Source organism: Sutcliffiella sp. NPDC057660, from assembly GCF_042800035.1.
Classification (GTDB): Bacteria; Bacillota; Bacilli; order Bacillales; family Bacillaceae_I; genus Sutcliffiella_A.
Genome location: NZ_JBHVHV010000013.1, coordinates 1 through 57,671 on the forward strand (window position 1 = coordinate 1; position 57,671 = coordinate 57,671).

57 protein-coding genes and 1 riboswitch (1 of these 58 running past the window's edge) are annotated in these 57,671 nt (G+C 46.5%); of the genes, 37 read left to right on the top strand and 20 right to left on the bottom strand.

Features of this window, described 5'->3' with window-relative positions:
* Positions 1-451 precede the first annotated feature (451 nt).
* Positions 452-557: riboswitch (SAM riboswitch) on the top strand.
* An 87-nt stretch (positions 558-644) separates the two neighbouring features.
* Positions 645-1,697 carry an LLM class flavin-dependent oxidoreductase gene (locus ACFVAD_RS15655; RefSeq protein ID WP_386641958.1) on the top strand — a complete coding sequence of 351 codons (1,053 nt, stop codon included), beginning with the start codon at positions 645-647 and terminating at the stop codon, positions 1,695-1,697.
* A gap of 51 nt (positions 1,698-1,748) precedes the next feature.
* Complete coding sequence (locus ACFVAD_RS15660) at positions 1,749-2,684, top strand: ATP-grasp domain-containing protein (protein WP_386641961.1); 936 nt, start codon at positions 1,749-1,751, stop codon at positions 2,682-2,684.
* A 41-nt stretch (positions 2,685-2,725) separates the two neighbouring features.
* Here the strand turns inward: ACFVAD_RS15660 and ACFVAD_RS15665 are convergent, their stop codons facing one another.
* The gene (locus ACFVAD_RS15665) at positions 2,726-4,078 is read right to left on the bottom strand and encodes a YjiH family protein (protein WP_386641964.1); all 1,353 of its coding nucleotides are present in this window, start codon (positions 4,076-4,078) and stop codon (positions 2,726-2,728) included.
* A 155-nt stretch (positions 4,079-4,233) separates the two neighbouring features.
* Positions 4,234-5,265: an HD-GYP domain-containing protein gene (locus tag ACFVAD_RS15670; RefSeq protein WP_386641967.1), complete on the bottom strand. Its 1,032-nt coding sequence runs from the start codon at positions 5,263-5,265 to the stop codon at positions 4,234-4,236.
* Between the two features lie 187 nt (positions 5,266-5,452).
* On the opposite strand from ACFVAD_RS15670, the gene ACFVAD_RS15675 reads away from it, so the two are divergent.
* From ACFVAD_RS15675 to ACFVAD_RS15695, 5 genes are all read left to right on the top strand, one after another.
* Positions 5,453-6,310 carry a Cof-type HAD-IIB family hydrolase gene (locus tag ACFVAD_RS15675; protein WP_386641970.1) on the top strand — a complete coding sequence of 286 codons (858 nt, stop codon included), beginning with the start codon at positions 5,453-5,455 and terminating at the stop codon, positions 6,308-6,310.
* 474 nt (positions 6,311-6,784) lie between these two features.
* Positions 6,785-7,666, top strand: a complete 882-nt coding sequence (locus ACFVAD_RS15680; protein WP_386641973.1) for a carbon-nitrogen hydrolase family protein — start codon at positions 6,785-6,787, stop codon at positions 7,664-7,666.
* A gap of 164 nt (positions 7,667-7,830) precedes the next feature.
* Positions 7,831-8,337, top strand: coding sequence for a PTS sugar transporter subunit IIA (locus tag ACFVAD_RS15685; RefSeq protein ID WP_386641976.1), 507 nt, complete (start codon positions 7,831-7,833; stop codon positions 8,335-8,337).
* Positions 8,338-8,503: 166 nt separating this feature from the next.
* On the top strand, positions 8,504-8,977 hold the full coding sequence (locus tag ACFVAD_RS15690) for a hypothetical protein (RefSeq protein WP_386641979.1): 474 nt from the start codon (positions 8,504-8,506) through the stop codon (positions 8,975-8,977).
* A gap of 2 nt (positions 8,978-8,979) precedes the next feature.
* A complete protein-coding gene (locus tag ACFVAD_RS15695) occupies positions 8,980-9,501 on the top strand; it encodes a hypothetical protein (RefSeq protein ID WP_386641982.1) in 522 nt (173 codons plus the stop codon).
* Positions 9,502-9,520: 19 nt separating this feature from the next.
* On the opposite strand, the gene ACFVAD_RS15700 is transcribed toward ACFVAD_RS15695, so the two are convergent.
* Together ACFVAD_RS15700 and ACFVAD_RS15705 are read right to left on the bottom strand one after the other, a co-directional pair.
* Positions 9,521-10,846, bottom strand: coding sequence for a short-chain fatty acid transporter (locus ACFVAD_RS15700; RefSeq protein WP_386641985.1), 1,326 nt, complete (start codon positions 10,844-10,846; stop codon positions 9,521-9,523).
* 133 nt (positions 10,847-10,979) lie between these two features.
* Positions 10,980-12,503 (bottom strand): glycine betaine uptake BCCT transporter, encoded by a 1,524-nt coding sequence (locus tag ACFVAD_RS15705; RefSeq protein ID WP_386641988.1) that lies wholly within the window; start codon positions 12,501-12,503, stop codon positions 10,980-10,982.
* 149 nt (positions 12,504-12,652) lie between these two features.
* Here ACFVAD_RS15705 and nfsA point away from each other — a divergent pair, with 149 nt between their 5' ends.
* Entirely contained in the window at positions 12,653-13,402 is a 750-nt protein-coding gene (gene nfsA / locus ACFVAD_RS15710; protein ID WP_386641991.1) for an oxygen-insensitive NADPH nitroreductase, read from the top strand.
* A gap of 74 nt (positions 13,403-13,476) precedes the next feature.
* Here the strand turns inward: nfsA and ACFVAD_RS15715 are convergent, their stop codons facing one another.
* Together ACFVAD_RS15715 and ACFVAD_RS15720 are read right to left on the bottom strand one after the other, a co-directional pair.
* Positions 13,477-14,067: a VanZ family protein gene (locus ACFVAD_RS15715; protein ID WP_386641994.1), complete on the bottom strand. Its 591-nt coding sequence runs from the start codon at positions 14,065-14,067 to the stop codon at positions 13,477-13,479.
* A gap of 393 nt (positions 14,068-14,460) precedes the next feature.
* Positions 14,461-14,901, bottom strand: coding sequence for an SRPBCC family protein (locus tag ACFVAD_RS15720; protein WP_386641996.1), 441 nt, complete (start codon positions 14,899-14,901; stop codon positions 14,461-14,463).
* A gap of 199 nt (positions 14,902-15,100) precedes the next feature.
* Here ACFVAD_RS15720 and ACFVAD_RS15725 point away from each other — a divergent pair, with 199 nt between their 5' ends.
* Entirely contained in the window at positions 15,101-15,358 is a 258-nt protein-coding gene (locus tag ACFVAD_RS15725; RefSeq protein WP_386641999.1) for a GlsB/YeaQ/YmgE family stress response membrane protein, read from the top strand.
* Positions 15,359-15,411: 53 nt separating this feature from the next.
* Here ACFVAD_RS15725 and htpX read toward each other — a convergent pair whose 3' ends face one another.
* Complete coding sequence (htpX, locus tag ACFVAD_RS15730) at positions 15,412-16,290, bottom strand: protease HtpX (protein ID WP_386642002.1); 879 nt, start codon at positions 16,288-16,290, stop codon at positions 15,412-15,414.
* A 169-nt stretch (positions 16,291-16,459) separates the two neighbouring features.
* On the opposite strand from htpX, the gene ACFVAD_RS15735 reads away from it, so the two are divergent.
* Complete coding sequence (locus tag ACFVAD_RS15735) at positions 16,460-17,104, top strand: DUF1836 domain-containing protein (RefSeq protein WP_386642005.1); 645 nt, start codon at positions 16,460-16,462, stop codon at positions 17,102-17,104.
* Between the two features lie 311 nt (positions 17,105-17,415).
* Entirely contained in the window at positions 17,416-18,828 is a 1,413-nt protein-coding gene (gene gndA / locus ACFVAD_RS15740) for an NADP-dependent phosphogluconate dehydrogenase (RefSeq protein ID WP_386642008.1), read from the top strand.
* A gap of 339 nt (positions 18,829-19,167) precedes the next feature.
* On the opposite strand, the gene ACFVAD_RS15745 is transcribed toward gndA, so the two are convergent.
* Together ACFVAD_RS15745 and zwf are read right to left on the bottom strand one after the other, a co-directional pair.
* Positions 19,168-19,782 (bottom strand): cyclase family protein, encoded by a 615-nt coding sequence (locus ACFVAD_RS15745; RefSeq protein ID WP_386642011.1) that lies wholly within the window; start codon positions 19,780-19,782, stop codon positions 19,168-19,170.
* 46 nt (positions 19,783-19,828) lie between these two features.
* Entirely contained in the window at positions 19,829-21,304 is a 1,476-nt protein-coding gene (gene zwf, locus ACFVAD_RS15750; protein ID WP_386642374.1) for a glucose-6-phosphate dehydrogenase, read from the bottom strand.
* A gap of 308 nt (positions 21,305-21,612) precedes the next feature.
* On the opposite strand from zwf, the gene ACFVAD_RS15755 reads away from it, so the two are divergent.
* The 7 genes from ACFVAD_RS15755 to ACFVAD_RS15785 all read left to right on the top strand — a co-directional run bounded on the left by ACFVAD_RS15755 (position 21,613) and on the right by ACFVAD_RS15785 (position 27,181).
* Positions 21,613-22,284, top strand: a complete 672-nt coding sequence (locus tag ACFVAD_RS15755) for a uracil-DNA glycosylase (RefSeq protein WP_386642013.1) — start codon at positions 21,613-21,615, stop codon at positions 22,282-22,284.
* 58 nt (positions 22,285-22,342) lie between these two features.
* The gene (locus ACFVAD_RS15760) at positions 22,343-23,116 is read left to right on the top strand and encodes an ion transporter (RefSeq protein ID WP_386642376.1); all 774 of its coding nucleotides are present in this window, start codon (positions 22,343-22,345) and stop codon (positions 23,114-23,116) included.
* A gap of 189 nt (positions 23,117-23,305) precedes the next feature.
* Positions 23,306-25,000, top strand: a complete 1,695-nt coding sequence (locus tag ACFVAD_RS15765) for a methyl-accepting chemotaxis protein (RefSeq protein ID WP_386642015.1) — start codon at positions 23,306-23,308, stop codon at positions 24,998-25,000.
* A gap of 712 nt (positions 25,001-25,712) precedes the next feature.
* Positions 25,713-25,919 carry a hypothetical protein gene (locus ACFVAD_RS15770; RefSeq protein WP_386642018.1) on the top strand — a complete coding sequence of 69 codons (207 nt, stop codon included), beginning with the start codon at positions 25,713-25,715 and terminating at the stop codon, positions 25,917-25,919.
* A gap of 37 nt (positions 25,920-25,956) precedes the next feature.
* Complete coding sequence (locus ACFVAD_RS15775; protein WP_386642020.1) at positions 25,957-26,478, top strand: DUF420 domain-containing protein; 522 nt, start codon at positions 25,957-25,959, stop codon at positions 26,476-26,478.
* Between the two features lie 13 nt (positions 26,479-26,491).
* Complete coding sequence (locus ACFVAD_RS15780; RefSeq protein WP_386642023.1) at positions 26,492-26,797, top strand: YwdI family protein; 306 nt, start codon at positions 26,492-26,494, stop codon at positions 26,795-26,797.
* Between the two features lie 87 nt (positions 26,798-26,884).
* Entirely contained in the window at positions 26,885-27,181 is a 297-nt protein-coding gene (locus tag ACFVAD_RS15785; RefSeq protein WP_386642026.1) for a hypothetical protein, read from the top strand.
* Positions 27,182-27,215: 34 nt separating this feature from the next.
* Here the strand turns inward: ACFVAD_RS15785 and ACFVAD_RS15790 are convergent, their stop codons facing one another.
* Genes ACFVAD_RS15790 through pxpB form a run of 3 tightly spaced genes read right to left on the bottom strand, consistent with a single transcriptional unit; the run spans position 27,216 to position 29,609 of the window.
* Positions 27,216-28,151, bottom strand: coding sequence for a 5-oxoprolinase subunit C family protein (locus tag ACFVAD_RS15790; protein WP_386642029.1), 936 nt, complete (start codon positions 28,149-28,151; stop codon positions 27,216-27,218).
* On the bottom strand, positions 28,148-28,912 hold the full coding sequence (locus ACFVAD_RS15795; protein WP_386642031.1) for a 5-oxoprolinase subunit PxpA: 765 nt from the start codon (positions 28,910-28,912) through the stop codon (positions 28,148-28,150). The genes ACFVAD_RS15790 and ACFVAD_RS15795 overlap by 4 nt, the downstream gene beginning before the upstream one ends.
* Entirely contained in the window at positions 28,899-29,609 is a 711-nt protein-coding gene (pxpB, locus tag ACFVAD_RS15800) for a 5-oxoprolinase subunit PxpB (RefSeq protein ID WP_386642033.1), read from the bottom strand. Before pxpB ends, ACFVAD_RS15795 begins: the two co-directional genes overlap by 14 nt.
* Before the next feature lie 139 nt (positions 29,610-29,748).
* Between pxpB and ACFVAD_RS15805 the strand changes: the two genes are divergently transcribed.
* Positions 29,749-30,117: a DUF423 domain-containing protein gene (locus ACFVAD_RS15805; RefSeq protein ID WP_386642036.1), complete on the top strand. Its 369-nt coding sequence runs from the start codon at positions 29,749-29,751 to the stop codon at positions 30,115-30,117.
* Between the two features lie 48 nt (positions 30,118-30,165).
* Here ACFVAD_RS15805 and gerQ read toward each other — a convergent pair whose 3' ends face one another.
* From gerQ to hemQ, 3 genes are all read right to left on the bottom strand, one after another.
* On the bottom strand, positions 30,166-30,663 hold the full coding sequence (gerQ, locus tag ACFVAD_RS15810) for a spore coat protein GerQ (RefSeq protein WP_386642038.1): 498 nt from the start codon (positions 30,661-30,663) through the stop codon (positions 30,166-30,168).
* Positions 30,664-30,706: 43 nt separating this feature from the next.
* Entirely contained in the window at positions 30,707-31,138 is a 432-nt protein-coding gene (locus ACFVAD_RS15815) for a cell wall hydrolase (protein ID WP_386642040.1), read from the bottom strand.
* Positions 31,139-31,354: 216 nt separating this feature from the next.
* Entirely contained in the window at positions 31,355-32,098 is a 744-nt protein-coding gene (gene hemQ / locus ACFVAD_RS15820; protein ID WP_204413111.1) for a hydrogen peroxide-dependent heme synthase, read from the bottom strand.
* A gap of 447 nt (positions 32,099-32,545) precedes the next feature.
* Here hemQ and pta point away from each other — a divergent pair, with 447 nt between their 5' ends.
* Positions 32,546-33,520, top strand: coding sequence for a phosphate acetyltransferase (gene pta, locus ACFVAD_RS15825; protein ID WP_386642042.1), 975 nt, complete (start codon positions 32,546-32,548; stop codon positions 33,518-33,520).
* Positions 33,521-33,847: 327 nt separating this feature from the next.
* Positions 33,848-34,702: an octanoyl-[GcvH]:protein N-octanoyltransferase gene (gene lipL, locus ACFVAD_RS15830; RefSeq protein ID WP_386642044.1), complete on the top strand. Its 855-nt coding sequence runs from the start codon at positions 33,848-33,850 to the stop codon at positions 34,700-34,702.
* Between the two features lie 66 nt (positions 34,703-34,768).
* On the opposite strand, the gene ACFVAD_RS15835 is transcribed toward lipL, so the two are convergent.
* The gene (locus tag ACFVAD_RS15835; RefSeq protein ID WP_386642047.1) at positions 34,769-35,503 is read right to left on the bottom strand and encodes an RsfA family transcriptional regulator; all 735 of its coding nucleotides are present in this window, start codon (positions 35,501-35,503) and stop codon (positions 34,769-34,771) included.
* 203 nt (positions 35,504-35,706) lie between these two features.
* Here ACFVAD_RS15835 and ACFVAD_RS15840 point away from each other — a divergent pair, with 203 nt between their 5' ends.
* The 4 genes from ACFVAD_RS15840 to ACFVAD_RS15855 all read left to right on the top strand — a co-directional run bounded on the left by ACFVAD_RS15840 (position 35,707) and on the right by ACFVAD_RS15855 (position 39,578).
* Positions 35,707-35,931: a YuzB family protein gene (locus ACFVAD_RS15840; protein ID WP_386642049.1), complete on the top strand. Its 225-nt coding sequence runs from the start codon at positions 35,707-35,709 to the stop codon at positions 35,929-35,931.
* Positions 35,932-36,146: 215 nt separating this feature from the next.
* Complete coding sequence (locus tag ACFVAD_RS15845) at positions 36,147-37,445, top strand: HD domain-containing protein (RefSeq protein WP_386642051.1); 1,299 nt, start codon at positions 36,147-36,149, stop codon at positions 37,443-37,445.
* Positions 37,446-37,475: 30 nt separating this feature from the next.
* On the top strand, positions 37,476-37,982 hold the full coding sequence (locus ACFVAD_RS15850; RefSeq protein ID WP_386642054.1) for a YwgA family protein: 507 nt from the start codon (positions 37,476-37,478) through the stop codon (positions 37,980-37,982).
* 318 nt (positions 37,983-38,300) lie between these two features.
* Entirely contained in the window at positions 38,301-39,578 is a 1,278-nt protein-coding gene (locus ACFVAD_RS15855; RefSeq protein ID WP_386642056.1) for a DUF2254 domain-containing protein, read from the top strand.
* 207 nt (positions 39,579-39,785) lie between these two features.
* Here the strand turns inward: ACFVAD_RS15855 and ACFVAD_RS15860 are convergent, their stop codons facing one another.
* The gene (locus ACFVAD_RS15860; RefSeq protein WP_204413097.1) at positions 39,786-39,971 is read right to left on the bottom strand and encodes a 2-hydroxymuconate tautomerase; all 186 of its coding nucleotides are present in this window, start codon (positions 39,969-39,971) and stop codon (positions 39,786-39,788) included.
* Between the two features lie 114 nt (positions 39,972-40,085).
* Between ACFVAD_RS15860 and ACFVAD_RS15865 the strand changes: the two genes are divergently transcribed.
* Together ACFVAD_RS15865 and ACFVAD_RS15870 are read left to right on the top strand one after the other, a co-directional pair.
* Positions 40,086-40,757 (top strand): site-2 protease family protein, encoded by a 672-nt coding sequence (locus ACFVAD_RS15865; RefSeq protein WP_386642059.1) that lies wholly within the window; start codon positions 40,086-40,088, stop codon positions 40,755-40,757.
* A 12-nt stretch (positions 40,758-40,769) separates the two neighbouring features.
* Positions 40,770-41,285: a YwhD family protein gene (locus ACFVAD_RS15870; protein WP_386642062.1), complete on the top strand. Its 516-nt coding sequence runs from the start codon at positions 40,770-40,772 to the stop codon at positions 41,283-41,285.
* A 334-nt stretch (positions 41,286-41,619) separates the two neighbouring features.
* Here the strand turns inward: ACFVAD_RS15870 and ACFVAD_RS15875 are convergent, their stop codons facing one another.
* A complete protein-coding gene (locus ACFVAD_RS15875) occupies positions 41,620-43,689 on the bottom strand; it encodes a transglycosylase domain-containing protein (protein ID WP_386642064.1) in 2,070 nt (689 codons plus the stop codon).
* 453 nt (positions 43,690-44,142) lie between these two features.
* On the opposite strand from ACFVAD_RS15875, the gene speE reads away from it, so the two are divergent.
* From speE to ACFVAD_RS15900, 5 genes are all read left to right on the top strand, one after another.
* Positions 44,143-44,970: a spermidine synthase gene (speE, locus tag ACFVAD_RS15880; RefSeq protein WP_386642067.1), complete on the top strand. Its 828-nt coding sequence runs from the start codon at positions 44,143-44,145 to the stop codon at positions 44,968-44,970.
* A 130-nt stretch (positions 44,971-45,100) separates the two neighbouring features.
* Entirely contained in the window at positions 45,101-45,973 is an 873-nt protein-coding gene (gene speB / locus ACFVAD_RS15885; RefSeq protein WP_386642381.1) for an agmatinase, read from the top strand.
* 211 nt (positions 45,974-46,184) lie between these two features.
* Positions 46,185-46,640 (top strand): YwiB family protein, encoded by a 456-nt coding sequence (locus ACFVAD_RS15890; RefSeq protein WP_386642070.1) that lies wholly within the window; start codon positions 46,185-46,187, stop codon positions 46,638-46,640.
* On the top strand, positions 46,637-48,307 hold the full coding sequence (argS, locus tag ACFVAD_RS15895) for an arginine--tRNA ligase (RefSeq protein ID WP_386642072.1): 1,671 nt from the start codon (positions 46,637-46,639) through the stop codon (positions 48,305-48,307). The genes ACFVAD_RS15890 and argS overlap by 4 nt, the downstream gene beginning before the upstream one ends.
* A 112-nt stretch (positions 48,308-48,419) precedes the next feature.
* The gene (locus tag ACFVAD_RS15900) at positions 48,420-48,599 is read left to right on the top strand and encodes a XapX domain-containing protein (protein ID WP_386642074.1); all 180 of its coding nucleotides are present in this window, start codon (positions 48,420-48,422) and stop codon (positions 48,597-48,599) included.
* Positions 48,600-48,998: 399 nt separating this feature from the next.
* Here the strand turns inward: ACFVAD_RS15900 and uvsE are convergent, their stop codons facing one another.
* Together uvsE and cls are read right to left on the bottom strand one after the other, a co-directional pair.
* The gene (gene uvsE, locus ACFVAD_RS15905; protein WP_386642076.1) at positions 48,999-49,952 is read right to left on the bottom strand and encodes a UV DNA damage repair endonuclease UvsE; all 954 of its coding nucleotides are present in this window, start codon (positions 49,950-49,952) and stop codon (positions 48,999-49,001) included.
* 213 nt (positions 49,953-50,165) lie between these two features.
* Positions 50,166-51,368 carry a cardiolipin synthase gene (cls, locus tag ACFVAD_RS15910; protein ID WP_386642079.1) on the bottom strand — a complete coding sequence of 401 codons (1,203 nt, stop codon included), beginning with the start codon at positions 51,366-51,368 and terminating at the stop codon, positions 50,166-50,168.
* A 270-nt stretch (positions 51,369-51,638) separates the two neighbouring features.
* Between cls and ACFVAD_RS15915 the strand changes: the two genes are divergently transcribed.
* From ACFVAD_RS15915 to ACFVAD_RS15935, 5 genes are all read left to right on the top strand, one after another.
* Positions 51,639-53,798, top strand: coding sequence for a (Fe-S)-binding protein (locus ACFVAD_RS15915; protein WP_386642082.1), 2,160 nt, complete (start codon positions 51,639-51,641; stop codon positions 53,796-53,798).
* Positions 53,799-54,158: 360 nt separating this feature from the next.
* A complete protein-coding gene (locus tag ACFVAD_RS15920; RefSeq protein ID WP_386642084.1) occupies positions 54,159-55,337 on the top strand; it encodes an acetyl-CoA C-acetyltransferase in 1,179 nt (392 codons plus the stop codon).
* A gap of 21 nt (positions 55,338-55,358) precedes the next feature.
* On the top strand, positions 55,359-56,213 hold the full coding sequence (locus tag ACFVAD_RS15925; protein ID WP_386642087.1) for a 3-hydroxybutyryl-CoA dehydrogenase: 855 nt from the start codon (positions 55,359-55,361) through the stop codon (positions 56,211-56,213).
* A 27-nt stretch (positions 56,214-56,240) separates the two neighbouring features.
* Complete coding sequence (locus ACFVAD_RS15930; RefSeq protein WP_386642090.1) at positions 56,241-57,377, top strand: acyl-CoA dehydrogenase; 1,137 nt, start codon at positions 56,241-56,243, stop codon at positions 57,375-57,377.
* 20 nt (positions 57,378-57,397) lie between these two features.
* On the top strand, positions 57,398-57,671 hold the 5' portion of the coding sequence (locus ACFVAD_RS15935) for an acyl-CoA dehydrogenase (protein WP_386642092.1). The gene runs 866 nt beyond the window's last position; the window shows 274 of its 1,140 coding nt (coding positions 1-274); its start codon is at positions 57,398-57,400; its stop codon lies off the right edge, out of view.

A 57,671-nucleotide genomic window follows, 5' to 3' on the forward strand; every position in this document is an offset into this window, starting at 1 on the left:
TCCTGTTTGTGATGGAATCATGCGAAGAGCGAAGAATGTCCCAAGTGAATAAGCCTCACTTGGGACGTAAAAGAGTCGCGTTAGCGATTTTGTTCCTAAATCTCCAAGGTTGTTGCCCTTGAAATCGGTTTGTTTTTACGTTATGCACAAAAAAGGATGGTTTACGCGCAAAAATATAAATATATGCACAAAAAAATTAATTTTATGCACAAAAAATCAGATATACGTACAAAAATGGTTGTCTTTTGCACAAAACGCAATATTCGCCAAAGTTCTACATTGTTCCTAGCCGCCTGCATCATTCAAACTGTCCATAAGACTAAATTAACCAAACAACCAATAACATATCTCCTACGCTGCCCGCATAGCATATCACAAACATATTTAGCTATCCGAAAGACTTGTTTAATCCTGAGTTTCATGATAGGATTTATCTAAATTAATAGTTATTTTCTTATCCAGAGAGGTGGAGGGACTGGCCCAATGAAACCCGGCAACCGCACAGGTGTGTGCAGGTGCTAATTCCAGCAAGACAATTTGTTCTTGGCAGATAAGTAGATGGACGGGTTCCCATTCCAAACTTCTTCTTATCGAGGAAGTTTTTTTATTTGTCAAAACTAGAAAAGACGAGGGGAAGATGGGGGATGAAGTTTGGTTTTTGGTTACCGATATTTGGCGGTTGGTTGAGAAATGTAGAGGACGAGCAGATGCCGCCGACCTTTGATTATGCGAAAAAGGTCATTCAGCAGGCGGAAAAGCTTGGCTATGACACTACATTGATTGCAGAGCTATTTTTAAATGACATAAAGGGACCGGATGAGGATAGTCTGGAGGCATGGTCGACGACCGCGGCGCTTGCTGCTGTGACGGAGAAAATCGAGATCATGACTGCGATTCGTCCCGGCTTCCATAATCCTGCGATTGCGGCAAAAGCGATTGCAAATATTGATCATATCAGCAATGGCCGCCTTACCTTGAATGTCGTTTCTGCTTGGTGGGAAGAGGAGGCGCGGCAGTATGGCGGGATATTCACGGAGCATGATGAACGGTATGAACGGACGAAGGAGTTTATTGATGTGCTGAAAGGCCTGTGGACCGAGGATTCCTTCAGCTATGACGGAAAGTACTATCAGCTTAAGGAAACGAAGCTTTTTCCAAAGCCTGTGCAGCGTCCGAATCCGATTCTCTATGCAGGGGGCGAGAGTCCGAAGGGGAAAGAAGTCATTTCCTCCTATTGTGATGCGTATGTCATGCATGGTGGAACAGTGGAAGAGGTTGCCCGAAAAATAGAAGAAATGAAAGAGCGTCGAAGAAATGCGGACCATCCTCCTTTTCAGTCGTTCGGGATGGCGGCGTATGTCATCTGCCGGGATACAGATGAAGAGGCAGAGCAGGAGCTTGCTAGAATAACAGATGTGAAGGAGTCCGATGCCTATGCTGGCTTCAAGGATTTCACCAGTAAGTCACAGCTTGAGCAGCAGATCCAGCTGCAGGACTATTCGGTATCCAATAGAGGGCTGCGGCCAAACCTGATCGGTACACCGGAACAGATTGCTGCGAAAATAAGAGAGTATGAGGACGCTGGCGTGGATCTGCTCTTGCTGCAATTTTCCCCGCAGCTGGAGGAAATGGAGCGCTTTGCGAAGAAAGTGATGCCCTTGGTGCATGAATCAAGGCTTGCCCAAACAGAACAGTAAAAATGAGCATAAGCTGTACCAGGAGACTTGCATAAATTGGAGGAAGATACGATGAAAAAGATATATATCTTGCATGAAAACAAAGAATGGACCGACCATTTGACCAATAGATTAAAAGAATTGGACCTGCCATTTGAAGAGTGGCATCTGGACGAAGGGCTCGTGCCATTGGTGGAGGCGCCACCTGAAGGAGTATTTTATAACAGAATGAGTGCATCCTCCCACACAAGGGACCACCGCTATGCACCGGAATTGACGGGGGCAGTGCTGGCGTGGCTTGAGCATCATGGCCGAAAAGTGCTGAACGGCAGCCGTGCGCTTCAGCTTGAACTAAGCAAAGTGAATCAGTATACGGCACTTGAGAAGCAGGGAATACGCACGCCGAAAACGATAGCGGCAGTGGGAAAAACCAATATTATAGAGGCGGCAAAGAAAATAGGAGCTGAGGCGTTCATCACAAAGCACAACCGGGCCGGAAAAGGTCTTGGTGTGCAGCTTTTCCAATCCACAGCAAGCCTTGAAGAGTATTTGTATGGACCGACCTTCGAGGAACCAGTTGATGGGGTCACGCTGATCCAGGAGTATATCGAGTCACCGGAATCTTATATTACGAGATGCGAGTTTGTGGGTGGCAAGTTCCTCTATGCGGTGAGAGTGGATACGTCTGAAGGCTTTGAGCTTTGCCCGGCGGATGCCTGCCAGATTGGCGATTTGTTCTGTCCTGTCGGGGAAGAAGTGGAAGAGAAGCCGAAGTTCAGCATTGTCGAGGGCTTTGCCGATCCTATCATTGAAAAATACGAGGCATTCCTGAAGGAGAATAACATCCAGGTTGCCGGGATCGAATTTATCCGAAATGCAAATGGCGAAATTTACACCTATGATGTCAACACGAATACGAACTACAATGCCGATGCCGAAAAAGTGGCAGGGAAGTTCGGCATGCTGCAGTTGGCAAAACTGCTTGGTGAAGAGCTGGAACGAGCATAAGAAAAAGGTGCCAGACGGGGTCTGGCACCTTTCGCATTTTTTTAGAAAAAGATATGGCCCATGATTGCAATGACAGGCAGCGTAATCAATGTACGCAGGATGAAGATGATGAACAGGTCCTTGAATGATACTGGTACCTTGGATCCTAGCAATACGCCACCGACCTCGGAAAGGTAGATGAGCTGTGTCACGGATACGGTTGCGACCACGAAACGGGTCAGTTCGCTTTGGATATCCGCACCCAATACGGAAGGCAGGAACATATCTGCAAATCCGACCATCATGGTTTCCGATGCCGCTTTCGCTTCAGGAATCTGCAATAGCTCCAACAGCGGAATGAACGGAACTCCCAACCAAGTGAACAGCGGCGTATTCTCCGCTAAAATAAGGGCGATTGTACCGAACGCCATCACGATCGGCGCGACACCCATCCACATATCGAGGACATTTTTTCCGCCCTCGATGAAGAATTTGCTGACACTTCTATTTTTCGCAGCACGTTCCACAGCCTGGGAGTAACCCCATTTTAATGGGGAGTATCCCTCAGGAATCAATTCTTTCTCTTCTTTTTCCTCACCGTTGTAATACGTATCAGGCTTCCAGGAAAGTGGCGGAATACGTGGCATGATGATGGCAGCAACAAGTCCTGATAGTACAACAGTTGCGTAGAAAGGAACAAACATTTTCGCCAGGCCGACCTGGGAAATGACGATCAGACTGAATGTAATGGAAACAACGGAAAAGGTCGTCCCGATAACCGCCGCTTCACGTTTTGTGTAGTAGCCTTCTTCATATTGCTTACTGGTCAAAAGCACCCCGATGGTTCCATCACCAAGCCAGGAAGCCATAGTATCGATGGACGAACGCCCCGGTAGAGTAAAAATCGGTCGCATGACCTTCGTTAACAAAGCGCCAAAGAACTCCAACAGTCCATAATCCAAAAGCAAGGGTAAAAATAATCCGGCGAATAGGAAAACAGTTAATAGAATAGGTAGCAGTTCAAATAATAAAAGTCCTCCGGTCCCGTCACTCCAAACAGCCTCAGGTCCAAGCTTGAACAGGGTCATGATGGCAAAAACCATTCCGACAATGCGTGTCACTGTCCAGAACAAGGAAACATTCAAGAGCGAATTGAAGAAGCCGGGTTGTTTGGTATAAGAAGGCTTCGCGAGCTTCGTAATGACAGTTGCAATGGCAGTAATGGTAATGATGGCTGTCATGATATATGGTATGGTGCCTCCAAGCAGATCTTGCAGCTGCCCGGAAAGAATCGCTATAGGTATCGTGATTTCACCTTCATAGGAAATAGGGAACATAAATAAAAGTATCCCGATTAAAGACGGAATAAGAAATTTTAAGATATCAATAGTTCGATAAGATGGTGTAGTTTTCAATGTAGATTCTCCTTATGCGTAAATATGCAACGTTAGTTATTTTAATACAATTCTCCTATTTTTCAAAGGTAGTTATTGGCAGAAGCGAAAGTTTTCACTATTACTTTCCCTGAAAGTGATGAAAACAAACCAAAAAAAAGATACCGGACATGCCTTTAGTTGGCAAAATCCAGTATCTCCAGCTCTTTATGTTTTCTGAGATCGATAAAATGATCATCGATTTTAATGATTGGCAGATGGGGCTCATCCGTATGGATAAAAATGATTTCTCCAAGCTTACCGTTGTTCAATAGTACTTCATCACGGATATGGTTGGAGAAAATGTATCGGACGAAAGGATAAACGATAGCAGGATTGATGCGATTATAGCTTGCTTCCTGAATCAGTATCTTGCTGGTGACAAATAGATTCTGTTTTGGACGGTAGCTCCGTTCGGACGATAGGGCATCATACATGTCCGCCACGGAAAGGATCTGTACAAAATAAGGAATCCTTTCATGCTTTATCCCAGTTGGATAGCCGCTGCCATCTAGACGCTCGTGATGCAGCAATGCGCCCTGCAGGATATGGGGATCAATCGTTTTATTCTTCCGCAGAAGCTCGTAGCCGAGTGTCGTATGCCTTTGAATCTCGTTCCATTCACTTTCCGTCAGACGACCGGGCTTTTGCAGAATGGTTTTGTCTATCAATAGCTTTCCTACATCATGAAACAGGCCCATCTGACCAAGGAGTTTTATGTTTTCCTTGTCGAGGCCCATGATTTTACCTATCAGGGAAGCATATATGCCTACATTCAGGCTGTGCGAATATGTATAGTTATCATAGCTTTTTACTTGTTCAATATATCGAATGAATACAGGATCCTCGACCAGCTTGTCCACCAAAGGGGCAAGCATCTGATGAATCTCTTCCAATGGAGGCAGATTTTCCCGTTCCATTTTTGAGAAAATTGTCTGAAACGCGCTGACACTATTATGATATATATTTTTCACATGCTGGAAATAATCCTTGGAAAGGTGATGCGGCTGTTCCACCAACAGACGCTGGTCAAAATAGTAGTCATGGTTCTGCAGACTTTCTACATGCTTCTTAGTCAAGATAGTGCCTTTTTTCAACAAAAGATTTCCTGAGACAGAAAAGATGTCATCTATTAGGATTTTACCGATATGTTTTGAGGAAATTCTCATAGCATTCTACCTCGCCTAAACCTTTAATAATACTCTTATCAACATCGATTTTAACATTTAGGGCCAAAAAAATCTATATTTTTCAAAATAGTCAGCAAATTATTTTTTCGGTATAATATTTGAAATGCTTTAAAGAAATACTATAGGATAGGAGTCAGGACATAAATTATTGGAGAAGGTGAACGGATTGGTTAAATGTATTGCGATAGATATGGATGGAACATTGTTAAATAACAATCATGTAGTAAGCGAAGAAAATGCAAGGGCCGTAAAGGTTGCGCAAAGAAATGGTGTGGAGGTTGTCATTGCCACCGGCAGGTCCTATGCAGAAGCGAAGGATGTCTTGGTAGAAGCGGGTATACACTGTCCGATCATCTGTGTTAATGGAGCGGAAGTGCGTTCGATTGAAGGGGAAGTTGTAGCAATGAATCCCTTGATGAACGCTCAAGTCTTGGAACTGGCTGAGATTCTCGATAAACACCATGTGTATTTCGAGCTCTATACTCAAAACGGGACCTATTCCAAGGATTACGACAAGGCGGTTGCCACCCTTATGGACATTTTCATGTCGGTGAATGAGGAAAACGACTATGAGGAAGTGCTTAAGGCAGCAAAGGAAAGAATGGAAGACGGCAGAACGAAGCTGGTGGACAGCTTTGACCCGATTCTGAAGGACGAAACAACCATCATATTCAAGCTGCTGGCCTTCTCATTGGATAAGAAAAGGCTGGAGGCGGCACGAAGCGAGCTTATTGAAACAGGGCATGTCGCCATCAGCTCCTCCGGTAAGGACAACCTGGAGATCACAAGCATTGAAGCGCAAAAAGGGATAGCCCTATCGGTGTTCACCAGCGAGCGTGGCATTGCCATGGAGGACACAATGGCAATCGGCGACAACTACAATGATGTCTCCATGTTCGAAAGAGTCGGCCGTGCTGTAGCAATGGGCAACGCCCCGGAAGGCGTAAAAGCCACAGCCCATATGGAAACCGACACCAACATCAACAGCGGCGTCGCCAAAGCCGTGCTTGAGGTATTGGGATAGGATAGGGGAATTGGAGCTACTTGGAGCTACTTGGGAAATTATTTTTAGTGGGGGCGGTGCTGAGTAGTGCCAGGCCCCTCTTTTTTGTTTGGGAGATTGTTCTTTGGATGGGGTGATGTGGGGGCTGTGCTAAGTAGTGCCAGGCCCCTCTTTTTTGTTTGGAGGAGAAAGAGGTTGGGTGGTGGATGGAGGGGCCGGGCACTAGTTTTGGTGGGGGATTTTGTGGTTGGTTTTGTTGGTAGGATTAGTGTTGTGGGTCGCCCCTGTGGGTTGAAGTGCAAGGGGTGAGACTCCTGCGGGAGGCTCCCGGACCGCCCGCGGAAAGCGAACCCCTGGAACGGAAACCAACAGGGAGTTCAATGTAGGCGCAGGATTTTTAAGAGAATTCCAAATAACTAAATTAACCATTGTTCCGCACCCCCCACTTCATCTATAATAAACTAGTTGTAAAAGACCGGAAAAGGGGGCCTCCCGATGAAGTTTCGCGCTTCTGCTGTGCAATATCACTTGCATACCATCAATAGTTTTGAAGAATTTGCTAATCAAGTTATCCATTATGTAAAAACAGCCGCTGAATTTGATGCGGATTTCGTTTTGTTTCCTGAATTTTTGACTACCCAATTACTCTCGTTTCCAGTTGACGGAAGAGAGCAGACGATAAGAGATCTACCGTCCTATACGGATTTGTATTACCAGCTATTTAGCGGTATTGCCAAGCAGACGGGCATGCACATCATCGGTGGAACACATGTTATTGAAAAAGAGGGCAAGCTCTATAACGCTGCACACCTCTTCTATCCCGATGGAACGATTGCCATCCAGACAAAGCTTCATCTGACACCGACGGAGGTCCAGGAATGGGGCATTACACCTGGGGAAGGCTTGCAGGTGTTTGAAACCGAAAAAGGCACAATTGCGATGCTGACCTGCTATGACATCGAGTTTCCGGAGGTAGTGCGCCTCGTGAAAGCGATGGGGGCGGATGTGGTATTTTGTCCTTCCTGCACCGACGACCGTCACGGCTTCCACCGAGTACGCTATTCCTGTCATGCCCGCACTATCGAGAATCAGGTATATGTGGTGACAACCGGCACGATCGGTTCCTTGCCGACCGTCGACTTTATGCGCGGTAACTTCGGGCAGGCAGCGATCATTTCACCTAATGATGTTCCATTCCCGCCAAGAGGCATTGTGGTGGAAGGTGAATTGAACCAGGATATGATTGTGACGGGCGACCTGGATATCTCCCTATTGGAAAAAGTGAGACAGAGTGGATCTGTAACAACCTGGCGCGACCGCCGCTCTGACTTGTACCCTGATTGGGAACAGCTTGCAAAGGGATCTGTTAGTAATTAGAGTAAATTGTTTGACAAACAGGGTGTTGTCATTTATTTTATAAAAATAACAAGATGGATTGTGACTGGTAATGCAGGCAAGACCTAATACGAACCGGATAAACCCCGGGCGTGTTGGGTCTTTTTTATTTTCGTGACAATTCAGACCTTAAGGAGGAAAAAGATATGTCATTTTTAAAAAAGCTTTTCGGAAAAAACGAAGTGAAAACAGCAGAGGTGTTGGTTGCGCCGATTACAGGAAAGGTGATTCCACTTGAAGAGGTGCCAGATCCTGTGTTTGCCCAAAAAATGATGGGTGACGGGATCGCAATCGAACCTACGGAAGGAACAGTCGTTTCCCCGGTAAATGGTGAGATCGTACAATTCTTCCCGACCAAGCATGCAATCGGGATCAAATCGGAAACGGGCGTGGAGATCCTTATCCATGTAGGACTGGAAACGGTAGGCATGAAGGGTGAAGGCTTCGAAGCTTTGGTAAAAGTCGGCGATAAAGTAACAGTTGGTACCCCATTATTGACATTTGATATCGAACTGATCAAAGAAAAAGCGAAAAGCATCGTGACACCAATCATTCTGACTAACGGGGACATCCTTGAAAAGGTGCAGAAGCATGATGTGCAGGATGCATTCAAAGGTGCAACAGCGCTAATGGATTGGAAGGTTAAGGGTTGAGTTTATTGGTGAAGGGCCGTTACGGAATTTTAATAAAGTGATGCAACTTGTGCATACTAGCAAAAGAGAAGCGAGATAGCTTCTCTTTTTGATGGGCTTTTGGCGAAATTTGTCGAATATTTAATGACTGGAAAACAACCAGCAACCCCAAAAGGAGGGAAATCAAATGCAAGTTGTCTTCTATCTCATATTGACATGGATTTTTGCAGCATTCTTCCTATTTCAGAGAAAATCATTAACACTTGTAGAAAATTTGTTTTTATTTTTCTTCTTCCTTTTTATTAATAAAAACGTCATTACGATGCTCAGCTTGAATTTAAGCATGATCGAGTACTCTAAAGAGCCCCATCTGTTCATTTGCTTCTGGTTTCAACGAACACTCATTTATCCTCTTTTGTTACTGATTTTTGTCAATCGAGTGTTTGAGAAGTCAACTATGTATAAGTTTGGTGGTGTACTTTTATTTATCGGAATCGGGATATTGATAGAGTTGATAGCCATTAAATTGGAGGTAATTTCGTATACCAATTGGAACTTTGGATGGACATTTCTTATTTCCATCGTCTATTTGTGCACAACGCTTGGAATCGCGAAGGTGTTTCGATATTTCATACTTAGAGAAGGTGAATGGAAGGGATGAAAATGAAATGTTGGACCCTTGCCTCAAATGTTAACTATGATCATGCTTTTAATTCAAATGAGTGGTTCATACTTATAAGTATTGCTATTGGTTATTCGCTACTTTTCATACTTCCAAAGCGGTTCCCAACTACCTACACTGTCCTCTTCTTATTTATCGGCATGAACAGCGGAATGGTACTTGATCATACGATAAGCATTCCTCCGTTTGATTTTTACGATGTGAATGACAGTTCCAAATTTGAAATCTATGACTTTTTGTCTTACATCATGTATGGCCCTTACGGTTATTTTTTCTTTTACCTCTACGATTACTTGAAGCCCAGGCGTTATCGAACCATGCTATATATTATCAGTTGGTCGATTACAGCAATGGTTGTAGAATGGGTGGCTTACAATCTGGGAGTATTCCATTATAAGGCTGGCTATAAGTTTATCTACTCTTTTCCCTTTTACTTTTATGTTCAAAGTATCACGTTAGCTCTGTTCATTTTAATAATGAAAAAAGCTCCCCCTAACAAGTAGGAGAAGCTTGAATGTGTTCCTATAGCAGTAAAAATGCCAGGGAGATGATAACTCCGCTTATGAATAGGACAATGACACAGAACCCCATGATGTCCTTCGCCTTTAAGCCGGCGATTGCCAAGGCAGGCAATGCCCAGAAAGGCTGGATCATGTTCGTCCATGCATCCCCCCACGCCACTGCCATTGCCGTTTTTGCAACAGATACGTCAAGGGATTGGGCAGCTTTCAGCATGATGGGTGCCTGAACCGACCACTGCCCTCCACCAGATGGAACGAATACGTTCACGATACCTGCGCTTAAAAAGGTGAAGAAATGGAAGGTATGCTCATTGGAAATGGAGACGAAGGCTTCTGACATGACTCCTGCTAAACCTGAAGTTACCATCATCCCCATGATTCCCGCGTAGAACGGGAATTGAATAATGATTCCGCTTGCTCCTTTTACTGCGTTCATCACTGCTTCCAGGAAAAATTTAGGACGCCAATGGAATAGAATGCCAAGGAACAGGAACAGGAAGTTTACGATATCCAGGTTCAATTTGAAGCCATTATCTGCAAAATAAAGAAATAGGAAAAATAGTCCCATCACTGAAACAAGCAGGGAAAGAACCCAGCTGTTCTCCAAACGGTCTGCTGGAGTGAGCTCAACTTTTTCAACAGTTGCCGCTTGCAGACTTGAAGAGTCATCCAACACTGCAGGATTGACAGTGATGGTTTCGTCCTTGGAAGGCATCATCAAGCGGTTCAACAAAGGTAATGTAATGAATAGCGCTGCGATGATAGCAAGGTTGAATGGAGCAAAAATGGTTTGATCCGTGCTGATGACACCGATCAGGTCCTGTGAAAAGTGGCCCTCAGTCGCAATGGTAAGCGGGATGGATCCTGAAAATCCGCCATGCCAGACAATGAAACCGCTGTAAGCGCTTGCAATTAATAGCCTGTAGTCCACGTTTTCCACGCGCTTTGCCAGTTCCTTAGCAAACAATGCCCCGATAACCAGCCCGAAGCCCCAGTTGATCCAACTCGCCACGATGGAAACGATGGTTACGATAATGATGGCCGAGCCAGGCGACTTCGCAGTGGACGCAAGACCGCCAAGCATTCTTTTAAAAATAGGGCTGCTGGCCAGCACATGTCCGGTTACAAGAACAAGCACCATCTGCATCGAGAACGCGAGTAGAGCCCAGAAGCCGCCACCCCAATGCTTTGCCATATCTACAGGACCGCTGTCGGTGAAAAGAAGACCCAAACCGAATACTACAAAAGTTAAAATGATAACAAATAAAAATGGATCAGGTAGATAGCGCTGCATCAATCTGTTGAAAAACGAAATGACTCCTTTCAAACAAACTCCCCCTTTGGAAAATTGTATTATGTATCCCATCCCTCTTTTACAATTCTCTATTCGTAACAATTTTCCTCCTTTTTTAGGAAGTCAAAAAAGAAGCACCCTCCGATTTTTTGGAAGGTGCATTCTTTTATTTTTCCAATCTGTTCCTGCGTGCCATCCCCGGTTCCTTTCGCAATGCTTTAAATAGGGAGTAGCACATTGCGATCAGAATAACCGTAAATGGAAGCGCCGACACAAGAGAGGCGGTTTGCAGTCCCTCCAGTCCGCTTGCCAATAGGAGGACGGCCGCAATGGCTGCCATCAGGGTTCCCCAAATGACCCGCAATAATAACGGAGGATTCAGGCTGCCTCCTGAGGTCATCGTTCCTAGAATATAGGTTGCAGAATCCGCTGATGTAATTAGGAAAGTGAAAATCAGCAGGATGGATATGACAGATAGGAAAAACGTAAATGGCAGTTCTGCAAAGGTCGCAAACAATGCGCTGGTTACATCTTTATCCACGGCCTGCGCAATTTGGGTCCCTCCGAACAAATCGAAATGAAGGGCGGTTCCTCCAAATACAGCGATCCATAATAGGGCAATCACCGGTGGAATGACGAGGACACCAAAAACAAACTCCCGAATCGTTCTTCCTCGGGAAACTCGGGCAATGAAGGCGCCGACAAATGGTGACCACGCAATGGCCCAAGCCCAGTAGAAAATCGTCCAATCCCTGACCCAGGTACCGCCTTTATATGGCGTCAACCTGAGGCTCGTTGTAAAGAAAGTCGAGATATAGTCTCCGATCCCAAGTGTAAAGGTGTTAAGAATGAATACAGTAGGACCAGCAAAGAAGACAAAGACCATCAACAGCAATGCCAATGTAAGATTCAAGTTGCTCAAATACTTGATTCCCCGTTCGATCCCGGTTGTCGTGGAGGCCAAGTAAAGAATCAACAGTACAAAAATGATGATCAACTGAACGGTTGCATTATTGGGAATGCCGAACACGACATTTAATCCGCCGTTGATCTGCAGAATTCCAAGTCCAAGGGAAGTAGCAACCCCCATCACCGTCGCAATGACAGCCAGGATATCAATGGGCTTTCTTATGTAACTTCTATTTTTTGTACCAATAATCGGATTTAACGTAGTCGAAATGAGTCCATCTTCCTTTTTGCGGAATTGAAAATACCCGATCGCAAGGCCGACTATCGTGAATACGGACCACTGACTTAGCCCCCAGTGGAAAAAGGAATACTGCATCGCGGCCCGGGCAGCCTCTTCTCCTAAGGCGTCAATCGTCTCGCGTGGCGGCGTGAAAAAGTGGCTCATCGGTTCGGCGATCCCCCAGAACACCAGACCTATTCCAAATCCGGCGCTGAACAGCATGCCAATCCAGGTGAAAAAGGAAAACTCTGGACGATCCTCATCCTTACCAAGTCTAATCTTCCCGTATTTTGTCAGCGCAAGCACAATACAGAATAAAACAAAAAATAATACCGAAAGCAAATAGAACCAGCCGAATGCATAGGTGGTGAAGTTGAAAATCTCGCTTGCCACCGCTGCGAATGCCTTAGGCGCTACCGCACCAATCACTACCAGCAATGCTATTGCAATTGCTGAAAACCAAAAAACAACATCAAGCTTTTTAATAGAAATCTCCCCCAATATGTATGTTAAGAAAAATGCATCAGTCTACTATTCCCTAACTCCGAGTGTTTTACTCGTGATTCTCTAAAAAAAGAGCTTCCTCTGGAAATCCTCCTCTGGAACTGATTTAATGGAAAGTAAGATTGCCTACAAAAGGAGGAGCAGGGATGAACCCTACGATTGAAACCATATTACAGCATCGTTCGATTCGGAAATTTGAGGACAGGCCTTTATCAGAGGAACAGATAAGAACCATCGTGGAATGCGCACAGGCCGCTTCCACCTCCAGTTTTATTCAGGCCTACTCAATCATTGGGGTGAAGGATAAGGAGAAGAAAAAGAAGCTGGCTGAGCTTGCCGGGAATCAGTCCTATGTGGAGCATAGCGGACACTTTTTCGTCTTTTGTGCCGATTTGCACCGCCATGAACGGATAGGGGAAATGGAAGGAACGGATGTGTCCGGCTCTCTTGAAAGCATGGAGAAATTCATGGTAGCTGTCATCGATGCATCACTCGCTGCACAAAATGCCTCACTAGCAGCGGAATCCATTGGTCTTGGTATCTGCTATATCGGCGGTATCCGTAATAATATGGAACAGGTGACAGAGCTGCTTGGAATTCCGAGTCATGCTATGCCACTATTCGGCCTTGCAGTTGGCTACCCGGCTCAACAAACCGATACGAAACCGAGACTCCCTTTTGAACACGTCTATCACGAGGACACCTACAATACGAATGAGACAAGCTACAAGGAGCAGCTTGAAGACTACAATAAGACAACTTCCGCTTACTATCATGCCCGAACTGGCGGCAAGCGCGCAGACACCTGGTCGAGCCAGATGGCCAATATGCTGCGGGAACCAAAACGTACAGGAATGAAGGATTTTGTGGAAAAGCAAGGATTAGCCAAGAAGTAGTTAATAGGGGCCTGGCCCCTACAAATTTCGACAAAAAACGCACCGTACGGGGAAATCTGTACGGTGCGTTTTTGTTAGGGGTTGATTTTAATGATCCGCCTAAAGACGGGAGTGAGCAGGTAGCCGATGAAAAAACCCAGTGTGTTAAGCAGGAGATCATCGATGTCCAGGCTGCCACGGTTGGTCAGGTGCTGTGTGACTTCAATAAGGGAAATGGCGAAAACCGGAGCAATGATCAATGTTAACCAGTTCCTCTTTTTCCATTTCAGCGCAACCCCAAATGGCACGAAAAGTACAATATTGGCCGCCAAGTTATAGAAGGCGACAAGAGGATCGGCATCTCCTGAAAGAAAAAGGGAAATGGTCGAGAACGGGACAAGATTGACATTGTGGGCGGCGCCATAATCCTGCTCATTAGGACGAAAGAAAAGTAGAACTAAAAGTGATAGAGAGTAGATACCCAAAATGGTACTTATCGTCTTGCCGGAAATTGATACCGTTTCTTTCCTGAAAAAAAGAGTTATGGAAAAGACCACCACATACACACAGAAGAATACAACAGGTATGACCAATGAATGAAGGTAAGTGGCAAGAGGCTGATAGATTGGAATCATAAGTAAAAGAATAATGACTGAGCAGATAATAGGATTGGCGTGCTTTTTCATGGAGGTCTCCTTCGGATTAGGTTCGTTTGTTTCACCTGTACGGAGTCTTTACCGGCAACGTGATTTGTTAGAATGATTGTTGATTTTGTTAGAATTCGAAACGGATTTGTTAGAATGCTACGTAAATTTGTTAGAATGGCAGGGGAAAGTGTTAGAATGCTAATCAAATTTGTTAGAATCGTTAGCAGATCCAGCATATTTTTTATGCTTAATGAGTAAAAAGTATAGTTCCAATTCGAAAACTCCCCCAAGCTAGTGCAAAAAACTAAAAAAAGGTGATTTTCAACTGTGAAATAGCATTATTCGCAGTTATTGCATGCCTTACCAAAAGACCATACCCCCAAAAACAGGCAGCCAAGCTTCCAGCCCGGCTGCCACTACCTGTTATTAAACTCACTCACTCTCAAGCAGGCTTTTCAGCTTTTTCAAATGATCCCCGTCTTCCTTCTTCAGGATTTTGCGGATAATCGGCTTGGTAAGCTTCATCACAAGCCCTGAAGTATGGATGTCCCCTTTGAAATCCACCCTTGTCCCACCGCCATCAGCAGGTACGAAATCGTAGTAGTACACAACCTTCAACCCGTTGGCTTCGCTTTTAACAGTAAAGCTTCTGTTGGGAGTGTAATCCGTAAATTCAATAACCGCAGAAGCTTTGCGGCCTCTGATTTCACGGGTTTCCTTAAAGCGTGAACCGACCTGCAGGGGACCGTCCGTCAGCTTCTCAATCTCCACGACATTTTCCATGATCTTTGGGGAATTCTCCATATTGGAAGCATACGAAAAAACTTCCTCCACCGGCTTTTTGATCACGACGGAATCCTGAATATCTGCCATTTTACATCCTCCTTTAAAGTAGGTGTCTTCTAAAATAATCTATTTTTATGATGAGAATTTTTCAAACAATCCACCTCTAATATACCAGATATGTCCAGGCAGGGATAGAATCTGAAGGCTGGAAGTTTAAAAAGTTTTGCAAACGGAAATATACTCTGTAAGCAACAAACATCGAACAAACACAAGAGGAGGAATTGACATGTTAGGACTATTAATTACTATTATAATTGCAATCATTATTGGAATGATCGGGAGCGCAATCGCGCCAGGCGGTATGCCAGGAGGAATCCTGGGTGCCATGATCGCAGGGCTTGTCGGCGCATGGATCGGTCACGCACTATTAGGGAAATGGGGTCCAGTAATCGCAGATATGGCTATCGTACCTGCCATTATCGGAGCTGCAATCTTTGTATTCTTACTGAGCCTTATCTCAAGAGGTATGAGAAGCGCAACATAATGAATCAATATAAAAGGAGTTAGCCTCCCTCGGCTAACTCCTTTTTGTGTCTATTATTTCGCCTCTAAGCGGCGGATACGCTCATTTAAATCAGGGTGAGTGGAGAATAAAGAGCTCTTTCTTTTCCCGCTGATTTTGAAAGTTGCGATTGCAGAATCCTGCTCATCACGGATTCTGTGTGTGTAAGCTTGAAGGGAACGTAATGCGTGTACCATTTTGTCCTTACCAGCAAGGTCTGCACCGCCACGGTCCGCATGGTATTCACGGTAACGGGAGAATGCGAAGACAACTAAGCTTCCAAGAATGGAGAAGACGATCTGGAACACAATCACAGCGATAAAGTGTACGATTGGTGCCATTTCCTCTTTTACAAAACGGGAAGCGATGAACGCTGCAATACGTGCAAGGAAGATAACAAATGTATTCACAACACCTTGTAGAAGCGTCATCGTTACCATGTCGCCGTTCGCGATATGGGCAACCTCATGGGCAATGACACCTTCAATGGCAGCATCGTCCATTTCCTGCAATAGTCCGGAAGAAACAGCCACTAGGGAGCGGTTCTTGGAAGGACCAGTCGCAAAAGCATTCACCTCTGGAGAGTGGTAGATACCAACCTCAGGCATTTTTGTGATGCCAGCCGCACGTGACATGCGGTGAACCATTTCTACAATTTGACGCTCTTGTGTGCTCATCGGACCGTTCGGATCGATGACCTGGACGTTCATCATTTTCTTTGCCATCCAGCGGGACATCAATAGGGAAATGAAGGAACCACTGAAACCGATGATGGCACTGAAGATTAATAAGGCGCCAAAATCAATGCCATTTTCATCAATGTAATTGCCAGCCCCAGTTAAACTGAAGATAATTGTAATCGTAGTCAGAACTAGAATATTCGTTAAAAGAAAATAGAAAATACGCTTTGCCATGTTTCTCCTCCTGATTGTTTTTGAGTTCTTATGAACCTATATCTCTTGTTTTCAATTATAAAGATATGTGTCTGATTTATCAATAAAAATACCTTGACTATATTTGACGAAAAGACATTTGCATTTTACTATTAGAGCATAATTGGACGAGCGAAAAGGGGTAATCCTGATGGAAAATGGATGGACAAGATTAGAGCTGGCAGTGCTTTTGGAGAAATTCCAGACTAAAAAGGGCTTAGTCGAATACAGGAATTCCCTACCCGGAAATTTCCAGCAGCTGATAACCAAAAAAGGGGATGGAGAGATAGGGCTCACCATGTCAAATATCGTCTGGCTCGGCAACCAGCTCGAAACGGCAGTCTATTCGGAGCCTGCGCTGAAGAACTGGGTTAAACGGGAAATAAAGGAATACATCGGTGCACCACAAGTGGGACGTAAATATTCCGTTGAACAGGCAGCCCTCCTTTTTATTGTAAAAGATCTTAAAGTATTATTGGACTTTGAAGAGATTCGCAAGGTACTCGGATCCATTTTCAATAACCCGAAAGATCGCACCGATGACATTATCAGTCCGGTGGTATTTTATAAATCATATGCTTGTCTCTATGAAAACTTGATGGCACAGACGGAAATTTTATCGGAAGAGCATATAAAAGAGGAAATCGAGGCCTATCTGGCTAAGGAATCATTGTATACACTGGTGGAAAGAAGCAAAATATCGCGTTCCCTTTTGGTTGCCGTCCTTGCAGTACGAACAAGGTACTTAAAGTCGCTTGCCAAACAGTATGTGAATAGGCTGGATGACAAAGAATAAAGCTTTTGTCCGAAAAATAAGGCTTTTGGATTTTTTACATCATTTATAGCCATATTATTCAAAGAGAAAATAAACCTAATTCACGGGAAAAGAGCACGAAAGCAAGTAATATTACGAGTTTACGTTGAATACGTCAAAAGCAATAAAGTATACGAAAACGCAAAGAATAAAGAATATTCGGGTGTAAGCGTTCGCATCCTTGAAGATAGGTTATAATGGGTATAAAGCTTGATTCCATCAGGCTTTTTATGGTATTTTCAATTCGAACTAACGAGAAACAAATTACCTTGTAGAAGGGAAGTTTTTATAAAATGGCAAAGCAGCAAATTGGTGTAATCGGGCTTGCAGTTATGGGGAAAAACCTCGCTATGAACATTGAAAGCAGAGGCTATTCTGTATCTGTATTCAACCGCTCACCTGAAAAAACAGAAGAATTTATGCAAGAAACGGAAGGCAGAAATTTTAAAGGTACATATAGCATCGAAGAGTTTGTTCAGTCTCTTGAAACCCCTCGCAAAATTTTACTGATGGTAAAAGCGGGCGGACCGACAGACGCAACCATCGAATCCTTGAAGCCGCATCTGGATAAAGGCGACATCCTGATCGATGGCGGTAACACACTGTATACAGACACGATCCGTCGCAACAAGGAATTGGCGGAGCTTGGCCTGCATTTCATCGGGACAGGCGTTTCCGGCGGGGAAGAAGGAGCATTAAAAGGTCCTTCCATCATGCCTGGTGGCCAAAAAGAAGCGTATGACCTTGTAGAGGACATCCTGAAAAGCATCTCTGCAAAAGTTGAAGGCGATGCTTGCTGCACTTACATCGGTCCAGACGGCGCGGGCCACTATGTGAAAATGGTGCATAACGGCATTGAGTACGGCGACATGCAGCTGATCAGTGAGGCATATTTCCTTTTGAAAAATGTCCTTGGATTGTCCGCACAAGAGCTTCATGAAGTATTTGCCGAGTGGAATAAAGGCGAGCTTGACAGCTACCTGATCGAGATCACGGCAGACATTTTCACAAAAATGGACGACGAAACAGGCAAACCGCTTGTCGATGTCATCCTCGACACTGCCGGCCAAAAAGGTACCGGTAAATGGACGAGCAAAAGCGCATTGGACCTTGGCGTTCCACTTCCAATCATCACCGAATCCGTATTCGCACGCTTCATTTCTGCAATGAAGGAAGAGCGCGTGAAAGCGAGCGGCATGCTTCGTGGACCGGAAGGCGTTACGTTCAATGGCGACAAGGAAGCGTTCATCGAGTCCGTCCGCAAGGCATTGTACATGAGCAAAATCTGTTCCTACGCACAAGGATTCGCGCAATTGCGTGCAGCATCCGAAGAGTATGGCTGGGATCTGAAGTATGGCGAAATCGCGATGATCTTCCGTGGGGGTTGTATCATCCGTGCGCAATTCCTGCAAAAGATCAAGGAAGCATATGACCGTGAAGCAGGGCTTGCCAACCTATTGTTGGACCCATACTTCAAGGAGATCGTGGAAAGCTACCAAGGCGGCCTGCGTGAAATCCTTGGCGTAGCAATCCAGCACGGCGTACCTGTACCATCATTCTCAAGCGCATTGGCATACTACGACAGCTACCGCTCCGAGACGCTGCCTGCCAACCTGATCCAGGCACAGCGCGACTACTTCGGTGCACACACATACCAACGTACAGATAAAGAAGGCATATTCCATACGGAATGGATGTCAAAATAATATAATTTAAAAAAGCCAATCCCGGGGCAGCTTTATGCTACTTTGGGGTTGGCTTTTTTATTTTGATTTTTTTGCAAAAAATGGTGATTTGTGTGCTAGCTGGTGATTGGAGCAATAGGCGAAGACTCCTCGAAAATGCGAGTATTTTTTTCGTGCGATGTATCGCTGCCGCAGCCTTCCTTGTCCTGCAGGAGATAGAGGCCCACAGGGCGAAGCCCGAGGAGGCTCCAGCACCGCCCCTTGGGTCGCTGCGCCTAGTGCGGAAATCACCAGCGGTGTTCAATGAAACCAAAAAAGTGCCAAAGGTGGCTGGGGAGCCATCTTTGGCACTTGCTGTTTTTAGTTCATGTCCAACAAAACAATACGAGCAGGAGAAGCATCCACGCCGGAAAGCTTCAAAGGAGCCGCTACCATGATATAGCTGCCTTCTTCAATGTCTTTTAGACGAAGCCCTTCGATGATGATGACATTGTTGTTAAACAAAGTCTTGTGTGTCGGGTGACCTTCCTGGCTGCGCTCAATGCCAAGTGCGTCCACTGCCACACCGCTGATTCCGATTTCTGCCAAGTAATGTGCAGCATCCTCTGCCACAAATACAAAGTCGAAATTGAACTCTTCGTCGAACGAGTTTTTCGTTTTGAACAGGATGAAGTCGTCTTTTTGGATATCAAGGTGTGCGATGTCTTCCTTCTTAATGCGTTCTTCCACAGAAGTCAGGTCGAATACTTTACAAGGACCTACCAGTCTTTCTAGCGGCAAGGTCTCAATGGTTTCGCCGTCCACGATCATGTGAAGAGGTGCGTCCACATGTGTACCGGTGTGCACGTCAAGCTCCAGGCGGGTTTCCGTTACATAACCGTTCGTATTCGTTGTTAATGCCGGTTGCTTTTCAGGCTTGTTTTTATAAACAGGCATACCTGTGTAGATAGGTGATGAAATGTCATATACTTTCATTTGAAAAACTCCTCTCAAAATTGGCTTTCTGATTAGCTTTTAACCTTTAGACTTCCCACCAATGGAATCCATCCCTCTTCAGCAACTCGTCAGCCTTCTTTGGTCCCACAGAGCCTGCTTCGTAGTTCGGGAAGTCTTCTGCTGTAGTGGTTTCCCATGCTTTGGATACCTGATCGATGAAGCTCCAGGAAAGAGCCACCTCATCCCAGTGTGTGAAATTGGTCATATCTCCGCGCATGGCATCGAAAATCAGGCGCTCATACGCTTCCGGTGTGTTGATCCCATCAATGCAATTGTTGCTGTAGTCGAGCTTGATCGGGGTGGTTGTAATATCCTTACCCGATTTCTTCGCATTCAAATGCAGGGTGATGCCTTCATCCGGCTGAATGTTGATGACAAGCAGGTTCGGGTCGACTTTTTCCCCGCGATTGTAATAAAGGTTCATCGGGATGTCCTTGAACTGTACGACAACCTTGGTAGACTTGGAGGACATTCTTTTTCCCGTACGAATATAGATTGGGACGCCTGCCCAGCGGAAGTTGTCGATGACAAGCTTTCCTGCCACATATGTTTCTGTGTTGGATGCGGGATCCACGGAATTTTCCTCGCGGTAGCCAGGCACCATTTCATCATCCATCATTCCTGCGCTATATTGGCCGCGTACGAAATATTGATCCACTTCGGACTGATCGATCTGACGCAGGGCTCGAAGCACCTTGACCTTTTCGCTTCGGATCTCTTCAGGGTTCAGCTTGATCGGCGGCTCCATCGCAAGCAGAGCGACCATCTGCAACATATGGTTCTGGACCATGTCACGCAGGGCACCGGAATTTTCGTAGTAGCGTCCGCGATCCTCCACTCCAAGTACTTCACTTGATGTAATTTGGATATTGGAGATGTAGCGATTGTTCCAGAGCGGTTCGAAAAGAGCATTGGCAAAACGGATCACTTCAATATTTTGCACCATTTCTTTCCCTAGATAGTGATCGATACGGTAGATTTCGGACTCATGGAATGCTCCGCGGATTTCTTCATTCAATTCTTTGGCAGTTGGCAAGCTATGGCCAAACGGCTTTTCGATAACAAGGCGTTTCCAGCCTGCTGTATCGGTCAAGCCCTCCGCTTTCAGGTTGGTGGCGATGGTACCGAAGAATTCAGGCGCCATGGCCAGGTAGAACATTCTGTTTCCGTTTGTTTGATACTCCTGATCCAGTAAACCTGATAGATCTTTCAGCTGTTGATAAGAATCGCTGCTCGTCACATCAAACGGCTGATAGTAGAAGTGGGAGCTGAACTCCTCTACATCGGTATTCCCGTTTGCAGCACCATTCACCGACTTTGCCACATTTGCACGGAAATCCTCATTGGTAAGGGGGCGGCGGGCTACACCGACAACCGCAAAGTTCTTTGAGATGCTTCCATTTTTATAAAGGCGATAGAGGGACGGATAGAGCTTACGTTTTGCCAGATCCCCGGTTGCTCCGAAAATAACGATTAAGCTTGTTGGATTTTCTTTAGTCATCACAGTAAGAACCTCACTTTTAGTAGCTAGTCTAAACGGAATTGTGTTACAACAATTAACTCATTCAGGACAAACAAATATGTAAAAAAGTAGCATTTATTATAATAAGTATGGAACATTGAAAAAATAACCTACCCAAGTATTTTATTTTATATAAAAATACAAAGCAATTCAATGTTTTCCGATATCACTATACCACATCATGGACATATTCCCCGAATGATTGACTCAGGGGAAATGTTAAACAAATAGTCAGTGTCTATGGTAAAGTAGGGATTGGAACAGTAACAGACAGGAGTGGTGGGTACATGGGCATAAACTGTGAAAATTGGTCCGCTCTTTTCAAGGAAGAATCAAAAAAAGATTATTTTATTAAATTGAATCAATTTATAGATGGCGAATACGAGTCACAAATAGTATACCCGTCGAGGGAGAACTTATTTCGTGCATTCCAGGCGACAAAATATGAGGAAGTGAAGGTCGTCATTATCGGTCAGGATCCGTACCATGGAAAGGGACAGGCCCATGGAATGAGCTTTTCTGTCCAAAAAGGGGTGACCATTCCTCCGTCACTTCGCAATATGTATAAAGAGCTGCATGCAGACTTAGGAATTGCCACACCAAACCATGGCTATCTGATGGAGTGGGCGAATGAGGGTGTGCTGCTACTGAATACGGTACTGACGGTCAGGGAATCTGAACCGAATTCCCACAAAGGCAAGGGCTGGGAGCAGTTTACCGATGCAGTGATCAGGAAGTTGAATGATCGAAGCCGCCCGGTCATCTTTCTTTTATGGGGAAAGCATGCCGAGCAAAAGGAGACACTCATCACCAATAGCCGTCACACTGTGATAAAAAGTCCTCACCCAAGTCCTTTTTCCGCAAACAGGGGCTTTTTTGGCAGCAGGCCGTTTTCTAAAGTGAATGCGGTATTAAAGGAAATGGGCGAAAAAGAAATAGATTGGCAGCTAACGCCATAAAGGTTAGTTAAGATGAAGGGAAGAGTACATATGGAAAGTTGGAAATTGAAAACGGCAGCTGGTAAGCCACCGTTATTTTGTAAATGCAGTCATGCTTGTCATCCTGTTGAATGCCATTTTGATCGGAGTGGAGACGTATCCTCATTTCAGACAGGATTATCCAGGGGTCATTCAAGGGTTTGAAGTGTTCTTTTTATGGTTCTTTACGATAGAAATCATTTTGAGGGTGTTTGCGGAAAAGAAATTCTATCAATTCTTCTATAGTAAATGGAACATATTCGATTTCGTGGTCGTGGCCGGGGTGCTTTTATTCAGCGGAACGTACTTCATTTCCGCCCTGCGTATCCTAAGGGTGCTGCGTGTCCTCCGAGCAGTGACGGTCATTCCGTCCCTTCAAAGGCTCGTAACGGCATTTCTGAAAACCATCCCATCGCTTGGGACGATCATGATGCTCCTTGGACTGGTGTTTTATATCTATGCCGTACTAGGGGTGATGTTCTTTGGAGAAATCTCTCCTGAATACTTCGGATCCCTGCACCTGTCGCTCGTCACATTATTCCAGGTCATCACACTTGAGTCCTGGGCAAGCGGCGTCTTCCGACCAATCTTTGCCGAGAGTCCATACTCCTGGATCTACTTTGTCTCCTTTATCCTTGTAGGAACCTTCATCGTCCTCAACCTGATTGTCGGTGAAATCCTCAACAACATCCAAGAGGCGAAAGAGGAAGAACAAAAAGACGACAAGATCGAAGTAAGCAAACAGGAACTAGCGAAAATCACGGACGAAATCAGCGAACTAAAAAAGCTGCTTATGAAAAAAGAACAAAATTAAAAAGGGGCCTGACCCCTTTTTAATTTTTCTACAAAACATAAAAAATGTATTAAATATCTTCCAGATGTTGTCGAAATAAATAAGAAAGAGATACAAATTTTTTTGCGGGGTTGTGCAAGCGGTTTCACAATTTGTAGCACAATGCTGAACCAAGAGAGACTGGCTTTAAAGGATGGAAGGGGAAGGACAATGGGGAGTATGAGAAAAAGGCTATTGGTCTTGACGGTTTTATTGGCGGCAATCGGGGTGGCTGCTTCGATCGTCATATGGATGAGCAGCATGCAAGTGCAGAAAAGTGTTAATGAAATGGAGGAGCTGACAGAGTTGAATGAGCGCTACTTTGAGCTTGTTCAATCCTATCAATCGACGTTGACGGATATGTATTTTGTCGTATCGAGTGGCTATTCCAAAAAGCATGTGGAGGGAATCGAGAAGAATCTTCTTGGTACCGAAGAGAAGCTGGCAAATTTCGAGCCTTATTTCGAGAAATATGAAGAATTAGGACAGTTAAAGCAGTATTTTGTCGTTTCACATGAAACATTGTCTAAACAATATCTACTAATTAGTGACGTTTCCAATGCAACGAACATGGATCGTCTGCGAATCCAGACATCAGAGGAGCTGGCGAAAGCTCGTAATCAAGTGGAGCGGGCAAATGTCACAGGGATGGAGTTTCTCCAGAAGTTCAATGATGAAAATAGACAGGAAATACAGGCACAGGTCGGTTCGACAGAATTATGGACCCTGCTTTCTTTATTAGTGGTTGTGCTTGTTCCAATTTTCGCTTTGCTTACCTTCCGTACAGCCTTTAACAGAGGAGTGAATATGCTGCTCGAACGAGTGGGCGCATATCAGCAAGGTGATTTTACGTTCGCATCCAAGCGCTCTGCAAGAAAAGATGAATTCGGCCAGGTGGATCAAGCGCTGACGAAAATGGGTCAGAACATCGATCAGCTGATGAATGGAAGTCTCGATGCCAACCAGCGTCTTCAGGTTGTCATGCAGGAGCTGCTGATCGGGGCAGACCAGAATCTTGATAAATCCGCTTTGATTAAATTAAAGTCCGAACAGGTGACAGAAAAAGTGGCGTTGCAATACGAAGGGACAGCAGCCATTTCGGCGGTTACCGAGCAGGCTTCTGCCAGCACGCAGGAAATATACAGCATTGTGGATGTGATGATGCGAAACCTCGAAAACATGGAAATCCTATCGAAAAAGGGTGCCGCGTCTGTGAAGCAGATGTCTGAGACGATGCATCATTCCTCCAAGGAGACCGAGTCCATCGTCAGCCGTTTTTCTCAGATTAAGACAAGCATTGATGAAGCTCAAAGCTTTTTAAAAGGAATAAATGAAATCACGACGCAAACGAATCTGCTGGCATTAAATGCTTCCATCGAAGCGGCTAGGGCCGGGGAGGCAGGAAAAGGATTTGCGGTGGTAGCAGAAGAGATCCGCAAGCTCTCATCCCAGACAGATCTTTTTTCAAAAGAAATCAACAGCATCACCGGACGTATCCAGGAGGATGCCAACACTGTGCTGGTGGAGTTCGAAGCCTTCAAGGATACGATCGACCAGACCAATGAACAAAACACAGCTTCTGCAAAGCTATTTCAGGATATTGCCACCAATAGCGGCACCCTGTTGGAGCAGGGCACCCATATTACTGCAGCCATGGAGGAAATCAGCCTCGGAGTGAATGACATCGTAAACTCCGTCAATGACCTAGTTACCTCCTCGTCGGAATTGACACAGCAGATGGGGGAAGTCGTAAATGCTGCAGACCACCAAGTGGCCGTTTCCAACAGCATGAAAGGAACAGTGGATGTTGTTAAAGAAACAGCGGAAGACCTTGCTGCAACCATAGAGTCCATAAACAATCGCTGACCAAGAAACCTGTGATGATATTTGTCACAGGTTTTATTTTTGTTGTTAAATATTTGACAAAGACTAAACCAAAGATTAAGTGTCCTCATTAAACACCCTGTTGATCTCCGTTCCAGGCATTCGCTTTCCGCGGGGCGCTGCTTGAGCCTCCTCGGCTTGCCTGCGGGGTCTCAAGTCAACCGCTATCTCCCGCAGGAGTCTCATGCCTTGCACTCCAATCAACAGGGGAGACTGGAAATAATAATGATAAAGCTTAAAAGAAGAGATAGAACCATTTTTGCACTTTATATACACGGCAGAGATTTGCTTCATTTTGTCTCATCAAATGGTTTGCTTCTTTCAATAGAAAACGTAAAAACCGAGAGTTGATTGTAGTAGCGGAAGACTTTGAACACTGGATCCTCGTACGGCCAAATGCAGTTTTATGTGTATGCCAGCTGGTGATTGGAGCAATAGGCGGAGACTCCTGCGGGAGACAGCGGTAGGCTGGAGACCCCACAGGGCAAAAGCCCGAGGAGGCTCCAGCACCGCCCCGCGGAAAGCGCAGCCTAGTGCGGAAAGCACCAGCGGTTTTTTAACCAGAATTTTAATTGTTTTGCAAAACCGCTTTATAAACATAACAAAGTGCCTTATTCGTCACAGGTTATTCATAGGATGCACACGTATAAAATGGTAAAATGAAAGAGGATAATGGGGAAAAGGGTGTGAGGGAATGGAACCGAAGCGGATTGATTGCATGAAGTGCCGGCATTACTATGTAACATGGGATGCCAAGTTTCCAAAAGGCTGCCGTGCATTCGGGTTCAAAACCAATCAATTGCCTTCCCTGGCAGTTTTCCGTTCGTCCGGAAGCCCTTGTATGAAGTTTGAAAAAAAGGCTTCGGCAAAAGAGCCTTCCAGTAAAGGCTATTACATATAAAGGCTTATTCCAAGGAAGCCTGAAAAAGGAGACAAGCATGAAAAAAAGAAATTTCCTGCCGTGGATCATCGGCATATCCATCCTGATCAATGCACTTGTTGTGCTTATATTTTTCCTTCCGCAATACGAGGGGCTTGCACATGTGGATTTGACATTCCTGCCGATGATGAACGCGATATTCAACAGTTTTACCTTTGTATTCCTCGTGTGTGCGCTTGTGGCGATCTTAAAGAAGAATATTACCGTGCACCGACGTTTTATTTTGGCGGCATTTACGTCCACCACACTATTCTTGGTCACTTATGTGACTTATCATTCGCTCACGGAATCGACACCGTTTGGGGGAGAGGGCATCATCCGGTCCATCTACTTCTTTATTTTATTGACGCATATCGTGTTGGCGGTCGTCATTGTGCCGTTGGCGTTATATTCCTTGGTAACCGGTTGGAGTATGCAAAAGGAACGCCATCGTAAAATAGCACGCTGGACAATGCCGTTATGGCTTTATGTAAGCTTAACTGGTGTTATCGTTTATTTTATGATATCTCCATATTATTGAAGGAGGGGAAAACATGAGCATCACATTGGATAAAGTCTTGCAGCGCATGCAAGCGGAACTGAATCTGGCGCAGGGAACGGGAAGTCTTCAAAAGAAGCGCGAGCATCTTGCTGCGATGAAATCCCTTTGCGAACTGGCTTTGGAGGAGGACGTACAGCAGGTGACAAGACCTGCTGCACCAAGCATGCAGCCCGTAGCGCCGACACTAGCGGCAAGCAATTTTGCTCCAATAGCTCAGCAGAGCCCGCCGATGAGCAATTTTCCGTCCAAACCCATGAAAGAGGACGAGGCGAACGGAGACTCTATTTTTGACTTTTAACCTTCTTCCGAAAAGTTACCATACTAAACTGCATATGAAGTAGTCAAACTAAAAACACCCCAGCAAGTATGGAGGTGTTTTTTACACATGATGGGTAGTATGGACGGAACATTTTTAGGGTTAGCTTCCTATATGGATAGAAATATCGATTCATCCACGAAGCTTTCTCATGATCGCTATGAAGTTTACGTAAACGGTGACTTTGTTGGACAAAAAACGCTGCTTTCGACAAGGGAAGATGTCACAAGTGTCAATGAATTCCTGCACACACAGGGACACAATGACTTCCTTGCGAATCTGGACGGCGATCATTATCATATAAGTACAACCAAAAAAGAACGAGAGCTCAAACACGCATTACAGCTGTATTTGAACTCCCGTTGAGTAGGCGCCCCAAGACCGAATCAGGTGGGGCGTTTTATTTTTGGATGAAAATTTCTACATGCTTCAGGAAAAGCTGCTGCTCTTCCAGCGCTTTATACGCCTCATCGAGAGTCGCTTCCTTAAATTGAATCATTCCACCTGGAGGCACCTGCACCAGTTTAGGAAGATCAGCTGTGATGACCGTCCCGATCCGGCGATAGCCGCCAGTCGTCTGCCTGTCAGCCAAGAGAACGATAGGCTGGCCGTCTTCCGGCACCTGAATACCGCCAAGCGGAATCGCATCGGATGCGATTCCTTTATGGGTAGGGGAAGACAACGGGACCTTGCCCTGTAACCTGTAGCCCATGCGATCACCCTGACCCACCTGATAGGCCTGTGAGAAAAACTGCTCAAAATCCTCTGTTCCGAAATGCGTTTCGTGTGGTCCGCGAATGACGCGCACCTCCACCTCTTTCGGGTAGCTGAATTCGTGGCGCAGCCCTCTGGCAGGTAAGGGAGAAGGGAGGGACTCCGCAGAAAGCATGTCCCCTTTTTTTATCTCTAGACCAAGACTCGCCTTGGAATAAAAGGATTTGCTCCCCAAATGGATCGGAACCGAAAACCCGCCACTCACGGCAATATATGCATACACTCCACCTCTTGGAGCGCCGAACTGCAGCTTGTCGCCTTCATTTACCTGCAGGGTCTTCCACATATCCACTGGCGTTCCATTAATCATGGGGGAGAGGTCCGCCCCGCAAATAGCGATGGTTGCACTTTTGGCTGTCACTGTAAAAGAGGGCCCTTGAACGGCAATCTCGATGCATGCCTCTTCTTTTGGATTTCCGACAAGCAGATTGGCAATCTGACATGCCGTCGTGTCCATTGCTCCGGATGCCACCACACCTTTGGATTGGTGTTTTTTCCTTCCCATGTCTTGAAAAGAAGTGAGCAGACCTGGCTTGTCTACTTGGAAAATTGGACAGCTCATAGGCGCTGCACCTTCGCAATTTCAATCATATTTCCACTAAGAGTCTGATGGAGCTGCTGGGCAAAAAGAATCGCATGCTCATTGTCTCCATGAAGGCAGATGGTGTCGACATGGAGCTTCACCGTGTCCCCATTGACCGTTGTAACCGTACCTTGCCCGACCATCTGAATGACCTGCTGCACAGCCTTATCCACCTCATGGATGACCGCATTCGGTTGGTTCCGAGGAGTGAGGGTTCCATCTTGCTGGTAGGTTCTGTCCGCGAATCCTTCAGAAGCTGTACGAAGTCCTGCGTCCTCACCTGCACGAATGAGCTCACTGCCAGCCAGACCGTAAAGCAGAAGCGAAGAGTCGAAAGCTTTTACCGCCTTTGCGATTGCCTCTGCAAGCGTGTAGTCTTTTGCTGCCATATTATACAGTGCCCCATGAGGTTTTACATGATGAAGCGAAACGTCGTGTGCCCGGCAGAATGCTTCCATGGCACCGATCTGATAAAGAATGAGGTGATAGACTTCATCCGGGGTGAGCGGCATGCTGCGCCGGCCGAAGCCCTGGATATCCTGAAATCCTGGATGGGCCCCGATTGCAACATTGTTCTCTTTTGCAAGTGCTACAGTCCGGTCCATCACATGTGGATCGCCTGCATGAAAGCCGCAGGCAATATTGGCAGAGGTAACGTAAGGGAGAATCAATTCGTCATTGCCCATCACAAACGAACCGAAGCTCTCGCCTAAATCACAGTTCAAATCAATTGTCTTCATGGTTGAAAATCACTTCCTTTTTCCATGCACTTTGAGGAACTTTTTCCTGCCATAAGGCAAATTCCTTTTCGGAAATAGCTTGAAAACGCACTTTATCGCCAGCCTGCAGCAGGAAGGAATCCTCCACATCCGGTAAAAAAAGGGGTATCGGCGTACGGCCGATAAGATTCCACCCGCCAGGCGAATCCACGGGATATACGCCTGTTTGATTACCGCCAATCCCGACAGACCCTGCAGGAACCTTGCTTCTTGGGGTCGCGAGTCTTGGTGTTTCCAAGGAAGGCGGTAGCCCATTCAAATAAGGGAATCCCGGCAGGAATCCGAGCATTGCCACTTCATAGGCAGCGCTGCTATGCTTTTCAATGATTTCTTCCACTGCAGTCTGGTGCTTGTCAGCAAGCGAGGCTAAATCGGGCCCATCATATAAAGTTGGCAGTAGGACCGTCCTCTTGGAAACTTCACTTTCGCAGGCAGGCATAGTTTCCAAGATGCCCAAAACTTTTTCTTTTAAAATCATATAATCAGAAGTTGGATATTCATAAAAGATGGTTATACTGCTGATGCCAGGGACGATATCCACGACACCAGGCAGGGAGCCGGCAATAAGATGAGTACAAATGGTCCGAATGGCTGTATTCTTATCCAAAAGCTCAATTCGCAACGCCTGATCTCCAAGCGGTTGTAACAGATAGTTCAAAAAACATCACCCTTACATGAGGAGAATTGTGTTATACATAATATTAAGCTGTTTTTGTAACGCAAAAACAGCATTTATGCGAAAATACTTACTATATAGCTTAAACGAAAAGAACAAGTTAGGAAAGGTGGACCCACTCATGAATCTATTTATCATACTTGGTGCGATCAACGCATTTCTTGCCGTGGCACTTGGAGCCTTTGGGGCGCACGGACTGGAAGGGAAAGTAACAGAGCGGATGCTCGAGATCTGGAAAACAGGGGTAACCTACCAGATGTTCCATGCAGGAGGGCTTTTTGTCATCGCATTCCTGATTGACCGCTTTGGCAGCTCAGGACTTTTATCCACTGCCGGCTGGTCAATGACAATCGGGATCATCCTATTCTCAGGGAGCCTCTATGTACTGACATTGTCCGGGGTGAAAATCTTGGGCGCCATCACGCCGCTTGGCGGAGTGGCATTCCTGCTTGGATGGGTATTGGTGATTGTGGCGGCAATGAAGGCGTAAAAAAACACGCAAGCGCATGAAAATGCGGCTTGCGTGTTTTTTTGCTTATTATCGAGGCTGATATTGTGCCAGCTGGCCTTGGCTGTTGAACGGATATTCATAATCAAGCTCTTCATCGAATGTGATGTAATCAAGGTAAACCATCAAGAGCAGATAACGCTTTCCGGTTTGCGGGTCACTTAAGATAATGTGATCCCTTCCTGCCGCTTCAATGATCCCTTTAAAAATCTTAGCGTTCCATTCGCGGTTGTTCTCAAATGTCATATACACCGTTGCCAGCTTGCCGCGGTTCAACCGTAGAATATTTTCGATGTAAGATTGCTCAAGCGGCAGCATTCCCGGTACATCCGGCCCCTGTTGGGCAGTCTGCGTCGGAAAGGATGGTACCTGTAATCCAGTCTGCTGGGCACCGGCCACCTGCTGCATTTGTTGACCGTACATTCCGTATGGATAACCACCTTGCTGATTTCTTGTGTAGGCTGAGTAAGGATCTCCGTACCCTTGTGCATAAGGGTAACCTGCTGCCTGTGAAAATTGTTGACTCATGTGTCATTCCCTCCTCAAAAACGTGAAAGTAGTCTACTCTTTTTTAAAAAGTCTGGTAAACACTCGGACAGTTTGCTTCCAATGGAAAAAAGAAGCAGTGTGATTTGAACTGGCCGGCATTCGGCTGATTGTACCATTGAGACGGACATGGACCATCCGGACGGAAGAACCATAAGGAGTTTGTTGCCGGCCTGAAACGCTCTCCATTAATAGTACGGCGTGCCAGTCTGATTTCCTTATCCCGTGCCCGCTGGTAGAAATACCCTTTTTTAGTAGCTTCAAAGCCACCGGGACTTTGGAACACCATCTTATTGATCGTATTAATATTCTTGAAATCCAAGCAGTTTGCACGAACGCGATTGACACCGACATTACCAACTAACAGCATTCCTTGAACACCATCGCCTTCAGCCTCTGCGCGTATCAGCCGGGCCAAGGTTTTCACATCCGCTTCGTTGTGAGATATAACTGACATTTTCTCACCTCAATTTCCGATAAAGCATAGGTATCTCCCCTATTAACATATTGAGTGGTCAGAAAATGGTGCAACTTTTTTGTGAGAAATCATACTAGTAGATTGTATGTGGAAGGTGGAGGGAATATGACAAGGGGACGCCGGAAGAAAATCGTCCCGGACCTCCCCTCAGCCACAAAAAAGCGCCAACCCGAAAGTTGGCGCTCACAAATCTTTTTATACGTGCAAGAAAGAGTATACTTTGTCTTCTTCAAGCAGATTTCCTACATAAAACGCTCCGAATTCCCCGAAACGGGCACTTACTTCGTCAAAACGCATTTCGTAGACAAGCTTTTTGAACTGAAGCGCTTCGTCAGCGAATAAGGTCACGCCCCACTCGTAGTCATCAAATCCTACAGAACCGGTGATGACCTGCTTCACTTTTCCGGCATATTGGCGGCCGATCATGCCATGGCTGCGCATCATGCGGCGACGGTCTTCCATCGGCAGCATGTACCAGTTGTCTTCACCGTTGCGGCGCTTGTCCATCGGATAGAAGCAGACATGCTTCGCTTTCGGCAATTCCGGGTATAGTCTGGCAAGAATCTGCGGGTTCTGATATGGATCTTCACCCTCAGGAAGATAGTTGCTCAGCTCCACGATCGACACATAGGAATGTACCGGAATCGTATACTGTGCAAGCGTTGTTTTGTTGAACTCATTTTCGATGGCGTTCAATTCCTCCAAAGTCGGACGAAGAAGCATCATCATGAAGTCGGCTTTTTGACCGACGATTGTGTATAGTGCGTGGCTTCCGTTTTTATCCCGTTGAACATGGTTCCATTTTTCCACTAATCCCAAGAACTCATTGATGGCCGTTTGGCGCTCTTCACTTGAAAGTGTCTTCCAAAGTGCCCAATCCACCGTACGGAAATCATGCAGGCAATACCAGCCGTCTAATGTTTGTGCTGCTTCACTCATCATAATCACTCCTATATAGAAATTAGATAATAGATTTACTATGTATTCCTTCTTACTATAACACAGTTTATCCTTATCTTCTTATTAGTAAAACTGCAAAAATGTGACGGGTTGATGAATAGGATGGGACAGGCAGATAACAATAGAAGAGCGAAGACTATGGATTTTTGTTAGAAAATAAAGACTTTTTCCTGTAAGCGATAACAACAGTGGCTTATGGTTGCTTTTCAATTTTGTTGAAGTATCCTTATCAGTAGAAGCTAATCTAAGTGTAGTTCAAAAAGAGGATAAAAAGAGCAAAGAAGTTCGAGGAAGCGAAGTCTCGAGCACCGCAGCGTATGTTTAGGATACGTGAGGAGCTGTGATGCAAGCTGACGAAGAAGTTCGAAGCAATTTTTACCGGACTTTTTGAACATCATCTATAAAGCAAATTAAGGAGCGATTTGTGTGAGTGATTTATTTACTACCTTAAAAGAAAAAGTGGCAGGAAAAGATATCAGGATCGTATTCCCCGAGGGCAATGACGAGCGAGTTCTGACAGCAGTTGCCCGTTTGGCGGCAGAAAATATGGTGCAGCCGATCGTGGTTGGAGACCTCGATGAGATCAATGGACTTGCAGCAAGCCATAAATTGACATTGGATGGCGTGGAAATCTACGATCCAAAAACATACGAGCACATGGACGAGCTTGTGGCATCCTTCGTGGAACGCCGCAAAGGGAAAGCATCAGAAGAGGATGCGCGCAAGATTCTTCTTAACCCGAACTATTTCGGAACGATGCTTGTACACGTGAACCGTGCGCAAGGACTTGTAAGCGGAGCGGCTCATTCCACAGCTGACACTGTTCGCCCGGCGCTACAGATCATCAAAACAAAAGAAGGCGTCCGCAAAACATCCGGTGTGTTCATCATGGTACGCAATGACGAGAAGTATGTATTCGCGGATTGCGCCATCAACATTTCCCCTGACAGCAACGACCTGGCGGAAATTGCAGTGGAAAGTGCCGCAACAGCAAAAATGTTCAACATAGAGCCAAAGGTTGCGATGCTGAGCTTCTCGACAAAAGGATCGGCGAAATCCTCTGAAACGGAGCGCGTAGTAGAAGCGGCTCGCCTTGCAGCTGAACGCGACCCGAACCTTGTAGTGGACGGCGAATTCCAATTCGACGCAGCATTCGTTCCATCTGTTGCAGAAAAGAAAGCACCTGGATCCATCATTAAAGGGGACGCGAACGTATTCGTATTCCCGAGCCTGGAAGCAGGCAACATCGGCTACAAAATCGCACAACGCCTTGGTAACTTCGAAGCGGTAGGACCGATCCTGCAAGGCTTGAACAAACCGGTAAACGACCTATCCCGCGGCTGCAGCGTGGAAGACGTTTACAAGCTTGCGCTTATTACAGCAGGGCAGGCAATGAACTAAATGTGACGGCGGAAGAGGAAGTGAGTGCTTGGTGGCGCACCTTCCTCTTTTTTTTAATGGACGAAGTTTGAGGAATTTGAGGAATTTGTGAATCGCTAGAAGATTTTGTGGAATAGCTAGAAGTTTACAAAGAATCGCTAGAACCTTTCACACAATCGCTAGAAATTCACCGGAAATCGCTAGAACCACAACGCTTCATCAGCAATTTCTTCATTCAATCTGCTTGCAATTCCCTCCACGTTACATTTTTCCGCCTTTCCCTTCACCTAATTCTTGTATTATAATGCAAAGGAATAAATTTGAACGTTCAGAGGAGTTACCATTATCATGATAGAACCGACAAATGCGCTTGCCCAGGCGCTACTCATGCAGCCTAGCTGGCGAATCATCGATCAATCTTCATTAGGTGCAAATTTCCATGCTCTTCAGTCGTTTGCCATGGATGACACGTTATGTACCTCTGTAGGAAAGGGAGAAAGCGGAGCGGTCTGCCGGACATGGGTCCATCAGAGAACGATTGTACTCGGCATTCAAGATACGAGACTGCCCTATCTTAAAGAAGGTATCGACTATTTGAACAGCCAGGGGTATGAGGTGATCGTGCGAAACTCAGGCGGATTGGCAGTCGTACTGGACGATGGCGTCCTAAACATTTCGCTTGTGTTCCCTGAAGGTGAAAAGGCGATTGATATCAATAGAGGCTATGATGCGATGTTTGAACTCACAAAGGATATGTTCAAGGATCTGACCTCTGAAATAGAAGCAAAGGAGATAATCGGGTCGTACTGTCCGGGTAGCTATGACCTGAGTATCGGCGGTAGGAAATTTGCAGGTATTTCGCAAAGGCGCATCCGGGGCGGGGTGGCTGTCCAAATCTACCTTTGCATCGACGGCAGCGGTTCGGAGCGTGCTGCCATAATCGGAGAGTTCTACAAGCGGGCGCTGCAAGGCGAGCAGACAAAATTCGCCTTCCCATCAATCAACCCAAGTGTGATGGCTTCCTTGACCGAGCTGACAGGGCAGACGTTGACCGTACAGGACGTGATGCTCAGACTGCTCACTTCGCTGAAGGAAATGAGCGGCAAAATTTTCGCCGGTACGCTACAAGGGGCCGAAACGGAGCTCTATCAGCACTATTATCAACGGATAGTGGAGCGAAATGAGAAGGTGCTGGGGGATTAATCTAAAGGGGCCAGACCCCCTCAGTGCTTTAAAGCGCTGAGGGGGTCTGGCCCCTTATCTTTTTATCTACTCCGCCAGTTTCTCCAAGTTCCCATTGCGGTCCATCATGAATTTTGATGGTACGCGCTCTTCTTCATCAAACAGAACGAGCTTGCGTGCTCTGTTCATGATTTTCATCAATGTTTCGTAATCCTCCTGGACGGTCAGCTGCTCATCCTGAAGCATTTTGACGCGCTGCTCGAGCTCCTGCGCTTTACGGCCAAGTTCGGCATTTTCTTTTGCTAGTCTCTCGTTTTCTAGTTTTAGAGCGCTAGTATGAACGTTTGAATGTTTCATGGTTTGTAAGAAACCGATAACCTGATCGATGGATAGCGTACCGTTAAATCCGGAATAGCCAGGCTGCTTTTGCTGCACCGGCACCTGCTCGGCGGCAGCTTCCACGTTGGTTTGTGATTGCGCATGAATCACAGGCTGGGACAAGACTTCGCTCTGCTCGAGCACATACGGGATGTCCTCATCCACAATGGACTCCGGTGGGTTGTAAAGCAGCTTTTTCGTAGGCTGTCCCAATGCACGCTGCCTTTGCTTGCGCTGTTTCTTCGCTAATTGAAGCGCCTTTTCATAATCATGTCTTACAACTGCGTTCCAGCGGAATCCGCAGGCTGCAGAGGTGCGATTCAGCTTGTCGCCGACCTCCTCGAATGCGTTAAGCTGTGTGCTGCCTTCCCTGACATGTCGTAAAACCGTTTCGGCTAGTAATAAATCATTCTCTTCAGACCAAGCATCTTGACGATCTTTCATGGTAATCCAACTCCCTTTTAAGCTTTAGTTCTGTTATTATTTTTGACCAGAAAAAAATATTTATACATATTCATAGAAAAAATTACTAGATTGTTATCTGCCGCGTTTTAAGGCGGAAGCTACGGAAACCGTGCTTGCAAAGGACTGGCTTTACATGTAAAATATCATTTGCAAAGTGAAAGAAGAAAGGGTTGTACCAGACAATGGCGAATGAATTTCGAATATGTGATGATTGCCAAGCAACCAACATCAAGACATTGATTCCGAAGCTGAAGCAGGTGGATGAGGATGCGCAGCTTGATGTGGGCTGCCAATCATATTGCGGGCCAGGGAGAAAGAAGTCGTTTGCATTTGTGAACAACCGTCCTGTATCTGCACCAACTGAAGATGAACTGATCGAAAAAATAGTGAAAAAGCTCAAGAAATAGAAATCGCCTTCGTATTCGTACAAAGGTGATTTTTTATTCGCCTTGAAGTTTCAGATAATCAGTAGAATGACGAAAAGAAGAGTAGGCGGGATTCTGATTGGGTAAAAGCAGGATAGACCCTCCATTTTGCCTTTTGGCCATCCTTTCTTTGTAAAAAAAATACTATATAATAGAGTCAGGTTTTAAAAATATCACACGTAAACGAGGTCAAGAGAATGAGTTATGCAACGGAAAAGCTTAATGAAGAAAAAGTATTCAAAGATCCGGTCCATCGTTATGTGCATGTTCGTGACCGTGTGATATGGGATTTGATCGGGACAAGGGAGTTCCAGCGCCTGCGCCGGATCCGCCAGCTCGGAACGACATATTTGACGTTTCATGGGGCGGAGCACAGCCGTCTGAACCATTCCCTTGGCGTTTACGAAATCGTACGCAGGATCATTGACGATGGCTTTGATGGAAGGCCGGACTGGTATCCTGAAAACCGCTTATTGTGCCTGTGTGCAGCATTGCTTCACGATCTGGGGCATGGGCCGTTTTCCCATTCCTTTGAAAAAGTATTCCACCTTGACCATGAGGATTTTACACAAGCGATCATATTGGGCGAGACGGAGGTAAATGCAGTATTGCGGAACGTCCATAAGGATTTTCCGAAGCATGTGGCCGAGGTCATTGCCAAAACATATAAAAATAAACTAGTAGTAAGCTTGATTTCCAGTCAGATTGATGCCGATCGAATGGATTATCTGCTTCGCGACGCCTATTTTACAGGGGTGAGCTACGGAAACTTCGATATGGAGCGCATCATGCGCGTGATGAGGCCGAGAGAGGATCAGGTTGTCATCAAATCGAGCGGCATGCACGCGGTCGAGGATTATATCATGAGCCGCTACCAGATGTACTGGCAGGTCTATTTTCATCCGGTAACACGCAGTGCCGAGGTTATTTTAACGAAAATTCTACACCGTGCGAAACAGCTGTATGAGGAGAACTACACCTTCAAGCATGATCCGATCCATTTTTATTCCCTTTTTGAGGACAAGCTTGCACTTGAAGATTATATAAAATTGGATGAAGCAGTCATCATGTTCTACTTCCAGGCATGGGAGGAAGAAGAAGATTCGATATTAAGTGACTTATGTCGACGATTTATGAACAGGAATTTGTTTAAGTATGTCGAATTTAATCCTAATAAGCAGATGATGGATTTAATGGAGCTGATGGGGCTCTTCAAAAAAGCTGGACTCGATCCGGAATACTATCTGGTGGTCGATTCATCCTCCGATCTCCCATACGACTTTTACCGTCCAGGTGAAGAGGAAGAGCGACTCCCGATACACCTATTGATGCCAAACGGGGACATCCGGGAGCTTTCAAGGGAATCCGAGATTGTAGAAGCGATTTCCGGAAAAAGAAGAACCGACCATAAGCTTTATTTTCCACAGGACATATTGGAAGACCAGACGACGAAACGCACGATAAAGAAAAAAATCAGAGAGATATTAGGAATATAGGCTACGGATACACGTTAGGAGATGAAGGGTTTGTTGATCGATCACGCAAAATTAATGAAGGTCTTTGCTACGGCCGGGGAACTCATCGGGAGAAAAAAGCTGCAAAAGATGGTGTACATAGCGAAAAAGCTGAACTACCCATTCTATGAAAAATACAATTTCCATTTTTACGGACCATACTCCGAAGAGGTGAACTTAAGAGTGGAGGAGCTCTGCAACCTGGGCTTTTTGCACGAACTGAAGGAAAACAAAGGCGGCTACTCGCAGTACCGCTACTCCCTCACGGAAACGGGAGCGGAATTCCTAAAGCATTACGACCTCGAAATGCCGCATCTTGGCGAATGCATGACCGCCATGAACGAGCAGAGCTCACGCTTCCTCGAGCTTGTTTCAACGGTGCTGTACTTCGAGAATCTGCCAAAAGAAGAAGTCCAGGAAAAGGTGTTTACGTTAAAAAGCAAGCAGCGCTACACCGAGCAGGAAGTGGACGAAGCATACGAATATATCGAAAAGCTGCGCGCGCAGTTGGTGAGCTAGGCCCGGGGATTTGGGTCTGGCTTTTTTATTTGCCAAAGATTTATTGCGCGGTTTTTGTCACTTACTGTCGAGCGGACAGATAGTGCTGCTTATTGGACCGATTATTGGGGAGAACGGACAGATACAGGACCAGAGCGGACCGATTACGCATAGAAACGGACCGATAAATGCGATTTTCCGACCGATTAACTGTCCTAGCTCAAAAAATCACACTCCATTCTCTATCAATGTGGATTAATTTTCCTGAATCCGCTTAATCCCCGGCGCGTTAGGGAATGGTAAAAGAAAAAAGCACGAATAAAAGGGGATACTTTTGCGATGGATAAGTGGACGTTAAAGGCGAGGGAGAGCATTTGGTTTGTTCCGAGTTTATATAGTGTAGCAAGCATCATTTTAACCATTATGGTGATTTTAATAGATACGGTTTTTGCGGATTCGGTACAAAATGTCCTGCCAAAGGTTTTGTTTACGAGTGTAGATCTTGGAACGACGATACTAAGCGCCATATCGACTGCCATCCTGACGATGACGACGATTTCGTTTTCGACGATCATGGTTGTCCTGACGACGTATTCCTCGCAGTTCTCTCCCCGTACACTGCAGGATTTTATGACGGAGAGCAGTACTGTAAGGGTGCTTGGGGTGTTCGTGGGAGCGTTCATCTATTCGGTGCTTTCGCTTCTTTTTATGAAGGACTGGCTCGATGACCAGCGTGTATTGGCAGCAGGAGTCGGCATTATCCTGGCCATCATCTGTGTCGGCTATTTTGTGTTCTTTATCCATCACGTTGCCAGATCGATCAGGGTAAGTATGCTGATCGAACGGCTGATGAAGGAAGGGATGGAGACTGCGGAAAAAAAGAAAATGCTGATCGAATCCGGGAAACTTGTTCTTTCTGAAAAACAAAACTTCGATTACACCGAGAAATTGGAATGGATGGCAGAAAATACAGGCTACATCCAATTGCTCGACACAGTGGGGCTAGCTGAAAAAGCGAAGGAGCACGATCTGTTCATTCATTATCACAAGCGAATCGGTGATTTTGTAACAGACAAAAGTGTCATAGGAGAGGTCTATTTTTTAAAAGAAAAAAAGGAAACCATCAATATCAATCCATATATGGAAATCGGGCCGGAGAGGACGCCGCTCCAGGACGGGGAGTTTGCTTTGCAGAAGCTAACGGAAGTAGCATTGCGGGCCATTTCGCCTGGCATCAACGATCCGAACACCGCGAACAACTGTATCCGTTATATGAGCCGCCTCCTGATCGAGTTTGGCGAAATCGATTCCGATACGCTGCTTTTCTTGGATGAGGATCGCATGCAGCGTATCTTCCTGCCGCAGCGGACCTTTGAAGAAATCCTCTATACGGCATTCTATCAGCTCAGAATCTACGGTCAGGCGGATATCTCTGTGATTCTGACCATTCTGGAATGCCTGATTCTAACCGCAGAAGGGAGCAGCAAACAGATAAGAAGGAAAATCAACAGTATGTACTCGTTTTTAGTCAATAGCATCAAAGAAGAGCAGTTCGAACCGTTGGACATCGTGAAAATCGAGGAGAAGAAAGCGTGCTTGAACGAATTGCTTCGATAAAAAGGGAATATTGTTGCCCAACGAACCGTGATTTTTCCGCTTTCGCCCGGAAAATAGGATTTGCGCCCGATATTAAGTGTTTTTCGCCCGCAAAACAAAATTTGCGCCCGGTAGTGCATGTTTTACGCCCGATTCGCATTTCCGACCCATTCCATCTACAAAAAGGTGTCCCGAAGACCAGCCCACGGGACACCTTTAAACTATGAATTATTGATCGCTCAAACGCTTGCCGCCAACCGCGTAATGTCCCTTGGTCATCTCTTCAATGAACACAACGATTTTATCTTCCGGTGCGCCGGTTGTCTCGCTGACAGCAGTTGTCACCTTTTCCACCAATGCCTTCTTCTGTTCCTCTGTACGGCCCTCTAGCATTTTCACTGTTACGTATGGCATATGAAAGACACTCCTTTAATCTCGACTAATATTTTCTATCCTTACATAAATTATTGTATACTAATTAGAAAAGCGCAAGCTAAGAAAATGATCGCTTAGAAAAGGGGAGAAGGTTTGGACAGTTTTTTTGGACTTAATCTGGAGTTGATTCCATATTTGGCGATAACGTTGATTATTGCGTTTACGCTGCATGAATATGCCCATGCCTTTGTGGCCTATAAATTTGGGGACCCGACAGCGAAAAATCAGGGAAGACTGACCTTGGCACCACATGTACACCTGGATCCGATCGGTACGATCCTGATCTTTATCGCAGGCTTCGGATGGGCAAAGCCGGTTCCGGTAAACCGCTTTTATTTTAAAAATCCACGATTGGCAGGTATCCTGGTTTCGCTCGCGGGTCCGCTCAGCAATCTGCTGCTTGCCTGCATCGGTGGTTTCCTGTACTTTCTTTTACTATCTTTCGGATTGTTCGACGGACTATCCGTGAGCATGCAGGATAAGGTGGAACTGTTCGTTCATGTATTCACAAGGCTGAACGTGCTCTTATTCATCTTCAACCTTCTGCCGTTTCCGCCGTTGGATGGCTATCGGATATTGGAAGACCTGGCTCCGGCCAATTTGAGGGTGAAAATGACCCGTCTCGAGCCTTTTGGCATCATCATATTTTTAGTCTTGATTTTCACCGACCTTGGTGACTATACCATCAATCCGCTGCTTTATGACGTTGTCCCGAGTGTGCAAGGGACAATTATGCAGTGGTTTGCAAGCTTATTCTTACGTTAAGGGGGAACCATCATGGACCAGGAAAAGAAAAAGAAACCGATTGGCTTTAATATTATAAAAAATGACCCGACAGACGGTCATGGAGGCTATGGCGTCGGTGCATTGAGCCTTGATAATGTCTCACCGGTTTTTGTTGACGTGGAGGGCGGGGATGCGTTTGTCGATATCGGCGCCATGCACGCACGGAGCACGGTGGAACGCGGCATCAAGTTTTTACCGAACAAGGACGATGTACCGAACGGCAAACCGTACTGGCTTGTATGGGTGACGATCGACCGCAAGCAGGAGGGTCCATATTATGCAGGTGTGACCGCTTGCGAAATGACCGTGGACCGTGAAATCAGAAGAGGGTACAAATCCTTGCCGGAGCATGTGAACAGAATGGACAAATCGATGAAAAGACATATCATCGTCGAACACATGGACGACAGGTCTAAAACTATTTTGCAAAACTATCTTATTGGGCATGACAGCGGAATGTGGGAGCGCGCTTCTGACGATCTGAAAAACCAATTAGCTGTAGAATGAGTGTTCAAAAAGGAGGATAAAAAGAGCAAAGAAGTTCGAGGAAGCGAAGTCTCGTGCACCGCAGCGTATGATTTCTAATGTTGCGGAGCGGAGAGGCAAGCTGACGAAGAAATTCTATAGCTTTTTTACCGGACTTTTTGAACATCCTCTAAAATGAAATGTCAACACCATATGAAAAATAAAGTTGTGACATTTTTTTGAACGTTCGGCTATACCCACTTGAGTTATTACTGTAAAAAAAGTAAACTAAGTCTACATGTGTATAGAGCACATGGAAAGCTAGGACACCTAAAACCCCCGAGAGGCATCTCGGGGGTTTTATCTTTTTAGACATCTACATCCATGGCACAAGCTTCTTCCACCATTTCTCCTTTTTCTCAGGAGCCGTCGTGTCAGGCGGTGCCTGTTCCTGCTCGGTGCCTTCTGCTTGCTTTGTGCAATACTCCGTCGGTTCGGATCCTTTTACATAATACGTCATCCGCGACACCGGACAGTCCTCGGATGCCAACAGTCCACTCTGCGGATTGACCTTCACGCCTACGACATTATCGGTCGGCTGGAATGCCACGACGGATTTGTTTTTCAGTGCATTTTCCATAAATCCTGCCCAGATTTCCTTGGCATAACGCTTTTCCGTCCAAAGCGTAATGTTCTGGTCTTTGTCATAGCCCGTCCAGACGGCACTCACGAGCTGAGGCGTATAGCCGATCATCCAGCTGTCCGTTTCGGTTGAGCCGGATTTTCCTGCGTAAGGGCGAGTCAGCTTATCCTTGATTGCGTTCCCCGTCACTGCCATATAGCCGTTCAAGGCCGTATCGAACATGCCTGTCATCAGATGGTTCAGCACGAACGTTACATCCTTATCCAAAACCTGCTTTGCCTTCGTATCGCGTTCATAAAGAACCTCACCCTTGTAGTTGACCACTTTTTCAATAAAGACAGGCTCAACCTCTTTCCCGCCATTCGCAAACGTGCTGTAGGCATTCGCCATATCAAGCACCCGGACAGGTGATGTACCTAGTGCAAGCGAGGGGACTGCCTTCACGTCAGATTCAATGCCCATCTTTTTCGCCTGCTTGACGAGCTCGGTTTTACCCAGGAGCAGATGGGTCTTCACCGCATACACATTATCCGACAGCGGCAGGGCCTGCATCATCGTTAGCGTGTCGTTGGCATAATAATGGTTGAAATTATGCGGCGTATACGTTGAGCGTCCCTCATCAACCTGGAACGTCGTCTGCTCGCTGCGGAACCCGGTCGATGGGGTAAAGCCTTTTTCCAGTGCACGATAATAGAGAAGCGGCTTAAACGTAGAACCTGGCTGCCTTTCCGCCTGGGTCACCCGGTTATATGGGCTCTCCTCATAATTGCGTCCGCCGACAAGTGCCAGCACCTTTCCTGACTTCGGATCCATCGCCACAAAGCCAACCTGCATCGTGGAGCTCGGCTCGAATGTGGCGGCAATCTGCTCCTCCGCAATTTCCTGCATCTTTGGATCAAGCGTCGTATAAATATGAAGCCCGCCGTTTTCCAGTTCCTTTTCCAGCTTCAAATCATGACGGATCACCGACCGGACCGCATCCTGAAAATAGGGAGCCATAAATTCCTTCGGCAAATGCTCGCGTTCTCCATAGACAAGCGGCTCCGTGAGCACTGCCTCGGCCTCGGCGCGTGTAATGTCCCCATTTTCCACCATCGAATCTACCACCCTCTTCTGTCTAGCCAAAGCTCGTTCACTATCGGTAAAAGGGGAATACACCCCCGGACCCTTCGGAATCCCTGCAAGCATGCTGGCTTCCGCCAAGTTCAGACTTGCTGCCGGCTTGCCAAAATAATAATAGGAAGCGGACTCGACACCGTACGCACCATGACCGTAATAGATCGTATTCAAATAGCCCTCGAGTATCTCTTCCTTTGAATAATTGGCCTCAATCCGAATCGTATAGAGGGCCTCATTCAATTTGCGTTTCCATGTCTTCTCATGCTCGAGAAAAAGATTTCGGGCGTACTGCTGGGAGATCGTACTCGCACCCTGGACCTTTGCCATAGCCTTGATGTCGGCAAGTAGCGCACCGGCAATCCGCTTCGGATCAAAGCCGTGATGGCTGAAAAAACGGCGATCCTCCACCGCAACCGTGGCGTCAATCAGATGAGGGGAAATATCTTCAAGCGCCACCCAATAACGCTTCTCTCCGCTATGGGCCTCCCCAATAATCGAGCCGTCCTTGCTATAGAAAATCGAAGACTGTGTCACCGAAAGCGGCGGCGCACCCTTGGACTTCGCATAAATGAAGACTCCGCCTATTAAAATCATCAACGAGATTGCTAGGATAGAAAAAATAAAAATAAAAGCACGAACATACTTCAAGACCCGCTGCAAACGGTCATCTGTCATCAATTCCATTTCAGAAAATCCCCCTTTCTGTGAGTCGCCTAGTCCTGCATCATTACTACTCAGTATGAAAACCTTTCCCCCGTTTTAAACATTTTCAAAAAAAAATAAATTTTAACTTGAATTTTTGCTAGATTCATCTATACTTTTTTCTTGTTGTATTAATTTAATTTAAGCTCTTTTCATAACCAATCTTGATGAGGCAAATCAGTAAAAAATCGGCTTTAGGATTTTTTACAGCTTATCCGCATTCAAAATTGATAGGAAAGACTTGATCTACAGGAAAAGAGCACGATGATGCGCTTGGTTCGAGGGCTTCCTAATATACGTAAAAGCAGCGAATTGTACGAAATCAGCTATAAATGATGTTTGCTTTTTTTTGGTTAGGGAACGATATAAGCGAGTTTATTTGATATAGCACGAGGATTTTGGACAGATTAAAAAACGGAAGGGAATGTTGTACAAATGGAATTATGGTACACAGAATATCAAACAAAAAACTTCGGAATCACAGCGAAGATCAAACGCACTTTACATACAGAGCAAACGGAGTTCCAAAAGCTAGATATGGTAGAAACTGAGGAATTCGGAAACATGCTTATCCTTGATGGCATGGTTATGACTACGCAAAAGGACGAGTTCGTCTACCACGAAATGGTGGCACACGTACCTCTTTTCACACATCCAAACCCTGAGAACGTATTAGTAGTAGGCGGCGGAGACGGTGGGGTAATCCGCGAAGTGCTGAAGCACCCAAGCGTGAAAAAAGCTACTTTAGTGGAAATCGACGGAAAAGTAATCGAGTACTCCAAGCAGTACCTGCCTGAAATCGCTGGCATGCTTGACGATGCACGTGTAGAAGTGAAAGTCGGCGACGGCTTCATGCACATCGCCGAAAGCGAAAACGAATATGACGTAATCATGGTAGACTCCACAGAGCCAGTTGGACCTGCAGTCAACCTATTCACAAAAGGCTTCTACGCTGGGATCTCCAAAGCATTAAAAGAAGACGGTGTATTCGTGGCACAAACGGACAACCCATGGTTCACGCCTGAACTGATCACAAACGTACAACGCGACGTAAGCGAGATCTTCCCGATCACCCGCCTCTACATCGCCAACATCCCTACATACCCAAGCGGAATGTGGACATTCACAATCGGATCCAAAAAGCACGACCCACTGGAAGTAAAAGAAGAACGCTTCCACGACATGGAAACAAAATACTACACAAAAGCACTTCACAAAGCAGCATTCGCCCTGCCGAAGTTCGTTGGTGATTTAATTAAGTAACGCAGTGAAGAGGGGCCTGACCCGCTCCGCGGTGATGCGTCGATGTTATAGAGAATTAAAGAGGGACCTGACCCTTAAGCAGCTTAAAACGCTAAGGGTCAGGCCCCTTCTTCAAAGGAGGAAATGTATGATGCGTTTTGATGAAGCTTATTCAGGTAATGTGTTTATTAAGAGTCACCCAACTTTTGAAGATAGCCAGGCTGTGATCTATGGTATGCCGATGGACTGGACGGTAAGCTACCGCCCGGGATCCCGTTTTGGCCCATCCCGCATCCGCGAGGTGTCCATCGGGCTTGAGGAGTATAGCCCATACCTGGATCGTGAACTGGAAGAAGTGAAATACTTTGATGCAGGCGATATCCCATTGCCATTCGGTAACCCGCAAAAAAGCATCGAAATGATCGAGGAGTATATCGACTCCCTTTTAGCGAGTGACAAGTTTCCGCTTGGAATGGGTGGGGAGCACCTTGTTTCCTGGCCTGTCATCAAAGCGATGTACAAGAAATATCCGGATCTTGCCATCATCCACATGGATGCGCACACGGACCTTCGTGACGACTACGAAGGGGAGCCGCTTTCACACTCGACGCCGATCAAGAAGGCAGCAAACCTGATCGGACCTAAGAATGTCTACTCATTCGGTATCCGCTCTGGTATGAAAGAGGAATTCAAATGGGCGAAAGAAGTGGGCATGCACATCTCGAAATTTGAAGTGCTTGAGCCTCTGAAAGAAATCCTTCCAACATTGGCTGGACGTCCGGTATATGTAACAATCGACATCGATGTTCTCGACCCGGCGCACGCACCCGGGACTGGAACAGTCGATTGCGGAGGCATCACATCCCGTGAACTATTGGCTTCCATCCACGAAATCGCACGCTCGAAAGTGAACGTGGTCGGTGCAGACCTGGTGGAAGTGGCACCAATCTATGATCCATCCGAACAAACTGCAAACACAGCAAGCAAGCTCATTCGTGAAATGATCCTTGGCTGGGTGAAATAATTTTTGTTGCCCTGTCCGCTGACCGGTTGGTTGGTGGGTGGGGCTTTTGTAGTTTTTGAATTAGAGAAGGCTTCAGGTCCCAGAACCTCATATTCTCCCCAAACCGGACACCCCGCTATTGAACTTGCTCTACAACTTGTTTTATACTATGAAGGTTATAGAAAAGTAAAAAGCGCCGCGAGAAGCGTTAATCATAAAGGATGTGTCTGGATTGCTGGACAATCAAAACAGTGCTAAAATGCCGATCCGGGTGAAGTTCAAGTCGGAAATTCTTCAAGATGAAGAACGGCAGGTTATGGCGTATGAGACAAATGGTCAATACTACCTTAAAGGTGAAACTGAATACATCGTTTTTTCCGAGGATCAAGGGAACGGGAAAAAGCTGGATGTGATTTATAAATTATCAGATCAAGAGGTCTGGGTGAGCCGTTCAGGCAACGGTGTGAAAATGAAGCAGACCTTTCGTGCAGGTGAACTGACAGCCGGACTGTACGACAGTGAATTTGGTATGTTCCATTTGGAGACAGATACAGAGAAGGTTGTAAGGATGCAGGATCCAGTGAGAAATCGGGGGTCCATACAACTGCAGTATCAGCTGAAGGTGCAAGGGCAGGAGACAGGTCAATATTTCATCACCATTCATTACGAGGAGGAACAATTAGCATGAATATAGTAGAACAGGTCCAGGAACGTTTAAAAAATGAGATAAAAGATGCCGTGGTCAAGGCAGGCTTGGCGACAGAGGAGCAGATCCCGGATGTAGTGCTCGAGACGCCGAAGGATAAAGCGAATGGCGACTATTCCACAAACATGGCGATGCAGCTTGCGCGCGTGGCGAAAAAGGCACCCCGTATGATCGCGGAAGAGCTTGTGAAAAATTTTGATCAATCCAAAGCTTCCATCGAAAAAATCGATATAGCAGGACCTGGATTCATCAACTTTTACATGAACAATTCCTATTTGACGGATCTGATTCCAACGATTCTGGAGCAAGATTCCGATTACGGGAAATCGACAGTCGGCAATGGCGAAAAAATCAATGTGGAGTTCGTATCGGCGAATCCGACTGGGGACCTGCACTTGGGTCACGCCCGTGGAGCGGCAGTAGGGGATTCCCTGTGCAACGTCCTGGACAAGGCTGGCTATGAAGTAACAAGAGAATATTACATCAACGACGCTGGAAACCAGATCAACAATCTTGCGTTGTCCGTAGAGGCACGTTACTTCCAGGCACTGGGACAAGATGTGGCAATGCCGGAGGACGGCTACCACGGTAAAGATATCATAGGCATCGGACAGGCGATTGCGGATGAGTTTGGTGACCGCTTTGCTCATGAATCGGAAGAGGATCGCCGCAGCTTTTTCCGAGAATACGGCTTGAAATATGAAATGAAAAAATTACAGCAGGATCTCGAGGAGTTCCGTGTACGCTTCGATGTCTGGTACTCAGAGACTTCCCTTTACAATAACGGCAAAATCGATGAAGCATTGACGATCCTGCGTGAAAAAGGCCATATCTATGAAGAGGACGGCGCGACCTGGTTCAAATCCATGGAATTTGGCGATGACAAGAACCGTGTTTTAATTAAAAACGACGGATCTTACACATACCTGACACCGGATATCGCATATCACCAGGACAAGCTGAAGCGCGGCCATGATAAGCTGATTAACATCTGGGGTGCCGACCACCATGGCTATATCCCTCGTATGAAAGCGGCAATTGAAGCGCTTGGCTATGGGAAGGACGCCTTGGAAGTGGAAATCATCCAGCTGGTTCACCTTTTCCAAAACGGGGAAAAAATGAAGATGAGCAAGCGTACAGGAAAAGCGGTAACGATGCGTGATCTGATGGAGGAAGTGGGCCTTGATGCGGTTCGTTATTTCTTCGCTATGCGCAGCGGGGACACGCATCTTGATTTCGATATGGACCTGGCAGTTTCCCAGTCCAATGAAAACCCGGTATTCTACGCCCAGTACGCACATGCTCGCATCTGCAGCATGCTTCGCCAAGGGGAAGAGCTTGGATTGGACCTGAACGGTACTTTCGCGCTGGAGCATATCAATTCCGAAAAAGAAATCGACCTCTTGAAAAAGCTGGGTGACTACCCGCAAGCTGTGGCAGAGGCGGCACAAAAACGCATTCCGCACCGTATCACCAACTATATTTTCGAGCTTTCCTCCGCCCTGCACAGCTTCTACAACGCAGAAAAGGTATTGGATCCGGAAAATATGGGAAAATCCAAAGCGCGTCTCGGCCTGATGAAAGCTGTTCAAATTACGCTGAAAGACGCACTCAACCTGATCGGAGTATCCGCTCCAGAAAAAATGTAATTCTTATTCTAGATATTACAAGGAGAAGGCTCACTACCAATATGAGTAGTGAACCTTTTTTTGGTGAAAAATAGAGAAATAAATAACTGAACACAAAAGGAGTTTTTCAACTATGAAAGAAAGCATCTTAGCACTCATCACCGGCATGGTCGTCGGATTCGTATTCGCCCTATTCCGCCTGCCCATCCCTGCACCACCAGTATTCTCCGGCATCATCGGAATCGTCGGCATCTACCTTGGCTACAAACTGTTCTCCTGGATCGCACCAATGTTCCAGAGCACAGGCAGTTGACATAACAACAGGGGTCTGGCCCCATTTGGGTAAACCATCCAAATGGGGCCAGACCCTTTTGCTATTAGAAGTAGGTTAATTCCTTTCGCGTTATCAACTTAGCGAAAGGGGGGAGGTCGTTTTTGTAATAAAATGTAAAGTGGATAGAAAATGATAGTAAGTGGATAGATAATTGGTGAATCCGGATAGAAAAAGGAGTGTTTTGGATAGAATGGTCCCAATTCTGGATAGAATAGTGCACAAAGTGGATAGAATACGGTTTCTAGCAAAGGGAATTAGAGTTGATTTTTTCTACAGAGTTAAATTTTCATAGAAAATCACCCTGAAAAACAAAAAAACATCTCCCAATCCAGAAGTTTACTTCCAAAAAGGGAGATGTCTATTCAAAATCCTTGCGATCTACCACTCCACCGTCGCCCCGCCAATCCGCTTCACCCCACGAATCGCCGCCACAACCTCAACGAGCTGCAGGGCCGCTTCGTCCTTGCGCTTGGCCTCGATCATGAAGTCGACATCCTGACCAAGTCCGACAACCACTTTCAGAAACTCCGCTAAGAACTGCAGATCCACATAGTCAGCATGATGGCGCAGCTTCTTTTCCGAAATGGGGGAGGAGATATGGATTTTCGGGATAATGCCAATCCCGCGCCATGTTTCATACACCCTTGGCAGAAGCTCCTCCCAGGATACAGCGCTCGGGTTCGCATATTCATGGTGATAGTCGAAAGCAAGCGGTATGCCGAGCTTCTCGCACAGCAAGAGTGTTTCCTCCGTTGTATAGGTCTTATCGTCATTTTCCAGCGTCATCCGCTTGAAAACCTCAGGAGGGAGCTGCTTGATATTCTCATAAAAGCGCTCCAAGGCAGCCTCCTTATTCCCGTAAGCCCCTCCGACATGAATATTGATCGTTCCACTGTCCGCAAGCCCCATTGCCTCAAGCATTTCATAATGGTACACCATATCCACTACTGCATTCTCGGTAATATGGGCCTTATCGCTTGTGAAAAGCGTGAACTGGTTCGGATGGAAGCTTGTGCGCATCCCATACCGCTTCACCAGATCGCCGATTTCCTTGAACTCGGCTCCGAACTCCGAAACGAAATCCCATTTAACCTCAGGATGCGTCGCAAGTGGCACGATGGAGGAGGAGAAGCGGAACACCTTGATCTCGTTCGCGATGCAGAGATGAATGGTGCGAAGTGTACTCGCCAGGTTTTGGCGAGTCACCTCCAGCAGCTTGGCACGGCCGTCCTCAGGCGACATCTGCTTGTATCTTGTATAGGTCAAAGTCTTGCCAGGTGAGGCGTCCCAAAGGTTCCATGATTGTGAAACAAAGCCAAAACGTATTCGCAATGGGAATACCTCCTTTCTTTTTTAGCTCTTTTCACTAAAGTTTATTGCTTAAGTCCGTAAAAAATCGGCATTTGGATTTTTTACAGCATTTATCCCTGAAATATTCAAAAGGGAATAAATCAATTACACGGGAAAAGAGCACGAATGCAAGTAATTTCAAGTGTTTACGTTGATTACGTCATAAGTAACAATGTATGCGAAAACAGCATCTTTTTACAGCAATGGTGAGACTAGCTTTGCTAGCTGTTCACGCCCTTTATCCAGGAAGGACCGCTCCCGGATGTATTCAAGCGTCAGCTTCTCGGAATTATGAATGTCCTTCTGAATCTCGTGGATCGTCGCTTTTACAAACTCCGGATCGTAAATCAGGCAGTTGATTTCATTATTTAAAAAGAGACTGCGTTTGTCAAAATTGGCTGTGCCGATATCGCACATTTCCTCGTCGATGACCATCACCTTAGCATGATAAAAGCCTATATAGAAGCGGTAAACCTCTGCACCAGCCTCCAAAAGGGATGGGAAGTAAAGGAAAGCAGCATCTCGGACAAGCGCGTGGTCCGCTTTGTCGGGCAGAAGGATCGTTACCTTTACACCGCGCCCGAGCGCCTTCATCAGCTCGTCAAAAAGCTGCTCATCCGGGATGAAATAAGGCGTGCAGATGATCACGGACCGCTGTGCCTTCTGCAGCAGTCCGATGAATGTTTCCTTCAGATAGCCGCCGTTTGTCGGAACGAATTGATGCAAGCTTTTTCCCGTTTCCAAGGGAGGATAGTAGGCAGCTGTTTCTGATCGGGGCTTTGACGTGCAATCCTCCCAGTTCTCGAAAAACTGCGATTGCAGATCCTGCACCCCTTCGCCTTTAAGCTTCAGGTGGTAATCGCGCCAGACCCCGAACTCCGGATCCTGTCCAAGATACTCCTTGCCGATGTTAAAACCGCCGACATAGCCGATATTCCCGTCAACAACCGTGATTTTCCGGTGATTGCGCTGATTGATGCTGAAGAAAATGAAAGGAAAGGACGGCTTGCGGCAGAACTCAACCTCGATGCCATACGAGCGGAGCTCCTCGACCTGTTTCTTTTTTACCTTATGGGAACCGAGGTAATCGAGAAGAAGGCGTACCTCGACTCCTTCCTGGGCCTTTTGTTTCAGTATTGTGAAAAACTCCTCACTGACATGGTCCCCATTAACGAGGTAAAAGAGGGAATGGATGTGATGGGTGGCATCCTTCATTTCCGCAAAAAGGTCCTCATACAGCTTGTTGCCGTCGGAATAGAGGTGGAAGTCGCTCCTTCTTTTCGGGAACTCGAGCTTTGTTACTTTCTTTAGATGCATCTTGCGTCCCAGCTGAAAATCAATGACAATCCAAACAAGGATAAGAATAATTGCTAAACCGATATATAATGCGATAGTCATGTTTACCCCTCCGTCATCCGACTGTTTCTAGTTTCTACCGAACGGCCCTGACTTATCCTTTTTACAGGTCCTTATGCTCAGGTTAGGCCCAAGTTCCTAAAGCCGTCTTCAATCCATACCCACCGCAGGATAAGTGTAAGCAAAATTTTCATCAAATGTGTTGACTGAATGCTCATTCACAAATAGAATAGAGATAAAATAAAGTTCTGAAAATTAGATTCTTTCCAAACATTGAGGCTCTTCGCATAAAACAAACAATAATTTTCGCGAATGCAGCCGACATCAAAAAGGGACATACGAAAGGAGTGGAGAGATGTGGGGAACGGTTTGTTAATAGCCAATTGGATTTTAACGATAATTGTAACCGCTTACGCAGTATCGCTATTTGTTTATTTGATCAGAACAAGAATACAATTCATCAAACTTGGCAAGAAGGTCGAGTTTGATAACAAGGTAAAAGAAAGATTGGATAAGGTCTGGGTCAATGTTTTTGGCCAGAAGAAGCTTTTGAAGGATAAGAAGAGTGGAATCATCCACGTCATGTTCTTCTACGGGTTCCTGATGGTTCAGCTTGGCGCGATCGACCTGATCATCAAAGGACTGTTCCCAGGATCGCACCTGCCGCTGGGACCGCTTTATCCGGCGTTTACGTTTTTCCAGGAGCTTGTAACCTTGATGATCCTGGTTGCAGTCGTATGGGCGTTCCATCGCCGTTATGTGGAAAAGCTTGTCCGCTTGAAGCGCGGCTTTAAATCTGGTCTTGTCCTTATCTTTATCGGGGGATTGATGGTTTCCGTACTTTTCTCCAACGGAATGGGACTTATCTGGCATGATCACGGCCTGACCTGGAGTGAGCCTGTTGCATCCGGTGTGGCATTCCTGTTCGGCTGGATCAATACGACAGCTTCCATCGCCCTGTTCTATGTCGGCTGGTGGATTCACTTATTATTCCTGCTTGCATTCCTTGTTTATGTACCGCAGTCCAAGCATGCACATTTGATTGCAGGGCCTGCGAACGTGTTTTTCCACCGCACCACGAACCCAGGAAAGCTTGAGAAAATCGATTTTGAAGATGAAACACAGGAATCCTTCGGGGTCGGGAAGGTAGAGGACTTCACCCAATACCAGTTGATCGATATGTATGCCTGTGTGGAATGTGGACGCTGTACGAATATGTGTCCGGCAACCGGAACGGGGAAAATGCTTTCTCCGATGGATCTTATTTTAAAAATCCGTGATCACCTGACAGACAAAGGAGCGGCGATTACGTCCAAATCCCCTTGGGTTCCGACGTTCGCGTTCAACAATACGCAAGGCAATCAGCTGGCTTTGGCTTCTGCCGGAAAAGGTGCTGAGGAAAGTGCGGCAACGATCGAGTACAGCCCTTCCTTGATTGGCGATGTCATCACAGAAGAGGAAATCTGGGCATGTACGACCTGTCGTAACTGTGAGGACCAATGTCCGGTTATGAATGAGCATGTCGATAAAATCATCGACCTTCGCCGTTACCTGGTTCTTACAGAAGGTAAAATGGATGCCGATGCACAGCGTGCGATGACGAACATCGAGCGCCAGGGAAATCCATGGGGCTTGAACCGCAAAGAACGTGAAAACTGGCGTGAAGCGGCACCGGAAGTGAATATTCCTACAGTAAAAGAAGTGAAAAAAGCGGGCGAAGAGTTCGAATTCCTATTCTGGGTCGGCTCCATGGGGTCCTTCGACAACCGTTCCCAGAAAATCGCAATTTCGTTTGCAAAGTTGCTTAACGAGGCAGGCGTGAAATTCGCGATTCTCGGAAATAAAGAGAAAAACTCCGGAGATACGCCGCGCCGCCTTGGTAACGAATTCCTGTTCCAGGAGCTTGCGACAGGCAATATCGCCGAGTTCGAGAAAAATGAAGTGAAGAAAATTGTTACGATCGACCCTCATGCCTACAACATTTTCAAAAACGAGTATCCGGATTTCGGACTTGAGGCAGAGGTTTATCATCATACAGAGCTATTGGCTCAGCTTGTAAAAGAAGGGCGTTTGAAGCCGCAGCACGCGGTAAACGAAACCATCACCTTCCACGATTCCTGTTACCTGGGAAGATACAACGAAGTCTACGAGCCGCCTCGTGAAATCCTGAAGAGCATCCCTGGTGTGACGCTTGTCGAGATGAAGCGCAACCGCGAAACGGGCATGTGCTGTGGAGCAGGTGGAGGACTCATGTGGATGGAAGAGGACACAGGAACGCGCGTCAACGTCGCCCGTACCGAACAGGCACTCGAAGTGGCACCAAGCGTCATCAGCTCCGGCTGTCCGTACTGCCTGACGATGCTATCCGACGGCACGAAAGCGAAGGAAGTCGAAGAAAAGGTAAGCACCTATGACGTTGCCGAGCTGCTGGAAAAATCCATTTTCGGCGATATAAAAGAACCTGTGGCATAACCAGATTACTAGCTTCATAGAAAATAATTGGGTGTACGCGATATTTCAATTGCGTACACCATACCCTTTTAACGGAACTGAGCGAGCGTTCAGTCGCTATTTTGAAAGCGTTGTCAAAATTTCTAGCTATAAAAGAAAAAGTGGATGTCAAATCTCAGCGGTCGCCCCTGTTGATTGAAGTGCAAGGGGTGAGACTCCTGCGGGAGCAGCGTGTCAAGGGAGACCCCACAGGCGCACAGCGCCGAGGAGGCTCCCGAGGCCGCCCTGGATAAGCGAACCCCTGGAACGGAAATCAACAGGGTATTTAACGGAGTCACCTAATATTCAGGTTCGATTTACAAAAATAGAGGAGGAACAAAAATGGGAAAAACAGTGATCGTCAGTGGAGTACGTACGCCAATCGGAAAGTTTGCCGGGGGATTAAGCTCCTTGACTGCAGTGGACTTGGGAGCTGTCGCAATTAAAGAAGCACTAAAAAGAGCCAATGTCGATGGCACGTCAGTCGGTGAAGTGATTTTCGGAACCGTCCTTCAAGGCGGACAGGGTCAGCTTCCGTCCCGTCAAGCAGCCCAAAAAGCGGGGCTTCCTTGGGAAGTCAAAACAGAGACCATCAACAAAGTATGTGCATCAGGGATGAGAAGCGTAGCGCTTGGCGATATACTGATCCGTTCGGGTGAGGAAGAGGTCATCGTCGCAGGCGGAATGGAGTCCATGAGCAATGCGCCATACATCCTGCCAAAAGCAAGATGGGGGCTTCGCATGGGAGACAGCAGCGTGAAGGATCTGATGGTGCATGACGGACTGACCTGCACCTTTACTGGCGTGCACATGGGAACATACGGAAACAGTGTCGCAAAAGAAATGGAAATCTCCCGCTCGGATCAGGATGCATGGGCATACAGAAGTCATCAGCGTGCAATTGAAGCGATGGAAAAGGGCATTTTTGCAGAGGAAATCGTGCCTGTTGAAGTTCCTCAGCGCAAAGGGGCGCCGGTTGTCGTGAGCAAGGACGAATCGCCGCGTAAGGACACGTCCATTGAAAAGCTGGCAAGCCTTAGACCGGCATTCGACCATGACGGAAGCATCACAGCCGGGAACGCACCAGGAGTGAATGATGGCGCAAGCGCACTTGTCCTGATGAGTGAGAACCGTGCTAACAGGGAAGGCAAGCAGCCGATTGCAACGATCCTCGGTACTGCATCCATCGCAGTGGAAGCGAAGGATTTCCCCAAAACGCCTGGACTGGTAATCAACGAGCTTCTCAAGAAAACAGGTATAACACTGGAAGAGATCGATCTTTTTGAAATAAATGAAGCTTTTGCAGCAGTGGCATTGGCATCTGCCAATCTTGCCGGACTGGATCTGGAAAAGGTGAATGTAAACGGTGGGGCGGTGGCACTTGGCCACCCGATCGGAGCAAGTGGGGCACGCATCATCGTATCCCTGATCCATGAGCTGAAGCGCCGTGGCGGCGGGCTTGGTATCGCGTCAATCTGCTCAGGCGGCGGCCAGGGCGATGCAATCTTGATTCAAGTTTAAAACTGAAGGGGGACTACAAACATGACAATTCAAAAGGTAATGGTAATCGGGGCAGGGCAAATGGGATCTGGCATTGCGCAGGTTTGTGCGATGGCTGGCTTCCATGTATATATGAACGATTTGAAGCAGGAATTCCTGGATCGCGGGCTTGCATCCATCACGAAAAACCTGACAAGAGCGGTGGACAAAGGACGCATGACGGCGGATGAGAAGGAGCAGGTGCTTGGAAGATTGACCCAGACAACCACTCTTGAAGACGCAAAGCATGTCGATATCGTCATCGAAGCGGCAGTGGAGAACATGGACATCAAGAAAAAGATTTTCGCACAATTGGACACTTTTGCTCCAGCGCATGCGATTTTAGCAACCAACACATCCTCCTTGCCAATCACGGAAATCGCCGCGGCGACAAACAGACCGGAAAAAGTGATAGGGATGCATTTTATGAACCCGGTACCGGTGATGAAGCTGGTAGAAATCATTCGCGGACTGCAAACAGCGGATGAGGTATATGGCGCGATCGAGGATATGACGATAAAGCTTTCCAAGGTGCCGGTTGAGGTCAATGACTTCCCTGGATTCGTGTCCAACCGTGTCCTCATGCCGATGATCAATGAAGCAATCTTCACGGTATATGAAGGGGTGGCAACACCGGAAGCGATCGATGAAGTGATGAAGCTTGGGATGAACCATCCGATGGGGCCGTTGACATTGGCTGATTTTATCGGACTCGATACTTGCCTATACATTATGGAAACCTTACACGAAGGCTTCGGCGATGACAAATATCGCCCATGCCCATTGCTTCGAAAATATGTAAAAGCAGGCTGGCTCGGACGTAAGACAGGACGCGGATTCTACACATACGAGACTTAAAGGACAGCATGAAAGGGGTCGAGCAGAATGAACTTGAGATTCACGGAAGAGCAGGAAATGGTACGGAAAATGGTGCGCGATTTTGCAGAAACGGAAATCGCCCCGTTTGTGGAAAAAATGGAGGACGGCGAGTTCCCGAGGGAGATTCTGAAAAAGATGGCCCACCTTGGCTTGATGGGCATGACAATCCCTGAGGAGTACGGCGGAGCGGGCATGGACTTTCCGTCCTACATCATTGCGATCAATGAGTTGTCCCGCGTCAGTGCGACGGTCGGCGTCATTTTATCCGTCCATACGAGTGTCGGAACAAACCCGATCCTTTATTTTGGAACAAAAGAACAGAAGCAGAAATACGTCACGAAGCTTGCTTCGGGAGAGTACCTTGGCGCTTTCGCCCTGACTGAGCCAAGTGCGGGATCGGATGCGGGAAGCTTGAAGACGCGCGCGATCAAAAAGGATGGCCATTATGTGCTGAACGGAGCGAAGGTGTTCATCACAAATGGCGGCGAAGCGGATACGTATATTGTGTTTGCCTCGACCAATCCGGAGCTTGGAACGAAGGGCATCAGTGCATTCATCGTGGAAAAGGACACTCCAGGCTTCATCATCGGAAAAGACGAGCACAAAATGGGCTTGTATGGCTCCAAAACGGTGCAGCTGACATTTGAAGATGCGAAGGTGCCGGCAGAAAACCTGCTTGGTCAGGAAGGCGAAGGGTTCAAAATTGCGATGGCCAATCTTGATGTCGGCCGGATCGGGATTGCGGCGCAGTCACTCGGAATCGCAGAAGCGGCCCTGCAGCATGCAACAGCCTATGCAAAAGAGCGTGAGCAGTTCGGCAAGCCGATCGCACTTCAGCAGGGAGTCGGCTTCAAGCTGGCTGATATGGCAACTGCGGTAGAGGGAGCAAAGCTGTTGACCTATCGTGCGGCGAACCTGCGTGCACTTGGCAAGCCTTGCGGCAAGGAAGCATCGATGGCAAAGCTTTTCGCTTCCCAGACGGCAATGAACGTCGCAATCGAAGCAGTCCAGGTATATGGCGGCTACGGCTACACGAAGGATTATCCGGTCGAGCGCTTCTTCCGCGATGCGAAGGTATGTGAAATCTACGAGGGTACAAGTGAGATACAGCGATTGGTTATCGGAAAACACCTACTAAATTAACATACAAGGGGATGGAACAGATGAATTTTTTACTTAGCGAAGAACATGAAATGATTCGTAAAATGGTGCGCGATTTTGCCAAGAATGAAGTGGAGCCTACAGCAGCCGAGCGCGACGAGGAAGAGCGCTTTGACATGGAGATTTTCCGCAAGATGGCGGACCTCGGACTGACAGGTATTCCTTTTCCGGAAGAGTACGGCGGAATCGGCAGTGACTATCTGGCGTATTGCATCGCGGTAGAAGAGCTTTCCCGCGTATGTGCATCAACCGGCGTTACACTATCAGCTCACACGT

What these genes read in the sequence shown, in the direction of transcription:
- ACFVAD_RS15680 (WP_386641973.1), top strand. Translation starts at nt 6,785, where the DNA reads ATGAAGTTTCGCGCTTCTGCTGTGCAATATCACTTGCATACCATCAAT.
- ACFVAD_RS15815 (WP_386642040.1), bottom strand. Translation starts at nt 31,138, where the DNA reads ATGTCAGTTATATCTCACAACGAAGCGGATGTGAAAACCTTGGCCCGG.
- ACFVAD_RS15655 (WP_386641958.1), top strand. Translation starts at nt 645, where the DNA reads ATGAAGTTTGGTTTTTGGTTACCGATATTTGGCGGTTGGTTGAGAAAT.
- ACFVAD_RS15785 (WP_386642026.1), top strand. Translation starts at nt 26,885, where the DNA reads ATGATGGGTAGTATGGACGGAACATTTTTAGGGTTAGCTTCCTATATG.
- argS (WP_386642072.1), top strand. Translation starts at nt 46,637, where the DNA reads ATGAATATAGTAGAACAGGTCCAGGAACGTTTAAAAAATGAGATAAAA.
- ACFVAD_RS15770 (WP_386642018.1), top strand. Translation starts at nt 25,713, where the DNA reads ATGGAACCGAAGCGGATTGATTGCATGAAGTGCCGGCATTACTATGTA.
- ACFVAD_RS15775 (WP_386642020.1), top strand. Translation starts at nt 25,957, where the DNA reads ATGAAAAAAAGAAATTTCCTGCCGTGGATCATCGGCATATCCATCCTG.
- ACFVAD_RS15795 (WP_386642031.1), bottom strand. Translation starts at nt 28,912, where the DNA reads ATGAAGACAATTGATTTGAACTGTGATTTAGGCGAGAGCTTCGGTTCG.
- ACFVAD_RS15735 (WP_386642005.1), top strand. Translation starts at nt 16,460, where the DNA reads ATGGAAAATGGATGGACAAGATTAGAGCTGGCAGTGCTTTTGGAGAAA.
- hemQ (WP_204413111.1), bottom strand. Translation starts at nt 32,098, where the DNA reads ATGAGTGAAGCAGCACAAACATTAGACGGCTGGTATTGCCTGCATGAT.
- ACFVAD_RS15870 (WP_386642062.1), top strand. Translation starts at nt 40,770, where the DNA reads ATGGACCAGGAAAAGAAAAAGAAACCGATTGGCTTTAATATTATAAAA.
- ACFVAD_RS15780 (WP_386642023.1), top strand. Translation starts at nt 26,492, where the DNA reads ATGAGCATCACATTGGATAAAGTCTTGCAGCGCATGCAAGCGGAACTG.
- htpX (WP_386642002.1), bottom strand. Translation starts at nt 16,290, where the DNA reads ATGGCAAAGCGTATTTTCTATTTTCTTTTAACGAATATTCTAGTTCTG.
- zwf (WP_386642374.1), bottom strand. Translation starts at nt 21,304, where the DNA reads ATGACTAAAGAAAATCCAACAAGCTTAATCGTTATTTTCGGAGCAACC.
- ACFVAD_RS15745 (WP_386642011.1), bottom strand. Translation starts at nt 19,782, where the DNA reads ATGAAAGTATATGACATTTCATCACCTATCTACACAGGTATGCCTGTT.
- ACFVAD_RS15720 (WP_386641996.1), bottom strand. Translation starts at nt 14,901, where the DNA reads ATGGCAGATATTCAGGATTCCGTCGTGATCAAAAAGCCGGTGGAGGAA.
- ACFVAD_RS15690 (WP_386641979.1), top strand. Translation starts at nt 8,504, where the DNA reads ATGCAAGTTGTCTTCTATCTCATATTGACATGGATTTTTGCAGCATTC.
- ACFVAD_RS15725 (WP_386641999.1), top strand. Translation starts at nt 15,101, where the DNA reads ATGTTAGGACTATTAATTACTATTATAATTGCAATCATTATTGGAATG.
- gerQ (WP_386642038.1), bottom strand. Translation starts at nt 30,663, where the DNA reads ATGAGTCAACAATTTTCACAGGCAGCAGGTTACCCTTATGCACAAGGG.
- ACFVAD_RS15845 (WP_386642051.1), top strand. Translation starts at nt 36,147, where the DNA reads ATGAGTTATGCAACGGAAAAGCTTAATGAAGAAAAAGTATTCAAAGAT.
- ACFVAD_RS15855 (WP_386642056.1), top strand. Translation starts at nt 38,301, where the DNA reads ATGGATAAGTGGACGTTAAAGGCGAGGGAGAGCATTTGGTTTGTTCCG.
- cls (WP_386642079.1), bottom strand. Translation starts at nt 51,368, where the DNA reads ATGACTATCGCATTATATATCGGTTTAGCAATTATTCTTATCCTTGTT.
- ACFVAD_RS15875 (WP_386642064.1), bottom strand. Translation starts at nt 43,689, where the DNA reads ATGGAATTGATGACAGATGACCGTTTGCAGCGGGTCTTGAAGTATGTT.
- gndA (WP_386642008.1), top strand. Translation starts at nt 17,416, where the DNA reads ATGGCAAAGCAGCAAATTGGTGTAATCGGGCTTGCAGTTATGGGGAAA.
- ACFVAD_RS15660 (WP_386641961.1), top strand. Translation starts at nt 1,749, where the DNA reads ATGAAAAAGATATATATCTTGCATGAAAACAAAGAATGGACCGACCAT.
- ACFVAD_RS15925 (WP_386642087.1), top strand. Translation starts at nt 55,359, where the DNA reads ATGACAATTCAAAAGGTAATGGTAATCGGGGCAGGGCAAATGGGATCT.
- ACFVAD_RS15805 (WP_386642036.1), top strand. Translation starts at nt 29,749, where the DNA reads ATGAATCTATTTATCATACTTGGTGCGATCAACGCATTTCTTGCCGTG.
- ACFVAD_RS15835 (WP_386642047.1), bottom strand. Translation starts at nt 35,503, where the DNA reads ATGAAAGATCGTCAAGATGCTTGGTCTGAAGAGAATGATTTATTACTA.
- ACFVAD_RS15790 (WP_386642029.1), bottom strand. Translation starts at nt 28,151, where the DNA reads ATGAGCTGTCCAATTTTCCAAGTAGACAAGCCAGGTCTGCTCACTTCT.
- ACFVAD_RS15930 (WP_386642090.1), top strand. Translation starts at nt 56,241, where the DNA reads ATGAACTTGAGATTCACGGAAGAGCAGGAAATGGTACGGAAAATGGTG.
- ACFVAD_RS15915 (WP_386642082.1), top strand. Translation starts at nt 51,639, where the DNA reads ATGCAGCCGACATCAAAAAGGGACATACGAAAGGAGTGGAGAGATGTG.
- nfsA (WP_386641991.1), top strand. Translation starts at nt 12,653, where the DNA reads ATGAACCCTACGATTGAAACCATATTACAGCATCGTTCGATTCGGAAA.
- speB (WP_386642381.1), top strand. Translation starts at nt 45,101, where the DNA reads ATGCGTTTTGATGAAGCTTATTCAGGTAATGTGTTTATTAAGAGTCAC.
- ACFVAD_RS15920 (WP_386642084.1), top strand. Translation starts at nt 54,159, where the DNA reads ATGGGAAAAACAGTGATCGTCAGTGGAGTACGTACGCCAATCGGAAAG.
- ACFVAD_RS15715 (WP_386641994.1), bottom strand. Translation starts at nt 14,067, where the DNA reads ATGAAAAAGCACGCCAATCCTATTATCTGCTCAGTCATTATTCTTTTA.
- ACFVAD_RS15900 (WP_386642074.1), top strand. Translation starts at nt 48,420, where the DNA reads ATGAAAGAAAGCATCTTAGCACTCATCACCGGCATGGTCGTCGGATTC.
- lipL (WP_386642044.1), top strand. Translation starts at nt 33,848, where the DNA reads ATGATAGAACCGACAAATGCGCTTGCCCAGGCGCTACTCATGCAGCCT.
- ACFVAD_RS15670 (WP_386641967.1), bottom strand. Translation starts at nt 5,265, where the DNA reads ATGAGAATTTCCTCAAAACATATCGGTAAAATCCTAATAGATGACATC.
- ACFVAD_RS15860 (WP_204413097.1), bottom strand. Translation starts at nt 39,971, where the DNA reads ATGCCATACGTAACAGTGAAAATGCTAGAGGGCCGTACAGAGGAACAG.
- ACFVAD_RS15695 (WP_386641982.1), top strand. Translation starts at nt 8,980, where the DNA reads ATGAAATGTTGGACCCTTGCCTCAAATGTTAACTATGATCATGCTTTT.
- ACFVAD_RS15685 (WP_386641976.1), top strand. Translation starts at nt 7,831, where the DNA reads ATGTCATTTTTAAAAAAGCTTTTCGGAAAAAACGAAGTGAAAACAGCA.
- speE (WP_386642067.1), top strand. Translation starts at nt 44,143, where the DNA reads ATGGAATTATGGTACACAGAATATCAAACAAAAAACTTCGGAATCACA.
- ACFVAD_RS15840 (WP_386642049.1), top strand. Translation starts at nt 35,707, where the DNA reads ATGGCGAATGAATTTCGAATATGTGATGATTGCCAAGCAACCAACATC.
- ACFVAD_RS15755 (WP_386642013.1), top strand. Translation starts at nt 21,613, where the DNA reads ATGGGCATAAACTGTGAAAATTGGTCCGCTCTTTTCAAGGAAGAATCA.
- ACFVAD_RS15765 (WP_386642015.1), top strand. Translation starts at nt 23,306, where the DNA reads ATGGGGAGTATGAGAAAAAGGCTATTGGTCTTGACGGTTTTATTGGCG.